Source organism: Pseudoalteromonas sp. 2CM39R (assembly GCF_023161845.1).
Genome location: NZ_JALNTM010000004.1, coordinates 1 through 57,671 on the forward strand (window position 1 = coordinate 1; position 57,671 = coordinate 57,671).

48 protein-coding genes (1 of these 48 running past the window's edge) are annotated in these 57,671 nt (G+C 39.6%); 38 read left to right on the plus strand and 10 right to left on the minus strand.

The annotated features are described in order from the left end of the window. The 20 genes from MTF66_RS10385 to MTF66_RS10480 all read left to right on the plus strand — a co-directional run. Nucleotides 1-209 (plus strand): hypothetical protein (locus MTF66_RS10385; RefSeq protein WP_248527198.1); only part of this gene is annotated, 209 nt, incomplete at its 5' end. 36 nt (nucleotides 210-245) lie between these two features. Next, nucleotides 246-626 carry a hypothetical protein gene (locus MTF66_RS10390; protein ID WP_008112036.1) on the plus strand — a complete coding sequence of 127 codons (381 nt, stop codon included), beginning with the start codon at nucleotides 246-248 and terminating at the stop codon, nucleotides 624-626. A gap of 128 nt (nucleotides 627-754) precedes the next feature. After that, a complete protein-coding gene (locus tag MTF66_RS10395) occupies nucleotides 755-1,213 on the plus strand; it encodes a GAF domain-containing protein (RefSeq protein WP_054201014.1) in 459 nt (152 codons plus the stop codon). Further along, the gene (locus MTF66_RS10400) at nucleotides 1,213-1,491 is read left to right on the plus strand and encodes a hypothetical protein (protein WP_248527200.1); all 279 of its coding nucleotides are present in this window, start codon (nucleotides 1,213-1,215) and stop codon (nucleotides 1,489-1,491) included. Before MTF66_RS10395 ends, MTF66_RS10400 begins: the two co-directional genes overlap by 1 nt. A gap of 16 nt (nucleotides 1,492-1,507) precedes the next feature. Next, nucleotides 1,508-2,146, plus strand: coding sequence for an RNA chaperone ProQ (proQ, locus tag MTF66_RS10405; RefSeq protein ID WP_010390161.1), 639 nt, complete (start codon nucleotides 1,508-1,510; stop codon nucleotides 2,144-2,146). 26 nt (nucleotides 2,147-2,172) lie between these two features. Continuing rightward, entirely contained in the window at nucleotides 2,173-4,197 is a 2,025-nt protein-coding gene (prc, locus tag MTF66_RS10410; RefSeq protein WP_010390159.1) for a carboxy terminal-processing peptidase, read from the plus strand. Between the two features lie 159 nt (nucleotides 4,198-4,356). Next, complete coding sequence (gene nhaC, locus MTF66_RS10415) at nucleotides 4,357-5,841, plus strand: Na+/H+ antiporter NhaC (RefSeq protein WP_374237209.1); 1,485 nt, start codon at nucleotides 4,357-4,359, stop codon at nucleotides 5,839-5,841. A 50-nt stretch (nucleotides 5,842-5,891) separates the two neighbouring features. Continuing rightward, nucleotides 5,892-8,486, plus strand: coding sequence for an aminopeptidase N (pepN, locus tag MTF66_RS10420; protein WP_248527204.1), 2,595 nt, complete (start codon nucleotides 5,892-5,894; stop codon nucleotides 8,484-8,486). 3 nt (nucleotides 8,487-8,489) lie between these two features. Next, nucleotides 8,490-8,711: a DUF2835 domain-containing protein gene (locus MTF66_RS10425; protein WP_010390154.1), complete on the plus strand. Its 222-nt coding sequence runs from the start codon at nucleotides 8,490-8,492 to the stop codon at nucleotides 8,709-8,711. 253 nt (nucleotides 8,712-8,964) lie between these two features. Further along, the gene (locus MTF66_RS10430) at nucleotides 8,965-11,061 is read left to right on the plus strand and encodes a DUF1302 domain-containing protein (protein WP_054201010.1); all 2,097 of its coding nucleotides are present in this window, start codon (nucleotides 8,965-8,967) and stop codon (nucleotides 11,059-11,061) included. A 13-nt stretch (nucleotides 11,062-11,074) separates the two neighbouring features. After that, a complete protein-coding gene (locus tag MTF66_RS10435) occupies nucleotides 11,075-12,439 on the plus strand; it encodes a DUF1329 domain-containing protein (RefSeq protein WP_010390152.1) in 1,365 nt (454 codons plus the stop codon). A 124-nt stretch (nucleotides 12,440-12,563) separates the two neighbouring features. Further along, nucleotides 12,564-13,559 (plus strand): YCF48-related protein, encoded by a 996-nt coding sequence (locus MTF66_RS10440; RefSeq protein ID WP_248527205.1) that lies wholly within the window; start codon nucleotides 12,564-12,566, stop codon nucleotides 13,557-13,559. After that, nucleotides 13,559-15,880: an RND family transporter gene (locus MTF66_RS10445; RefSeq protein ID WP_248527206.1), complete on the plus strand. Its 2,322-nt coding sequence runs from the start codon at nucleotides 13,559-13,561 to the stop codon at nucleotides 15,878-15,880. Before MTF66_RS10440 ends, MTF66_RS10445 begins: the two co-directional genes overlap by 1 nt. A gap of 210 nt (nucleotides 15,881-16,090) precedes the next feature. Continuing rightward, nucleotides 16,091-20,932: an NAD-glutamate dehydrogenase gene (locus MTF66_RS10450; protein ID WP_138569707.1), complete on the plus strand. Its 4,842-nt coding sequence runs from the start codon at nucleotides 16,091-16,093 to the stop codon at nucleotides 20,930-20,932. Nucleotides 20,933-21,037: 105 nt separating this feature from the next. Next, nucleotides 21,038-22,048: a quinone-dependent dihydroorotate dehydrogenase gene (gene pyrD / locus MTF66_RS10455; protein WP_138622869.1), complete on the plus strand. Its 1,011-nt coding sequence runs from the start codon at nucleotides 21,038-21,040 to the stop codon at nucleotides 22,046-22,048. A gap of 130 nt (nucleotides 22,049-22,178) precedes the next feature. Next, complete coding sequence (locus tag MTF66_RS10460) at nucleotides 22,179-22,709, plus strand: cell division protein ZapC (protein WP_054201007.1); 531 nt, start codon at nucleotides 22,179-22,181, stop codon at nucleotides 22,707-22,709. Nucleotides 22,710-22,799: 90 nt separating this feature from the next. Further along, nucleotides 22,800-24,917, plus strand: coding sequence for a bifunctional 23S rRNA (guanine(2069)-N(7))-methyltransferase RlmK/23S rRNA (guanine(2445)-N(2))-methyltransferase RlmL (rlmKL, locus tag MTF66_RS10465; protein ID WP_109874591.1), 2,118 nt, complete (start codon nucleotides 22,800-22,802; stop codon nucleotides 24,915-24,917). Next, nucleotides 24,910-25,149, plus strand: a complete 240-nt coding sequence (locus tag MTF66_RS10470) for a glutaredoxin family protein (RefSeq protein WP_109874592.1) — start codon at nucleotides 24,910-24,912, stop codon at nucleotides 25,147-25,149. The genes rlmKL and MTF66_RS10470 overlap by 8 nt, the downstream gene beginning before the upstream one ends. Before the next feature lie 15 nt (nucleotides 25,150-25,164). Continuing rightward, nucleotides 25,165-27,078: an ABC transporter ATP-binding protein gene (locus MTF66_RS10475; RefSeq protein WP_138622867.1), complete on the plus strand. Its 1,914-nt coding sequence runs from the start codon at nucleotides 25,165-25,167 to the stop codon at nucleotides 27,076-27,078. 11 nt (nucleotides 27,079-27,089) lie between these two features. Next, nucleotides 27,090-28,829, plus strand: a complete 1,740-nt coding sequence (locus tag MTF66_RS10480) for a DUF3466 family protein (RefSeq protein ID WP_054201006.1) — start codon at nucleotides 27,090-27,092, stop codon at nucleotides 28,827-28,829. A gap of 92 nt (nucleotides 28,830-28,921) precedes the next feature. Here the strand turns inward: MTF66_RS10480 and MTF66_RS10485 are convergent, their stop codons facing one another. Then, complete coding sequence (locus tag MTF66_RS10485) at nucleotides 28,922-29,428, minus strand: DUF2062 domain-containing protein (protein ID WP_010390140.1); 507 nt, start codon at nucleotides 29,426-29,428, stop codon at nucleotides 28,922-28,924. Here MTF66_RS10485 and MTF66_RS10490 point away from each other — a divergent pair. Genes MTF66_RS10490 through tcdA form a run of 7 tightly spaced genes read left to right on the plus strand, consistent with a single transcriptional unit; the run spans nucleotide 29,408 to nucleotide 36,869 of the window. Further along, a complete protein-coding gene (locus MTF66_RS10490; RefSeq protein WP_248527207.1) occupies nucleotides 29,408-31,675 on the plus strand; it encodes a DNA internalization-related competence protein ComEC/Rec2 in 2,268 nt (755 codons plus the stop codon). The genes MTF66_RS10485 and MTF66_RS10490 overlap by 21 nt on opposite strands. A 60-nt stretch (nucleotides 31,676-31,735) precedes the next feature. Further along, nucleotides 31,736-33,481: a lipid A export permease/ATP-binding protein MsbA gene (gene msbA, locus MTF66_RS10495; protein ID WP_138622863.1), complete on the plus strand. Its 1,746-nt coding sequence runs from the start codon at nucleotides 31,736-31,738 to the stop codon at nucleotides 33,479-33,481. Next, nucleotides 33,478-34,458, plus strand: coding sequence for a tetraacyldisaccharide 4'-kinase (gene lpxK / locus MTF66_RS10500; protein WP_138622861.1), 981 nt, complete (start codon nucleotides 33,478-33,480; stop codon nucleotides 34,456-34,458). The genes msbA and lpxK overlap by 4 nt, the downstream gene beginning before the upstream one ends. Continuing rightward, nucleotides 34,448-34,645: a Trm112 family protein gene (locus MTF66_RS10505; RefSeq protein WP_010390133.1), complete on the plus strand. Its 198-nt coding sequence runs from the start codon at nucleotides 34,448-34,450 to the stop codon at nucleotides 34,643-34,645. The genes lpxK and MTF66_RS10505 overlap by 11 nt, the downstream gene beginning before the upstream one ends. Continuing rightward, nucleotides 34,633-35,394, plus strand: coding sequence for a 3-deoxy-manno-octulosonate cytidylyltransferase (gene kdsB, locus MTF66_RS10510; RefSeq protein WP_138622859.1), 762 nt, complete (start codon nucleotides 34,633-34,635; stop codon nucleotides 35,392-35,394). Before MTF66_RS10505 ends, kdsB begins: the two co-directional genes overlap by 13 nt. After that, the gene (locus tag MTF66_RS10515) at nucleotides 35,391-36,071 is read left to right on the plus strand and encodes a TIGR01621 family pseudouridine synthase (RefSeq protein WP_138622857.1); all 681 of its coding nucleotides are present in this window, start codon (nucleotides 35,391-35,393) and stop codon (nucleotides 36,069-36,071) included. Before kdsB ends, MTF66_RS10515 begins: the two co-directional genes overlap by 4 nt. Next, nucleotides 36,072-36,869: a tRNA cyclic N6-threonylcarbamoyladenosine(37) synthase TcdA gene (gene tcdA / locus MTF66_RS10520; protein WP_138622855.1), complete on the plus strand. Its 798-nt coding sequence runs from the start codon at nucleotides 36,072-36,074 to the stop codon at nucleotides 36,867-36,869. Nucleotides 36,870-36,903: 34 nt separating this feature from the next. Here the strand turns inward: tcdA and MTF66_RS10525 are convergent, their stop codons facing one another. The 3 genes from MTF66_RS10525 to MTF66_RS10535 form a co-directional block, all read right to left on the minus strand. Beyond that, nucleotides 36,904-37,320 carry a SufE family protein gene (locus tag MTF66_RS10525; protein ID WP_138622853.1) on the minus strand — a complete coding sequence of 139 codons (417 nt, stop codon included), beginning with the start codon at nucleotides 37,318-37,320 and terminating at the stop codon, nucleotides 36,904-36,906. A gap of 12 nt (nucleotides 37,321-37,332) precedes the next feature. Then, complete coding sequence (locus tag MTF66_RS10530) at nucleotides 37,333-38,559, minus strand: aminotransferase class V-fold PLP-dependent enzyme (protein WP_138622851.1); 1,227 nt, start codon at nucleotides 38,557-38,559, stop codon at nucleotides 37,333-37,335. A gap of 114 nt (nucleotides 38,560-38,673) precedes the next feature. Beyond that, the gene (locus MTF66_RS10535; protein WP_010390127.1) at nucleotides 38,674-39,960 is read right to left on the minus strand and encodes a citrate synthase; all 1,287 of its coding nucleotides are present in this window, start codon (nucleotides 39,958-39,960) and stop codon (nucleotides 38,674-38,676) included. Between the two features lie 406 nt (nucleotides 39,961-40,366). Between MTF66_RS10535 and sdhC the strand changes: the two genes are divergently transcribed. From sdhC to sucD, 8 genes are all read left to right on the plus strand, one after another. Next, on the plus strand, nucleotides 40,367-40,744 hold the full coding sequence (gene sdhC / locus MTF66_RS10540; protein WP_010390126.1) for a succinate dehydrogenase, cytochrome b556 subunit: 378 nt from the start codon (nucleotides 40,367-40,369) through the stop codon (nucleotides 40,742-40,744). After that, the gene (sdhD, locus tag MTF66_RS10545) at nucleotides 40,735-41,082 is read left to right on the plus strand and encodes a succinate dehydrogenase, hydrophobic membrane anchor protein (RefSeq protein ID WP_055012091.1); all 348 of its coding nucleotides are present in this window, start codon (nucleotides 40,735-40,737) and stop codon (nucleotides 41,080-41,082) included. The genes sdhC and sdhD overlap by 10 nt, the downstream gene beginning before the upstream one ends. Continuing rightward, nucleotides 41,083-42,855: a succinate dehydrogenase flavoprotein subunit gene (sdhA, locus tag MTF66_RS10550; protein WP_008112088.1), complete on the plus strand. Its 1,773-nt coding sequence runs from the start codon at nucleotides 41,083-41,085 to the stop codon at nucleotides 42,853-42,855. 10 nt (nucleotides 42,856-42,865) lie between these two features. Then, entirely contained in the window at nucleotides 42,866-43,582 is a 717-nt protein-coding gene (locus MTF66_RS10555) for a succinate dehydrogenase iron-sulfur subunit (protein ID WP_010390121.1), read from the plus strand. A gap of 86 nt (nucleotides 43,583-43,668) precedes the next feature. Beyond that, nucleotides 43,669-46,488, plus strand: coding sequence for a 2-oxoglutarate dehydrogenase E1 component (gene sucA / locus MTF66_RS10560; protein ID WP_075169173.1), 2,820 nt, complete (start codon nucleotides 43,669-43,671; stop codon nucleotides 46,486-46,488). A 3-nt stretch (nucleotides 46,489-46,491) separates the two neighbouring features. After that, nucleotides 46,492-48,009 carry a 2-oxoglutarate dehydrogenase complex dihydrolipoyllysine-residue succinyltransferase gene (gene odhB, locus MTF66_RS10565; RefSeq protein WP_008112094.1) on the plus strand — a complete coding sequence of 506 codons (1,518 nt, stop codon included), beginning with the start codon at nucleotides 46,492-46,494 and terminating at the stop codon, nucleotides 48,007-48,009. 176 nt (nucleotides 48,010-48,185) lie between these two features. Beyond that, nucleotides 48,186-49,352 carry an ADP-forming succinate--CoA ligase subunit beta gene (sucC, locus tag MTF66_RS10570; protein ID WP_008464053.1) on the plus strand — a complete coding sequence of 389 codons (1,167 nt, stop codon included), beginning with the start codon at nucleotides 48,186-48,188 and terminating at the stop codon, nucleotides 49,350-49,352. Further along, the gene (gene sucD, locus MTF66_RS10575; protein WP_010390118.1) at nucleotides 49,352-50,224 is read left to right on the plus strand and encodes a succinate--CoA ligase subunit alpha; all 873 of its coding nucleotides are present in this window, start codon (nucleotides 49,352-49,354) and stop codon (nucleotides 50,222-50,224) included. The genes sucC and sucD overlap by 1 nt, the downstream gene beginning before the upstream one ends. Nucleotides 50,225-50,313: 89 nt before the next feature. On the opposite strand, the gene MTF66_RS10580 is transcribed toward sucD, so the two are convergent. Then, entirely contained in the window at nucleotides 50,314-51,384 is a 1,071-nt protein-coding gene (locus MTF66_RS10580; protein ID WP_054200998.1) for a DUF3083 family protein, read from the minus strand. Nucleotides 51,385-51,600: 216 nt separating this feature from the next. Here MTF66_RS10580 and glnS point away from each other — a divergent pair, with 216 nt between their 5' ends. Then, a complete protein-coding gene (gene glnS / locus MTF66_RS10585) occupies nucleotides 51,601-53,265 on the plus strand; it encodes a glutamine--tRNA ligase (RefSeq protein WP_138569698.1) in 1,665 nt (554 codons plus the stop codon). A 65-nt stretch (nucleotides 53,266-53,330) separates the two neighbouring features. On the opposite strand, the gene fur is transcribed toward glnS, so the two are convergent. The 5 genes from fur to MTF66_RS10610 all read right to left on the minus strand — a co-directional run bounded on the left by fur (nucleotide 53,331) and on the right by MTF66_RS10610 (nucleotide 55,862). Next, a complete protein-coding gene (fur, locus tag MTF66_RS10590) occupies nucleotides 53,331-53,774 on the minus strand; it encodes a ferric iron uptake transcriptional regulator (RefSeq protein ID WP_010390113.1) in 444 nt (147 codons plus the stop codon). Between the two features lie 181 nt (nucleotides 53,775-53,955). Next, nucleotides 53,956-54,483 carry a flavodoxin FldA gene (gene fldA, locus MTF66_RS10595; protein WP_008113772.1) on the minus strand — a complete coding sequence of 176 codons (528 nt, stop codon included), beginning with the start codon at nucleotides 54,481-54,483 and terminating at the stop codon, nucleotides 53,956-53,958. Nucleotides 54,484-54,496: 13 nt separating this feature from the next. Then, nucleotides 54,497-54,775: a LexA regulated protein gene (gene ybfE / locus MTF66_RS10600; RefSeq protein WP_008113775.1), complete on the minus strand. Its 279-nt coding sequence runs from the start codon at nucleotides 54,773-54,775 to the stop codon at nucleotides 54,497-54,499. Nucleotides 54,776-54,777: 2 nt separating this feature from the next. Further along, the gene (locus tag MTF66_RS10605) at nucleotides 54,778-54,999 is read right to left on the minus strand and encodes a DUF2788 domain-containing protein (RefSeq protein WP_008113777.1); all 222 of its coding nucleotides are present in this window, start codon (nucleotides 54,997-54,999) and stop codon (nucleotides 54,778-54,780) included. Between the two features lie 95 nt (nucleotides 55,000-55,094). Then, nucleotides 55,095-55,862 (minus strand): alpha/beta fold hydrolase, encoded by a 768-nt coding sequence (locus tag MTF66_RS10610; RefSeq protein ID WP_010390111.1) that lies wholly within the window; start codon nucleotides 55,860-55,862, stop codon nucleotides 55,095-55,097. 221 nt (nucleotides 55,863-56,083) lie between these two features. Here MTF66_RS10610 and seqA point away from each other — a divergent pair, with 221 nt between their 5' ends. Both seqA and pgm read left to right on the plus strand, forming a co-directional pair. Further along, nucleotides 56,084-56,668 carry a replication initiation negative regulator SeqA gene (seqA, locus tag MTF66_RS10615; protein WP_010390110.1) on the plus strand — a complete coding sequence of 195 codons (585 nt, stop codon included), beginning with the start codon at nucleotides 56,084-56,086 and terminating at the stop codon, nucleotides 56,666-56,668. A 9-nt stretch (nucleotides 56,669-56,677) separates the two neighbouring features. Then, a protein-coding gene (gene pgm / locus MTF66_RS10620; RefSeq protein ID WP_248527208.1) for a phosphoglucomutase (alpha-D-glucose-1,6-bisphosphate-dependent) crosses the window boundary here: on the plus strand, nucleotides 56,678-57,671 show its 5' portion. The gene runs 644 nt beyond the window's last position; the window shows 994 of its 1,638 coding nt (coding positions 1-994); the start codon lies at nucleotides 56,678-56,680; its stop codon lies beyond the right edge, outside the window.

Here is a 57,671-nt window from a genome sequence, read left to right on the forward strand (position 1 = left end):
TCGAATGCACCGGTCTTGAAAACCGGCAGGGGTTTATAGCCCCTCTAGGGTTCAAATCCCTATCTCTCCACCATTATCAGATAAGCCCGCGATTTGCGGGCTTTTTTGTGCCTCATATTCGCTATACCTTTTTAAAAACCAAGCATATTCAGTTAAAAAATACGACCATAGTCTCTATTTATAAGCTTTGGCTCTTAGTGCATGCTTAGAAATTAAAGATTTATGTTTTTGTTAAGGATCTTACAATGAAACATCAACTCGCAAAAAGCGTCGCACTTTCATTATTATCTCCCGTTATTATTGGCAGTATGTTGGGGATTTACTACGCATTGACTATGCGTGGTGACGCTGTTTCTATTTTTTTAGGACTATTAATGACCGCTATTGCTAACGCGCACATAGTGGGTTTAACTATGGCCGCGTTTGTAGTGCCGGGTTATTTACTTATGTTTAAGTATTCTAAGGTAAATTATTCTGGAGTATTAACACTGGGCTTGCTGGGTGGCGCTATTTTTAGTTATCTTTTGAGCGCCACTACAGGCGAGATCTTTTTAATCAATAGTGTGATGTCAGGGTTTGCCGCTGGACTGTTTTTATTCGGCCTGCGTAAATCGGTACAAAGTTAATTGCGGAATATTTAATCAAGTGTGTCGTAAAACCATGTAATTTCCTTTTTTTTACCCGCAAAAGGTTTCAATTTTTAGTGACAAAGAGTACCTTTAGCTACTGTATGTTTAATAAGAAGTAGTTTGGTATGCAAAAGCACGATTTTTACCAGTCATTAGTTAAGCAAACTGAATCGCTGATAGGCGGTGAATCAAACATAATTGCCAATATGGCAAATATAAGCGCGCTGTTATTTACCTCTTTAGAAGATGTGAATTGGGCGGGCTTTTATTTTATGGATTCACCATCAGAATTGGTACTTGGTCCATTTCAAGGCAATCCAGCTTGTATTCGTATTCCAGTAGGAAAAGGGGTATGTGGCACTGCTGCGGCGACCGAGCAAACCCAATTAATTTCAGATGTGCATGCTTTTGACGGTCATATAGCCTGTGATGCAGCATCAAATTCTGAGATAGTTGTACCTATCATGAAAAATGGATCTGTATTTGCGGTACTAGACATAGATAGCCCAAGTATTGGCCGATTTGATACTGATGACCAAGCAGGGCTTGAAGCACTTGTAAAATGCTTAGAGGCTAGCCTGTAATGAAAGACTTGCTAAATGTTCAAGACTACCTTTTTGCCGTTCAAGATGTTGGTGATTGGGAAGGGGATGAAGAACATGTAGCGGAAACGCTCAATGATTTGATTCACATGGCATGGGATCGTCTACCTGATGATTTAGACTGTGATTCAATTGATGAAATTATAAATGGTATTTGGGAACATTTACGTGGTGATATGGCTGTGATTGAAGCTGACTTTGAAGAGTTAGCCGATTGGTGTATCCACTATGTTGATTCTGCCCTTGATAAAAAGATGTGATTAAATAGGTTCTAAAATGGAAACCACAAACAAGCTAAAAGATATTAATGAAGTATTGGAGTTCTTATACCAAGAATTTCCACAATGTTTTAAACAAAAAGAGGGCATTCAGCCGCTTAAAGTAGGTATTTTTAAAGATATCGCTGAGCGTATTGAAGGCTCTGAAAAAGTTAGTAAGACACAAGTTCGTCAAGCACTTAGAAAATACACATCTAACTGGCGCTACCTTGAAGCGGTTACTAAATCTGAATTTAGAATCGATCTTGACGGAAATCAAGGCGAAAAAGTTGAGCAAGAGCATATTGACCACGCACAAAAAGCGTTGGAAGAAAGCCGTGCTAAAATGGCAAAGCGTAAAAAGCAGCAACGCCCTCGTCAAGATTCAGAAGCAAAATCTTTCAAAAAGAAACCAGCTAATGCGGCTAAAAATTCATCGGCTGCAGCAAAGCCTGCAAAAGCCGCTGCGCCTAAGCGTTCAGGAAAAGTTGAACCTTTACCTGCAGGCGAGGTCAAGGTTAATAACAAGGTTAAAGTTAAACTTGGCCAAGCACTTGTTAATGCAGTAATCACTGAAGTAAACAAAGACGATGTTCACGTTGAATTAGTGACCGGTATGCAAGTAAAAACCAAAGCCGACAGCTTATACATCATTTAAGTTGCAAAAAAATTAAGGAGTTGTGTATGAGTAAAAAGTTTACGCTCATTCCGTTAGTTGCTGCGCTGTTTTCAGGTTCATTATTGGCTGCAGTAGAGCCGGTAACATTAGAAGACTTACCTTTGCTCAAGCAAGAAAGTCAGCACGGTACAGCCAGTAAACGAGTGGCTAATCTATTTACTCGTTCGCATTACACACCTGTTCGATTTAACGATGAGCTTTCAAGTAAAGTGTTTGATCGTTACATCGAATCCCTTGATTTTAATAAAAGCGTGTTTTTGAAAAGCGATATTGACTCTTTTGAGCAATATCGTGAGCGTTTCGATAACGCGCTTATTAGCGGCAAGTTAGGCTTTACATTTGATATTTTCAACTTAAGCCTTAAACGTCGTTTTGAACGTTACGAATTTTCGCTTTCACTACTTGAAAATGAAATGACGTTCGACACTGAAGATGAATATTTTTATGACCGTGAAGATGCTCCATGGGCGACCACGCAAGCTGAATTAGATGAAATTTGGCGCGAGCGAGTAAAATATGATGCATTACGGTTAAAAATGACAGGTAAAGATTGGCCTGGCATAAAAGACGTTTTAACCAAGCGTTATAAAAATGCAGAGAAGCGTCTTGTACAATCAAAATCTGAAGATGCATTTCAAATTGTAATGAATTCACTTGCACGTAGTATTGAAGCACATACTTCATACTTATCTCCACGTCGTGCAGAACAGTTCAAAATGGATATGGATCTTGAGCTTGAAGGGATTGGTGCAGTATTAACGCCTGATGAAGACTACACGGTAATTCGTAGTTTAGTGCCTGGAGGCCCGGCAGACAAATCTGAGCAAATTAAAGCCGATGACCGCATTATTGGTGTGGCTCAAGATGGCGAAGAGTTTGTTGATGTAATTGGCTGGCGTTTAGATGATGTGGTTGATTTAATAAAAGGTCCTAAGGGTACTAAAGTGCGTTTGCAATACCTAAAGGGTGCAGATGCTCACGGTACGCCAAAAGTGGTTGAAATTACCCGTGATAAAATTCGTCTAGAAGACAGAGCTGCCAAATCAGAAGTATTTGAAGCCAGTTATTCTGATTTAACCAGCAAAATTGGTGTAATAGAAATCCCTGGTTTTTACAATAACTTATCTAAAGATGTAAAAGTTGAGTTGGCTAAACTCAAAGAACAAAACGTAGACGGAATTATTATTGATTTACGTCAAAATGGCGGCGGTTCATTATATGAAGCTACGCAGTTATCAGGTTTGTTTTTTGATCAAGGTCCAGTAGTACAAATTCATACTTTAAACAACCGTATTGAAGAACAAAAAGACCGTGACGGCATTACTTATTATGATGGCCCACTCACAGTGCTTGTTGATAGATACAGCGCATCCGCGTCTGAAATTTTTGCCGCAGCTATGCAAGATTATGGCCGCGCCGTTATCATTGGTGAGCAAACCTTTGGTAAAGGGACCGTGCAGCAGCATAAAGGTTTAGCGCGTGCTTATGACTTATACGATAATCCATTAGGTAGTGTGCAATATACAATTGCAAAGTTTTACCGCATTAATGGTGGTAGTACACAGCATAAAGGGGTGATCCCAGATATTACGTTCCCATCGGCTATTGACCCTGCAGAGTGGGGGGAAAGTAAGCAAGATAATGCACTACCATGGGATAGCATAGTACAAGCAACGTATAAGCAAATAGGGCGTTTAAACCCTGTTATAAATGTGCTTGAAAAACAGCACAATGAGCGAATTAAAACTGAACCTGAATTTAATTATGTGTTTGAGGATATCGCTCGTTACAACGAAGAAAAAGATCGTAAAACAATTTCTTTAGTCGAGAAAAAGCGCATTAAAGAAAAAGAAGAAAATGAAGCGCGAGCACTAGCACGCACTAACGAGCGTTTAAAGCGTTTAGGCAAACAACCTGTTGAAAACTTGGATGATGTGCCTGAGGTGATTGAAGAGCTTGACCCGTTTCTTGAAGAAGCAGCTCTTATTACGCAAGATTATATCAAATATGGTCGCGTAGCTAAGCGCTAAATTCAGCTTCACTTTGTAAAAAAAAAGGCGCCTAGGCGCCTTTTTTACTATCGATAATTTGCTAAATTGTTATAATCGCGGATTACCAAAAGTTGAGCTAGATCAATAGTGCTCAATAAATGCGCGTACGTGCTAATAAAAATAATCAACATGCATCGAATGTGTGTAGGAGTCTATATTTTGAAGCCAATTGAAGAAAAACCACTAAAAAGTGCCTCGTTTTTTGATGCACTCATTCCAATTGCTGTATTAATTTGTTTATTAGGTGCCGCTGTGTACTTATTTGGTGATGACTCATCGTCAGGTCCCAATCAAATTGCCTTGTTGTTTGCAACATTCGCTGCGGCGTTAATTGGTTTAAAAAATGGCTACACATGGAAAAAATTAGAAGATGCAATGATTGAGGGGATCACCTTATCTCTTAGTGCGATTTTAATCTTACTCATGGTAGGGGCATTAATCGGGACTTGGCTATTATCAGGAACCGTTCCGACATTAATTTATTACGGTCTACAAATTATCAATCCTAGTTGGTTTTATGCCGCGAGTTGTTTAATTTGTGGCATTGTAGCAATGAGTATTGGTAGTTCATGGACTACAGCAGCGACTATAGGTGTCGCGTTACTTGGTGTAGCTTCTGGGCTTGGTTTAGAGCCGACAGTTACCGCTGGCGCCGTAATATCAGGCGCTTATTTTGGCGATAAGCTTAGCCCACTATCAGAAACAACCAATTTAGCCCCAGCCGTTGCCGGTGCTGATTTGTTTGAACATATTCATCACATGCTTTGGACTACAGTACCTAGCTTTGTGATTGCTTTAATTATCTTTGTTTTCATGGGTTTTAACGCTACAGCGGCGGGTGAGTCGGGTCAAATAAATCAAATAACTGCAATTCTTCAGCAAAACTTTAATATTGGCTTAGAAATGTTGGTGCCGTTAATTGTATTACTTGTGCTCGCGATTCGAAAAATGCCAGCGTTTCCGGCTATTTCAATTGGTGCTGTCATTGGCGCGGTGTGGGCTATGTTATTTCAATCGGACTTAATTGCTAGCCAAATAGACATGACTCAGGGCGAGTTTGTCGGTTACTTTAAACTGGTTTGGACCACCTTTTTTGATGGCTTCACGATTAACACGGGCGATGCGAAAATGGACTCGTTACTGAGCGGCGGCGGTATGTCTGGCATGCTAACAACCACATGGTTGATCATGACAGCACTGATGTTTGGTGCGATTATGGAAAAAACGGGTCTACTTGATATATTTGTTAAAAGTATTCTAAAAATAGCAAAAAGCACTGGCTCTCTTATCGCCTCCACTATTGCAACGTGTATTGGTACCAATGTTATTGCTGCCGATCAGTATATTGCCATTGTGGTACCTGGGCGGATGTTTAAAGAAGAATATAAAAAGCGTGGCTTAAAGCCTGTTAACTTATCACGTACTCTAGAAGATGGCGGTACAATTACTAGCCCACTGATACCGTGGAATACGTGTGGTGCGTATATGCAAAGTGTTTTATTAATCAATCCGTTTGACTATGCGCTTTATGCTTTCTTTAACCTTATAAATCCTTTCTTAGCCGTGATTTACGCTTACTTAGGAATTAAGATACTACGTATTAAACCTAAACAAACGGCTTAATTTAAGTAGCTCCTTTTATCACTAAAAGGGGCTATTTTTTTGGAGTGAACATGACTGAACTACAAAAACCTCAAGCAGAATATCTAAAAGACTACCAAGCCCCCCATTTTTCAATCGAACACACTGAGCTGACGTTTGATTTGCAGCCATTACAAACTCAGGTAAATGCTTTATTAACACTTAAGCGCGTTGGCGATTCAAATGCACCACTGGTATTAGATGGCATTGACTTAATTTTGATCTCATTGTCGGTAGAGGGTGAGGAGCTCACAGATTATAAAATTATAAATCAGCAATTAATCATTAATAATCTACCTGATGAGTGTCAGCTAAGTATAGTGACGCAAACATCACCTCAAACCAATACTTCACTTGAGGGGTTGTACTTATCGGGCGGGGCTTACTGTACCCAATGTGAAGCGCAAGGGTTTAGAAAAATAACCTACTATATGGACCGTCCTGATGTCCTTTCGACTTTTGATGTCACTATAATTGCAGATACAACATTCCCGCATTTACTCTCAAATGGTAATCAAGTTGATAGCGGTGAAACGCAAGATGGACGCCATTTTGTAAAATGGCAAGACCCATTCAAAAAGCCTAGCTATTTGTTTGCCTTAGTAGCTGGGGACTTTGATGTTTTACACGACAAATACACAACACGTAGTGGTAAAGACGTCACCTTAGCGTTATTTGTTGATAAAGGGAATTTACCAAAAACAGAGCATGCCATGACGTCGCTTAAAAAAGCGATGGCTTGGGATGAAGCTCGCTTTAATTTAGAGTACGACCTTGATATTTACATGATTGTTGCCGTTGATTTTTTCAATATGGGAGCAATGGAAAATAAAGGCTTAAATATTTTCAACAGTAAATGTGTGTTGGCAAATCAAGAAACGGCAACCGATAAAGATTACCACACCATTGAGTCTATTGTTGGCCATGAGTACTTTCATAACTGGACCGGAAATCGTGTAACTTGTCGTGACTGGTTTCAATTGTCTTTAAAAGAAGGCTTGACGGTATTTCGAGATCAAGAATTTAGTAGTGATTTAGGCTCTCGTGCGCTTAATAGAATTGATGCTGTAAAAGTGATGCGTACTCATCAGTTTAGTGAAGATGCCGGTCCTATGGCTCATCCGATACGTCCAGAAAAAGTGATTGAAATGAATAACTTTTACACTGTGACTGTATATGACAAAGGGGCAGAAGTAATTCGCATGATGCATACCCTTTTAGGTGAGCAAAACTTTCAAAAAGGCATGGCTTTGTACTTTGAACGCCATGATGGGCAAGCGGTGACGTGTGATGATTTTGTTGCAGCAATGAGTGATGCATCATCCATTGATTTATCACAATTTAAGCGTTGGTATAATCATTGTGGTACGCCTCGCCTAAACGTAACTAAAAAGTATGATGAAGCTTCGCAAATATTCTCGCTTACCGTAGAGCAGCTTACGCCAGCGAACCAGCCTGATAATGCAATGTTACATATCCCTTTTGCTATTGAGCTTTTAGACTCTCAGGGGCAAAGTATTACATTGCAATACCAAGGGAAACAGCTTGATAATGTGTTGGATGTAACTAATAGCTCGCAAACATTTTACTTTGATAATATTCACAGTAATCCAACCGCTGTATTGCTCGAAGATTTTTCAGCCCCATGTATTTTAAATCAATCTATTAGTGAAGCGGATTTACTGCATATTATGCGTTTTGCGCGTAGCGATTTTTCACGCTGGGATGCACAACAGCAGTTATTTATTAACGCTCTTAAAGCCAATGTTACTTTAGCAAGTAAAACTCCATTGAGTGAGGAGGTGATTGATGCACTTCGCACATTGCTATCTCAACGTGAGGGTGATTTAGCATTGATTGCTGAACTGTTGAAGTTACCAAGTTTTGATACCTTAGCTGCTGAATTTGAAATAATACCGGTAGATCAGATAACGGCAAACATTGAGTTATTTGAACAGCAAATAGCCACACAATTGCACAGTGAGTTTTTAAGTTGTTACCAGGCAATCATTGATGATGGTAGTGTGAGTGCCCAAGCGGTGGCAATACGTGCGCTGAAACAGCTTTGTCTTCATTATTTGGCAAAAACCGACAGTGTTGATGCGGCAAGTTTAATTGAGCAGGCTGCATCTTCAACAAATATGACCAATGTACTCGGTGCATTAAGCTGTGTGGTTAAAGCAGCTCACCCATTGTCAGATCAATTGCTCGAGCATTTTGACGCTCAATGGCGCCATGATGTATTAGTAATGGATAAGTGGTTTGCTTTGCAAGCAATGAACTCTGCTGAAGATGCTATCGAGAAAATAAAAGCCTTGTACTCGCATCCTTGCTTTGATTTTTCGAATCCAAACCGAGTACGTGCATTAGTGGGCAGCTTTTCTCATTTTAATACGGCACAGTTTCATCGTTTAGATGGCACGGGCTATACATTACTTGGCGATTTATTGATTAAGCTTAATGCGATTAATCCGCAAAATGCATCTCGTATGTTAACGCCGTTTATGTCATGGCGTCGTTATGACGAAACGCGTGCAACTGCAATGAGAGCACAATTAGAGCGATTAGCTAATTTAGAAGGTTTAAGCGACGACTTATTTGAAAAGGTTGAAAAAGCCTTACAATAAATCATGATAGAACATTATTTTAGTATGAATTTGAGCTATACAAAGTGCATGGATTATTACCACGGACGGTATAGCTCTATCCAAGTGACAGCTGATAGCGGTAAAACAATTCGTTTTTCCGCTCATTATCTTCGACCTTTTATTTCGAGTTTAGGGATCCGAGGTCGATTTAGACTTATTTTAAGTAATGAAAACAAGTTCATCCGTCTCGAACGAGTAGCCTAGCTATTGTTTTTTATGATATAGATATACACAAATATTGCCTTTTTGTTAATTTCGATTTGTTCTATTGTTAATTTACGTGTATAAATTATCTGGTATGACGTCTTACCAATACGTAAACGTCAAACAAATAAAAAACTTATAACTGATTGAAGGCGACCATTTGTAATTTGTTTAATTCGCTTCTATCGTTACGATTACACTAAAAACAATAACTTGATCACACAAAAAATACCCGCGACAGGGGGGAACCAAAATGATAAGAAGATCGCTTTTTGTTAAAAATAAAATAGTACTCGGCTTAACAGCTGCGGCTATCGGTTTATCTGCAGCACAGACACAGGCTGCAACATTTGAGGTAGGTGGTTTTGATATCGCCTTCGATTCTACTTTTTCTTATGGCCAAAGTATTCGTGTTGAAGACCGCGACTTTAACATCATAGGTAAAAGTAATAACCCATCTTTCGATTGGACTGGCTATAACCCAGGTGTCAATCCGATTTATTCATCCCAAGATGTTTGGGCTCAACCGGGCTCTTACTCGAACAATGGTGATGCCGGTGATTTAAACTTTAATAGCGGCGAGTCTTTCTCCAAACTATTAAAGGGCACGCATGACCTTTCAATAAGTAAAGATAACTACGGCTTATTTACCCGTTTTATGTATTTTTATGATTTTGAATTAATGGACGGCGATCGTGCTTATGTGAATCCAACATCAGGGCAAGGTGTAGATCCTTGTGATGACGATGATACTAAAGAGCAAAGTTGTGCAGACCTTCGGTTACTTGATGCCTACGTATGGGCAAACTTTGATTTAAACGATGGTTATAATCCACTGTCAATTCGCTTGGGTCAACAAGTAGTAAACTGGGGTGAAAGTACGTTAATTTCTCATGGTATTAACGTAAACCCGGTTGATATTGACCGTTTGAAAGCTCCAGGGGCTGAACTAAAAGAAGCGTTTATTCCAGTTGGTATGTTATGGGCATCGCTAGGGCTTACTGAAAACATCACCTTAGAAGGTTTTTATCAGTATCAATGGCATGAAACTCGCCTACCAGCAGCAGGGACTTATTTTTCTACCAATGATTTTGCTGCAGAAAATGGTTATCAACAAAACGTTCAGCTAGGTTTTACCTCAAATCCTGATATTGATTTAGCATTTTTAACCAATAGTTTAAACAATCTAATGGCAACTTATGGCCAAGTGGCTGCGAGCCAAGGTATTGACCCATCAAGCTCAGCTGGCCAAGAGCTATTGGCAAATATGTACTTAGCGTACCCGACCAAGGTCGCGCTAAAAGGCAAAGGCTACGATGGCAAAACAGAGCCAGATGATGGCGGCCAATATGGTTTACGCTTAGGCATGTTCTTACCCGAGTGGAACGATACAGAAGTGGCACTTTACCATGTAAATTACCATAGCCGTCGTCCACTTATTTCAGGTCGCGTATCTAACTTCACGCAAGCATCAATACAACAAGATTTAGCGATGATTGCTACCACAGAAATTACCTCTGATAACGTATCTGATTTAAAAGCATTTGCTAAAGCAACTAACGAGTACCCTGAAGATATTAAACTTTACGGTTTAAGCTTTAACACTTCACTTGGTGAAACAGCGTTTGCTGGTGAGTTTACTTTTCGTGAAGACGAACCGCTACAAATCGATGACGTAGAATTACTTTATGCAGCAATGCCTGAACAATTAGCTATTGCGGGTTTACGTCCTGAGTTTGCAGGTATTTCGCAAATGAGTAAGGGCGATGCTGCAAGTGTTGTCGGCCCTGGTGAATTAGCCAAAGGTTATATTGAGCGCAATACATCACAATTACAGTTTACGGCAACGCATTTATTTGGCCCGTCATTAGGTGCTGATAGTTGGGCTGTGGTGGGTGAAATTGGTGGTGTTCGTATCAACAATATGCCTGAATACGATGAAATGCGCTTGAACGTGTCTGGTACTGGTCGAAGCGGTATTATGCAAGGCCCTGGTAGTTCAGATTACTCTGCATTACACATGGCGTTATCAAATGGCCCTGAGCAAAAATCGTTTGCTACGGCTTCATCGTGGGGCTATCGCCTAATTGCTAAAGGTGACTACTTTAACCTTTACAACGGTATTAACTTTTCACCACGTTTTGTATTTTCGCATGATGTAAATGGTAATACGCCGGATCCAATGTTCTTATTCATTGAAGATCGTAAGTCGCTAGGTGCTACCATGAGCTTTAATTACCAAAATGCATGGTCTTTGGATGTAAGTTACAACTCATTTTGGGGTGGTGGCGACACCAACACTTTCTCTGACCGAGATTACGTTTCTTTTAACTTAAAATATTCTATCTAGGGGTAACATTATTATGATTAAAAAACCTACCCTCATTGCTACAGCGTTTTGTAGTTTGTTTGCAAGCCACGCAGCGCTGGCTAAAATTAGCCCAGAAGAAGCTGCGCGCCTTGGTAAAGACTTAAGCCCAATTGGTGCGGAAAAAGCAGCGAATGCTGATGGCTCAATCCCAGCATGGAATGGCGGTATTACTGCTGCTCCAGCAGGTTATGAACCGGGTATGCACCACTTAGACCCTTATGCAACCGATAAAGTATTATTCACTATTGATAAAAGTAATATTGATAAATACAAAGAAAACTTAAGCCCAGGACAAATCGCGTTATTTGAAGCGTACCCAGATACGTTTAAAATGCCAGTGTATGAAACCCGTCGTTCTGCGTCTTTTCCACAATTTGTGTACGATGCAACCAAAAAGTTTGCAACGTCTGCTGAATTAGTTGAAGGCGGAAATGGTATTAAAAGTACAGCTATTGGTATTCCATTTCCAATCCCTAAAACGGGTTTAGAAGCAATTTGGAACCATTTACTTCGTTACCGTGGTCAGTCTATTGAGCGTTTTGGTGGTCAGGCAGCACCGACGGCATCGGGTTCATATAACTATGTTGGTTTTGATGAGCAGTTATTAGTTAAGTATTCAGATCCAAGTGCTACTCCGGCTGAATTACAAGATTCTAATATTTTGTTTAAGTTTAAACAGCAAGTGACAGAGCCAGCCCGTTTGGCAGGGACCGCGTTATTGGTGCATGAAACTATGGATCAAATTTTAACGCCGCGCCAAGCGTGGACGTACAATTCAGGTCAACGCCGTGTGCGTCGTGCACCTAATGTAGCATACGATGCACCGGGTACAGCAGCAGATAGCTTACGTACAACTGATGATTTTGATATGTTCAACGGCTCGCCAAATCGTTATAACTGGACGCTAAAAGGTAAGCAAGAGCTTTACATCCCATACAATAGCTACAAGCTTCACAGCGACAAGCTAACTTATGATGATATTTTAAAGCCTGGTCATATCAATCCTGAGCATACACGTTACGAAAAACACCGTGTATGGGTTGTTGAAGCAAACTTAAAAGATGACACCCGTCATATTTACAAAAAACGTGTTTTCTACATTGACGAAGACAGTTGGCAAGTACATGTTACCGATATTTACGATAATCGTGACCAACTTTATCGTGTAGCAATGGCTTATGGTCTTAACTACTATGAAGTACCGACACAGTGGAGTACGCTTGAGGTATACCACGATCTTAATTCACGTCGCTACTTAGCCATTGGTCTAGATAACCAAGAAAAGATGTATGACTTTTCTCAGTCATTTAATGACAATGAGTTTACATCGAGCGCTTTACGTCGCGCTGGTAGATAGTATAAAAGCAGGCACCTAGTTTCCTAGGTGCCTTTTTTCTTTCACATCGCGTTTGTCTATTAACGCACAGGTTTTCCTCTTTATAACAGACAAACAAATCCTCAGTTCAAGGCGAATTTAATTTATGAAGTATTTGGTCTATGCCAGCCTGATCCTAAGCGGTGCGAGTTTTGCACAAGACGCACCTCAAAGTGCGATTAGCGCAATTAATGCAGATAAAACACTCCTTACCGATATTACCCAAACTTCAGCAGGGCTTATTGCTGTAGGTAAACATGGGACGGTCATTAAAAGTATTGATGGTAGCGATTGGCAACAAGCGAGATTGGTACCTACACAAGTATTACTAACAGCGGTTGAATTTACTAATGATTCTAATGGCTGGGCATGTGGACATGACGCCACAATTATTAATACCACCGATGGTGGTGAAAACTGGCAGTTACAACAAGCAAAACCAAGTTTAGATAAACCCTGTTTAGATATTTATTTTAAAGATGACTTAAATGGCTATGCGGTTGGCGCTTACGGTATGTTTTATCAAACAAGTGATGGCGGAAAACATTGGCAAAAACGCTTTTTAGATTCACTGTTATTTAGTGAAGATAGAGATTATTTAAATGATTTAAAACAAACCGATCCTGAGGGTTACGAAATAGAAACCTCGTCTATATTACCTCACTTTAATCGCATTGAACCGACTAGTTCGGGTTTAATGCTGGTCGGTGAGATGGGCTTAATGGCAAAAAGTGATGACGATGGCCAAACATGGCAACGTTTAGATGAAATTTACCCTGGTTCATTTTTTGGATTTGCTTCAGATTCATCGCAACAAATTGTTGCGGGGTTACGTGGTAATATTTTCCTAAATAAAACCGACAGTCAGCACTGGCAGCACTTAGACAATGATAAAACAGCTACTGTAAATAGCATCATTAATTATAATAATAAACAATGGCTATTATTGGCTAATAGCGGTGTTATTTTTCACCTTAAAGATGATGTGTTGTCGTACGAGCAGTTAGCTGATGGTAAAGCGATTCTTGATGGCGTGATTGTTAAAGATAAACTGATCATGGCAACAGAAAACGGCATTAAAGTGAAGGAGTTGACCCCTTAATGCAAGCAATTTTAGATTTTTTAGAAAAAGCGATTTTTAGACACCGCTTAGTGGTGCTCATAAGTTTTGTGTTGATCACCTGTTTATTGGTTTTTAAAGCAACGCAGATTCAGCTTGATGCGTCATTTAATAAAAATATTCCGCTTAACCATGATTATATGAAGGTGTACACCAAACATGAAAAACAGTTTGGCGGCGCTAATAGTATTTTAATTTCAGTATGTGATGACAGTGGTGATATTTTTAACCCTGAATTTTTTACTCAATTAAAAGCTGTGCATGACCAACTTTACTTTATTCCAGGAGTAAATCGTCCTTTAGTAAATTCAATATTTTCACCTAGTGCGCGCTTTGTTGAAGTCGTTGAAGATGGCTTTGCTGGCGGGCCTATTATACCAGCCAACTTTAAAGCCGATAAGCAAGGCTTAGGAATTGTTAAAGAGAACATTGAAAAGGCCAAAGTAGTGGGTCGTATGATAGCAAGCGATTATTCGTGTGCTATGGTCACCGCCCAACTGTTGGAGACTGATCCGCAAACACAAGAAAAATTAGACACTCTCGCTTTTGCAAAAAAATTAGAAAGCGAAATTCGTGAGCCTCTAAGTACCGAAAAGATCAGTATTCATATTATTGGTTTTGCAAAAATGGCCGGCGATATAGCCGAGGGCGCAAAAGGGGTTGTATTATTTTTTGCCATTGCAATTGCGTTTACTTTTGTCATGGTATGGCTATTTTGTGGCAGCTTAAAACTTACTATCTTACCGATTGTGTGTTCAATTATTGCGGTAATTTGGCAGTTAGGATTGCTTTCTAGCTTCGGCTTCGGTCTTGATCCTATGTCTATCTTAGTGCCATTTTTAGTCTTCGCTATTGGCGTAAGCCACGGTGTGCAGATGATTAATGCCATTGGTAAAAAGGTTGCTGAAGGTAAGTCTACAGCAATATGTTGCCAATCAAGCTTTAGGGCTTTACTTGTGCCTGGCGGGATTGCGTTGTTATCTGATACGGTTGGCTTTTTAACCCTATTAACCATTGATATCGGTATTATTCGTGAACTTGCTATTACTGCGAGTTTAGGTGTGGCAGTGATTATATTTACTAATCTGATTTTGTTGCCAGTGTGGGCGTCGTATATGCGCTTTGAAAACAGCATCCATATTCAATCAGGTGATGCTAATAAACCGAACATACTCGATGCAATGCGCGATTTGTTGGTTAAAGCAACCGACCCAAAAACAGCAAAAATCATTATTGGTTTCACTCTGGTTTTATTTGCACTGGGCTATTGGCAAGCAGACAAAATGCGTATTGGTGATTTACATGCTGGGGCACCATCATTGCACCAAGATGCACGTTACAACCAAGATACTTTCTTAATATCGGACAAATACACAATTTCATCTGATATTTTAAAAGTCATTGTAGAGGCTTATCCTGCAGCGTGTACTGAACATGATGTCATGGAGCGTATATCGCGCTTTCAGTATAAGGTTGAAAATTTAGCCGGTGTACAATCAGCGGTCAGCCTAAGCTCAGTGGCACAATCAGTTAATGCCGGTTATAACGAGAGTAATTTAAAGTGGCAAAGTTTGCCGCGCAATTCTGCCAGTTTGGTGCAGTCAACCTCTCGCGTTGAAACCAGCACAGGGTTATTAAACGGTGATTGTTCAGTAATGCCCGTGATTATATTTTTAGATGATCATAAAGCACAAACTATTGATAACGTGATTGCAAAGGTAAAACAATTTGCTGTTGAAGAGGGCACAGACAAGCTTGCTTTCAAATTGGCATCTGGCCCTGTAGGTGTGATGGCTGCAACGAATGAGTCTGTTTCAGCTGCGCAAATCCCTATGATGCTCTATGTTTATGGTGCGGTCATTATTTTATGCTTACTTAGCTTTAAGAGTGTAAAAGCGACTGTTGCAGTGGTATTACCCTTGTACATAGTCTCCACTCTTGCGCAAGCACTTATGGTTCAGCTTGAGATTGGTCTAACTGTTTCAACCTTACCAGTAATTGCTTTGGGCGTAGGTATTGGTGTTGATTACGGTATTTATATTTTGTCATCGATGATGGGGCAGTTAAAACAAAACGTGCCATTGAGTATTGCTTATCGTAATGCATTAGTTGAACGTGGTAGTGCGGTGTTATTTACTGGTATTACATTAGCAATTGGTGTTAGTACGTGGATTTTTTCTGATTTGAAGTTCCAAGTTGATATGGGAATTCTGCTTACCTTCATGTTTTTAGTAAATATGTTGGGTGCTGTATTACTTTTACCTGCAATTGGTAGCTTGCTCTGGACTGACCAGAAAAAATAAGGTGAATAAATTTGCTCCAAAATGGCCAGTAATGGCCATTTATATCTATATTTTGTGAATAGATGACCAAATAGCTGAAATGCTTAAAATGTTTTCATCGAAAAGGCTGTTTATTAGTTTTAAAAGGGTTAGAATTTAACTGACTCCACGCTAATAAATGGCTGTACAAATATTCTGCTAAACTAGCAGTGATAGATTAAGGAACATACAATGACACGAAATGAAGGCCAAGCCTCGGTTATTTTAGATAACGTCTGTAAGCTTATCCAGAAAAAAGTTCGCGCTGATAATGTGTTACTCGTTGAGAAATTCGCCAAAGCCTTGTACAGCAATATGTCTAAAGAGGATTTGGCAAATCGCAACGACAGTGACTTATATGGTGCTGCACTCAGCCTTTGGAATTCGCTAGAAAAAAATACATCAGATGACGCAGTTATTCGCGTTTTCAACCCTGAAGTGGCAAAAGATGGCTGGCAGTCATCACATACCATTGTAGAGATCATTGCTAAAGACATGCCGTTTTTAGTTGACTCTGTACGTATGGCCATGACACGAGAAAACATCGCCTCTCACTTACTTCTTCATAGTCCACTGAAAATTCAACGTGATAAAAACGAAAAAATATCTGGGTTATCAAGCTTAAAAGCAGAGCAAGAATCAACATCAACAAAAACTGTATTCTTTATAGAAATTGACCGTCAAACAGATGCAACTGTTATTGAGTCTTTCAAAAAGGAGCTTGAATCAGTACTTGTTGATGTATCGGTTGCGGTTGAAGATTGGCAGCCTATTCGCGAAAAATTAATCGCGGTAAGCAAAAGCTTGCCAAAAAGCCATAAAGATAAAAATGACAATGAAATAAATGAAACCGTTGAGTTTTTAGATTGGCTAGTAAAAGACAACTTTACATTAATGGGTTACCGCCAATATGAACTTTCACCAGTTCAGGGCGACTATCAATTAAAAGGTAAAATGGATACCAGCTTAGGGTTAATGAAAAACTCTGATGCTGAGCATACACGTTTGCTTTCTGAGTTACCTGAAGTGGCTCGCCAAGAAGCACGCAGTAGTAACCTATTAATTTTAACTAAAACTAATTCATTGTCTCGCGTTCATCGCCCAGCTTACATAGATTATGTGGGTGTAAAACGTTTTGATGACAAAGGCAATGTTATTGGTGAAGATCGTTTCATCGGTTTGTTTTCATCAAACTTTTACAACAATAGCGCTGCTGATGTACCGGTTCTTAAAAGTAAAATTAATCGTATTATGGACATGTGTGACTTCGCTAAAGGGACACATGCATACAAAGCCGTATTAAATATATTAGAAACCTACCCACGTGACGAACTGGTACAAGCTCGTGAGAATGAGTTACTAGAAGTTGCCATGGGCGTATTGCAAATACAAGAACGCGACATGTGTCGTTTATTCGTTCGTAAAGATGCATATGGCCGTTTTTTATCATGCATGGTTTATGTACCTCGTGAGCGTTATAACACAGCGCTTCGCCGCGAAACGCAAGCTATTTTAGCTAACGCATTTAATTCTGACGTTAAAGTCGAATTTACTACCTATTTCTCTGAGTCTACACTGGCGCGTACCCATTACACTGTTCGTGTGACCGACAACAATATTGAATATAACGTGAAAGACATAGAAAACAACCTAATAGAAGCCGCTCGTACATGGGAAGATAAATTACAATCAGCCTTACTTGAATCTGCTGGTGAGGCCCGTGGTAATGAATTAAACCGTAAATATTGCAATGCCTTTGCCCGCTCATACAAAGAAGAAGTATTACCTAGCGCTGCAGTGGTCGATATTGAAAAGCTAGAAATGCTAAGCGATGAGAACAAGTTAGAAATGTTGTTCTATCGTCCACAAGAAGAAGCAAGCAGCAATATTGTGCGTTTAAGCTTATTCCATAAAGATGAGCCAATTCATTTATCTGATGTTATGCCAATGCTTGAAAACTTTGGTCTACGTGTTGTAGGTGAAACACCATACTCGGTTAAAACTAGTGATGGTGGCGTAAATTGGGTCATGGATTTCTCTATGCTAATTGACAGCAAAGGGATGGCTGATTTTGATAAGATCTCTGCACGTTTTCGCGCTGCATTAACCAGTGTATGGGCAAACCGTTTAGAAAACGATGGCTTTAACCGTCTAGTGTTAATGGGTGGTTTAACGGGTCGTGAATCATCAATTTTACGTGCATACGCAAAATACATGCGCCAAATAGGGGTTACTTTCTCGCAAACGTATATTGAAAGTACCTTTGCAAATTACCCGCATATTGCCGCTAAAATTGTTAACTTATTCTCTAAAAAGTTCTCTGTAAAAAGCCCTGCAAGTGCTAAAACACTTGAAAAGCTAGGCTTAGAAATTTATGCAGAGTTAGAAAACGTAGCGAACCTTGATGATGATCGTATTATCCGTTTATACGTTGATATGATTGTTGCTACATTACGTACTAACTACTTCCAAAAAGATGCTGAAGGCAAATTTAAGTCGTACATCTCACTTAAAATTCAGCCAAGTTTAATTCCAGAAGTCCCACTACCTGTGCCAGCGTTTGAGATATTTGTTTATTCTCCACGTGTTGAAGGTGTGCATTTACGTTTTGGTAAAGTTGCCCGTGGTGGATTGCGTTGGTCAGATCGTCGTGAAGATTTCCGTACAGAAGTACTTGGCTTAGTAAAAGCGCAACAAGTTAAAAATACCGTGATTGTACCGGTAGGTTCAAAAGGTGGATTTGTATGTAAACAACTACCTAGTGAACGTGAAGCGTTTATTAAAGAAGGCCAAGAATGTTATAAAATCTTCATTCGTGGTTTATTAGATATCACAGACAATATTGACCGTGGTGAAATTGTACCTGCTGTTGATGTTACACGCCATGATGAAGACGATGCGTACCTAGTAGTAGCAGCGGATAAAGGCACAGCAACATTCTCTGATATTGCCAATGGCATCGCAAACGAATATAACTTCTGGCTAGGTGATGCGTTTGCATCAGGTGGTTCTGTAGGTTATGACCATAAGAAGATGGGTATTACGGCTCGTGGTGCATGGGAGTCTGTAAAACGTCATTTCCGTGAAATGGATATTAACTGTCAAACCACAGACTTTACAGCAGTAGCTATCGGGGACATGGCCGGTGACGTATTTGGTAACGGTATGCTGTTATCAAAGCACATTCGCTTGCAAGTGGCGTTTAATCACTTACATATCTTTGTTGATCCAAACCCAGATGCAGCAGCTTCTTATCCAGAGCGCGAACGTTTATTTAATTTACCACGTTCATCATGGGAAGATTACAATAAAGAGCTAATTTCAAGCGGTGGTGGTATTTTCTCTCGTGCTGCTAAGTCGATTACGCTGACCCCTGAAATGAAAAAGATGTTAGGCACTAAAAAAGCCAGCATGACACCGAATGAATTGATCAAAGCATCATTAATGATGGACCATGATTTATTGTGGAATGGTGGTATAGGGACTTACATCAAGCATTCGAAAGAAACGGATGCCGATGTAGGGGATCGTGCAAATGATGCGCTGCGCATTAATGGTAAAGATCTTGGTGCTAAAATATTTGGCGAAGGCGGTAACTTAGGTGCAACTCAATTAGGTCGTATTGAATTTGCAGCTCAAGGCGGTCGTGTAAATACTGACTTCATCGATAACGTAGGTGGTGTTGCGTGTTCAGATAACGAAGTAAATATTAAAATTTTACTTAATGGTTTAGTTGCTGAGGGCGACTTAACGCGTAAGCAACGTGATGAGTTACTTTACTCAATGACCGATGAAGTGTCTGAATTAGTACTTAAAGATTGTTATCGTCAAACGCACACTTTGTCGATCACTCAATCTAAAGGGACCTCAACGCTTAAAGAAAAAATTCGCTTTATTCATGCACTTGAAAAAGACGGTAAGCTAGACCGTGCAATTGAGTTTATTCCTACCGATGAAGAGTTGGCAGAGCGCGCCGCTGCAGGTAAAGATTTAACTCGCCCTGAGCTATCTGTATTAGTTTCTTACGCGAAAATGGTGCTAAAAGAGTCTTTGGTAACGGATGAAATTACTGAGAATCCATATTACCGTCAGTTATTAGTTAAATCATTCCCGCGCCCATTACGTGAGAAGTTTAATGATGCTATGGATAATCATCCACTACGCAAAGAGATTATTGCCACTAAGTTAGCAAATAATATTGTTAATGATATGGGCTTAAACTTTATGGTGCGAATGAATGAAGAAACCGGTGCAAACGAAGCTGAAATTGCATTGTGTTATTCAATCGCAAGTGAAATTTTCCAAATGCGTGAAACATGGTTATCTATTAGTGATTTAGATAATAAAATACCATCGAACGTACAAACAGAAATGTTATACCAGTTACGTCGTACAGTTCGTCGCGCTACACGTTGGTTCCTTCGTCATCGCACCAAAGCACAATCAATTGAGCAAGCGATTGAAATTTTCTCACCAACATTTGCCGATTTAAGTGAAAACTTAACTAAATACATCGTTAAAACAGAAAGCGATCGTATTGTAAGTGCCCGTGAAGAACTAACACAAAGCGGTGTACCTACAGATATCGCACAGCGCATTGTGTCGTTATCAAGCTTGTTCTCGGTAATGGATTTAACGCAAATTGCTCAAAACTCTAATCGTAAAATCGATATGGTGTCGCACACTTACTTTAAATTAGGTGCGCAAATGGGACTACATTGGTTCTTAGATCAAATCACTAATCAACCGGTTTCTAACCATTGGCAGGCATTAGCGCGTGCATCATATCGTGAAGAGTTAGATTGGCAGCAACGCACCTTGTCAGAAGTGGTATTAAACAGCTTTGAAGGTGAAAGCAGTGATGTAGATGGTCAAATTGAACAATGGATGGATAGTCAAGATCTGTTACTTCAACGTTGGAAGCAAATGTTGACAGAGTTTAAAACATCGCAAAGTCACGATTTTGCTAAGTTCTCAGTGGCATTAAGAGAGCTCATGTTACTTGGTCACAACTGTGATACATCAGCAAAGTAACAAACTGCTAATGATTAAAACTAATCGTTAAACAGTTTTTGTTATATAATACCTCAGCCTTGTCTGAGGTATTTTTTTGTCTACAATTTTAAGAGGATTATATTCATGTTCTACGATTTAGCTCGCCGTTTTATGTTTACCCGTGATGCGGAGTGGGCCCATGATTTTGCTCTTAATAACTTACGTCGCTTTGCTAACACGCCATTAAGTGCTGCATGGTCACAAAGCGTGGCAAATAAACCAGTGAACTTTTTAGGTCTCGAATTTAAAAACCCAGTAGGGCTTGCTGCAGGTCTTGATAAAAATGCGGAGTGTATTGAGGCATTCGCTCAAATGGGTTTTGGCTTTGTAGAAGTGGGTACAGTAACACCGCGTGCTCAAGCGGGGAACGATAAGCCGCGGATATTCAGGTTGCCGCAGTCAAATGCGATTATTAATCGTATGGGCTTTAATAACAAAGGTGTTGATAATTTAGTTAACAATGTTAAAGCAGCTAAATACGATGGTATTTTAGGTATCAATATTGGTAAAAATAAAGATACACCAAATGAGCAGGGTAAAGATGATTACATTCACTGTATGCGTAAAGTGTTTGAGCATGCATCATACATCACTGTAAACATTTCATCACCCAATACCCCTGGCTTACGAGACCTGCAATATGGCGCAGCATTAGATGACTTATTACAAAGCTTGAAAAACGAGCAGCTTGATTTAATTGCTAAGCACAATAAACAAGTGCCTATGTTGGTGAAAATTGCGCCAGACTTAGATCCAATTCAAATTGAACAAGTGAGCGAGTCACTGTTAAATAATAAAATTGATGGTGTTATAGCCACTAATACCACCTTAGAGCGTAGCTTAGTGCAAGGTCAGCAGTATGCTGATGAGGCAGGCGGTTTATCAGGAGCGCCAGTTAGAGAGCGTTCAACCCATGTTGTTTCTGAACTTAAGCGTTTAACAAACAATCAGTTACCTATTATTGGTGTGGGGGGGATTGATGATGCTAAATCAGCAAAAGAAAAATTTAATGCAGGTGCAGATTTAGTTCAAGTTTATACCGGTTTCATATACAAAGGACCGCAATTGGTCAAGTCGATCATTAACGACTTATAAGGATCAGTTATGTAAGCTTTTGATCGTTCGATAAATGTTCTAAAAAGACGTTTTAAAAATGGTCAAAAGCAGCTATACTCTAAGCTTATTGTCTTATTTTATTTTTTAAGTACTAAGTAGGGAGGAGCAAATGTTACAAGCGTCAAAGCAATGGCAGTGGATAGCGTGTGCTGAAAAAAACCGCTTACTGCTTGATTTAAATGACGATATGCAACTTTGTACACCTTATAAGCTTAGACAGCTCACCGATTGTGCTTTTGAAAACCCATACTTCAGCCTTGAAGATGCAGCCTTTTATGAGCAAGTTTATTATTACCTTGCGCAGTTTAATTTATGGAACCCTGCCCAGTTATGCCAAATAGCGCTCAATGCAACGGCAGTTAAATTTCAATTAAAACCAGTGTTGGCAAAAAGTTGGTTTTTTAAACCGTATACTGGTAGTACACCTAGTACTGAAGCGGTTATTAATTTAAGCTCAGAATCACAAACTGGCGAGTTTTTAATTATAGAGCATTGTCCAGATGCTTCTGTGTGCATTAATTTAAGCGAAACCTTTGCACTAGATGACAATCTATCACTTGCCCAGTTTGAAGTTATCCGCGTTTTAAACAACCGAGTTCACCCCTTAATTACCTCACAGTACGATAGCCAAACAGCTTAGCCTAATTTAGTCTTTGAGGCTTGTTTAAGGCGTATTTGTACGCAAACCTATGTTATAATCCCGCGCAATTAGCTATTAAGGGTTTTTACTTTGCAATTTATCGCACTTACTTCTATCGGAATCGAAAATTTATTGGTTGATGAACTTACAGAACTTGGCGCTACGGTGTCAAAGCAAACTGTGGGTTCTGTTCGCTTTGAGGCTGACTCATTGCTAGCGCAAAAAGTGTGTTTATCTACACGCTTTGCTACGCGTGTACTTATGCTTATTGAAGAAAAAGAAGGCGTAAATGACAAAGACAGCTTGTACAAATTTGCACGCTTACAACCTTGGCAAGAATGGTTTGGCCCAACACAAACTTTTGCTGTTGATTTTAATGGCACAAACGATTCACTTAAAAATACCCAGTTTTCTGGTTTAGTAATTAAAGATGCGATTGTTGATTACTTTAACGATTTATTTGAACAGCGACCAAATGTAGATAAGCAAGATGCCAATGTGCGAGTGGTTGCACGTTTAAATCGTCATGGCGTTTCACTTTATATTGATTACTCAGGGCCGCGTTTATCAGAGCGTGGTTACCGTCAAGGTCAAGGCAAAGCACCCATAAAAGAGCATTTAGCTGCGGCAATAATAAAACGTAGTGGCTGGCTCGAAAATGTCAATCAACCACTATTCGATCCATGTTGTGGTGCCGGCACTATTTTAATAGAAGCGGCTGGAATGGCACGTAATGAAGCGCCTGGATTATTCCGTGAAGGATTTGCGTTTGAGCGTTTACCCAGCTTTAGAGTGGCAAAATTCAAAGAACTTAAAGAGCAACTTTTAGCGAATATTACTGATCCTAAATTATGGTTAATTGGCCATGATTACGATGCACAAGTACTTGATAAAGCGATTGCTAATGCGCAGCGTGCTGAGCTTGAGACGGTGATTAAATTTAAGCAAAGCGATGCGACAAAACTGACGAGCGTTGCAAAATTGCCGGGTGTTGTTATTTCTAACTTACCTTATGGTGAGCGTATTGGTTCTATGGCTGAACTTGTAAACCTGCATCGTAGTCTAGGTGTTGGTTTTAAAAAGCACTTTAATCATTGGAAACTCGCTCTACTGGGCATGGATGAAAGCCTGTTTAAATTACTTAAATTAGTGAAGCAAAAACGCTATAAATTTAAAAATGGCCCCCTTGATGTTGAATTAAACCTTTACCAACTTGATGACAAGCAAGTCAGCCTTACCTCTGATGACAAACCCGCTTTAAACTTCGAAGGCTCGATGGCGTTTGCTAATCGCCTGAAAAAGAACAAGCAAGGTTTAAAAAATTGGCTTAAGCAAAATCAAGTCCATGCGTATCGTGTTTACGATGCAGATATTCCTGAATACAACGTTGCGGTTGATATTTATGGTGACTCGGCGGTTATTTTTGAATATGCAGCACCGAAAGAGATTGATGAAAAAACTTCAGAGAAGCGTTTGCAAGATGTTATTAGCTTAACAGCACAACAACTTGATATTGCACCTGAAAATATTGCTGTAAAAGTACGTAAAAAACAAAAAGGTGAAGAGCAATATACACCCATGGCCAAGCAAAATAGAACCATGGTAGTAGAAGAGTTTGGTGCTAAGTTTAAAGTTAATTTATTTGACTACTTAGACACGGGGCTATTTTTAGATCATCGCCTTGCACGTCGTTACATTCAAGAAAACGCAAAAGATAAGCGCTTTTTGAACCTGTTTGCATACACAGGAACCGCCTCAGTACATGCAGCCATTGGTGGCGCAAAAGCGATTACTACCGTTGATTTATCTAAAACCTACTTAAAGTGGGGGCAAGATAACTTTGCGCTTAACGATATTAGCAATACACGTTATCGTTTTGAGCAAGCTGATTGTTTAAAATGGCTAGAGTATGCACAAGGGCAGTATGACCTGATCTTTTTAGATCCGCCTACTTTTTCAAATTCTAAACGAATGAAAGACGCGTTTGATGTGCAAAACGACCACATTAAGCTGTTAACTTGGGTTAAAAAAATATTGAGCCCATCGGGTACGCTAATATTCTCTAATAATAAACGCGGTTTTGTAATGGATGAAGTTGGCTTGATGGGGTTAGGGTTAAAAGCAGAAAATATTTCTGAAAAAACCTTATCTCCTGACTTTAAACGAAATAAAAAAATTCATAATAGCTGGTTAATTAAACATGGCTAAGTGGATTTTATATCACACCGACGGCTGCCACTTGTGCGAGCAAGCAGAGCAGCTGTTAAAACCGTTACTTTCATCAACCGATGAATTACAACTTATTGATATTATGAGCGATGACGTATTAATTTTAGAGTATCAAATAAGCATTCCGGTTTTAAAAAATCAACAAGGCCAACAATTATTTTGGCCTTTTACTGCACCTCAGGCGCAGCAGTTTTTAGCGCAAGCAGAATAAGAGTAAAGATTAACTATGGATTTAATTAGAATTTCAAAAGCACAATTAGCTTACGGTACACACCCATTACTTGATAATGCAGATGCAGTAATCGAAAGTGGCGAACGTGTGTGTATTGTAGGTCGCAATGGTGCAGGTAAATCAACGCTTTTAAAAGTACTCGACGGTCAACTAATACTTGATGATGGCGAAATAAACCAAGTTGGTAGTTTAAAAATATCGCGTTTAGAGCAAGATCCACCTAAAGGGGCAAGTGGCACTGTATTTGATTATGTTGCCCAAGGTATGCCCGAAATTGCTAACTTACTTATTGACTTTCATCATGTAAGCACACAATTGCAAACAGATTGCACTGATCAACTATTAAATAAATTAGAGCGTTTATCTAATAAATTAGAGGCGGCAGATGGCTGGCGTTTTGATAGCCGAATTCAACTTGTACTTACTCAATTAGAGCTAACTCCTGATGCGAAACTTGAGTCGCTTTCTGGTGGTTGGTTACGTAAAGTTGCATTAGCGCGTGCTTTAGTGAGTGAGCCTGATTTATTACTGCTCGATGAGCCTACTAACCACTTGGATATGACAAGTGTAATGTGGTTAGAGCAATTCCTAAAAGAATTTAAAGGCGGTATTGTATTTATATCGCATGACCGTGCTTTTATTCGAGCTGTTGCTACACGTATTTTAGATTTAGATCGCGGTAAACTAATTTCTTATCCTGGTGATTATGCAACTTACTTAGAACAAAAAGCGCATGATTTAAAAGTAGAAGAAACACAAAATGCATTGTTTGATAAACGCTTAGCGGAAGAAGAAGCATGGATCCGCCAAGGTGTTAAAGCCCGTCGAACCCGTAATGAAGGCCGTGTTCGTGAGCTGAAACAATTACGTAATGAACGTAAACAACGTGTGGAACAAGTAGGTAAAACTGATTTCAATATCGAAACAGCGGATCGTTCAGGTAAACTAGTATTTGAAGCTAAACACCTAAATCATGCATTTAAAGACAAAGTGATAGCTGATGATTTCTCTACCTTAGTGATGCGTGGCGATCGTATTGGTTTGGTGGGGCCTAATGGTATTGGTAAAACAACGCTATTAAAATTGTTGTTTGGTGATTTAAAAGCAGACAGTGGTGAAATAAAGCAAGGTGTTAACTTAGAGTTTGCATATTTCGATCAGTACCGTGAGAAGCTTGATGAAGAAGCGACCGTTCAAGATAACGTTGCTGAAGGTAAGCAAGAAGTGATGATGGGCGGACGCTCACGTCACGTGTTAGGCTATTTACAAGACTTTTTATTTCCGCCAGCACGTGCTCGTACACCGGTAAAAGCACTTTCAGGTGGTGAGAAAAACAGATTGTTATTAGCCAAGTTATTTTTGAAACCTTCAAATATATTAGTGCTCGATGAGCCTACCAATGACTTAGATATAGAAACATTAGAGCTCCTTGAGGATATTATTAACCAATATCAAGGTACTGTGCTTATAGTAAGCCACGACCGAGAGTTTATTGATAATACCTGTTCGAGTGTTTGGGCATTTGAAGGTAACGGCAAAGTCACTGATATAGTTGGTGGCTACAGTGATTATGAAGCGTATACCAACTATTTGGCGGAGCAGCACAAAGAGTTGCAAAAGCAGCCAGTCAAAAAAGTTGAAAAAACAGAGCCAACGCCAGTTAAAAGCAATAACAAAGCAAATAAACTCTCTTACAAATTAAAACTTGAACTAGAGCAACTACCTAATAAAATGGAGCAACTTGAAGCTGAACTTGAAAAACAACAAGAACGAGTAAGTCATGAAGATTTTTTCAAGCAAGACAGTGATATAACAGCCAAGGAATTGAACCATTTAGCCCAACTCGAGTCTGACCTTGAAGCCGCTTTTGAGCGTTGGGAAGAACTTGAAGAATTAAAGAATCAGTAGTAAGGAATAAAATGAAATATAAATTACTCGCGGCCAGTGTTTTAGCCACACTGAGTACATCAGCATTAAGTGCAACGTACCAGTTAACCGAATTAGGTGACTTTGAAGCTGCCAAACATACTTATGTTACTGATGTGAGTGAAAACGGCCATATTATAGGTCAAGCTAACGGATTGTTTAACCTACCTATTGATATTAGTTATATCGACTTTACAGATAATATAATAAAGAGCGCATACGACACCGAAGTTAAAAGGTTTGAAAACATTGATAAAGAAATAACCTTTACCCTCGATGATATAGAAAATAATGATGCTGTTTACACTAATGCTGACGCACATACTTTTATGGTTGGCTTTCTATCTTCTCGGTCTGAAGATTTTGAATATCAAAAAATCAGTTCGCTTATTGCTACAAGCTATAATAACGGTTTAATAACTGAGCAGTCTCTTTTCGATGAATCTTCACTTGATTATGATGGGCTAACTCGATCAGTAAGTAACTTTTATACAGGTGTAGCGCAAGACGGTACTACGGTTGGTTGGGGAAGTGCAGCCTTTGATAAAGTGAGCTTTACACCAGATGGCGAAACTGATGAAGAAACGTGGTTTACTCGTGAGTTTATAGAGCGCGGAATTTTAATCTCTGCTGGTGGTGTTGAAGTGCCGCTTTTACCAGAATTTACTGAACACGGTGGGACTAGTAAAGCATCTGATATTGTTGCCACTGACACTGGTTACATTGTTGTTGGTAATGTATCGGTCAGTATTCCTGCTGAGAGACAAACCACAATTACAGACAATTGTGATGGCCTTGATGAGCCAGTTATGGCTTGTATCGAGTTAATTAATTCTCGAAATACGCGAGGTGTGTTTAATAAAACAGCGGTTAAATGGACTCTAGACAGCACTTATAATGTGACTTCAACAGAGTTGCTAGGTTTAGCGCTTACTCCGGAAGAAGATGAAGACAGAACTCCATTTAATAGTATTGCATTAGCTGTGAATAGTAATGGTATTGCTGTAGGGTCTTCAGATACCCGAGATATTGACAACGATAATAGAATCTACAGTATGCCAACTTATTTTAAAGACGGTGAGGTAGTTGACTTTATAAACCAGCAAGATGATTGGGAAGGAGGTAAAGCATTTGCAATCAATGATAATGACATTATTGCAGGTTATGCTACTAAACGCATTGAAGGCTCTTTAAGAAACAAACTCTTTTACCACGATATAAATACAAACACGACGGTGTTTCCTGAAGATTATTTTATTAGCTCAAGCTCATATGCAAATGATATTAATAATCAAGGTTATATTGTAGGCGAAGGTGATGTTGGTGATACAGCGAGTACAAGGCGTTCAGAAGCGTTTATTTATAAAATTGGTGATGACAAAATCACTAATCTAAATAATCTACTACCATGTTTTGACAGTGATGGTGAAACTAGCTTTAGTTATAAAATGGTAGAGGCGAAATCAATCAACGAAAATAATGAAGTATTTGGTGTGGCAACTAAAACGGTTGAAAAATTAGACTCACTAGGTGAGGTCATAACCGACATAAATGGTAACATTCAATATGAAAGTGTTGCTGTTGCAGTAAAACTTTCACCGATTGCTAATGGTGAAGTTGAAAATTGTAAAGCCCCAGATGCAGAGTTTTATGAACGTAGCTCAGCCAGCTTCTCATGGTTTGGTTTATTACTGCTACCTTTAGTTGGATTAAGACGCGTTTTTCGTTTCTAAGTACTGCTATTCGTTTATAAAAAAACCAACTTGTTAAGTTGGTTTTTTTTTGTCTATAGTAATATTAACAGAAGTACTTGATGAAGTAGTCGCTAGTTATTTCTAGATATCCAAGCTTTTCTTACTGAGCGACGCCAAATTAAATCAATACCAAAATAGCCAATAACACTGGCAATAGATGCGCACACAAGCGAACCCACTAAAAAAGCAGGGCCAATGGTAGTAAGGCTTTCTATAAACCACGCCCAACTAGCCTCAAACGCAAAATGCTGCTCAGGTTGATTTAGTACTAATGTACCAACCAAGTATGAGCCGTAAAAAATAGGTGGCATTGTAAGTGGGTTGGTGATCCACACCAAAGCAACAGAAATAGGCAAATTAACTCTTAAGATTATGGCTGCGGCAGCTGCTAGCACCATTTGAAAAGGAACAGGGATGAATGCAAAAAAAAGTCCAACGGCAAAGGCACCGCGTGCTGAGCGTCGATTTAAATGCCAAAGGTTAGCATCATGTAAAAGACGACCAAATATCCTTAGTGATTTGTGATGTCTAATTTTATTTGGATCAGGTAAAAACCGTTGGATCGTTTTTTTAGCCATTTAAAGCAACCATTTACGTCTGTGTGGATGAGTCTTGGGTTTGTTACCGGTGTCGTTATTACCGTATTTTATTATCAAACCCTTGAGTTTACAGTTATCACAATTTCAATCCTTATTGTGAGCACGTATTTTAAGCCGTTTTTAACTGTATTGTTAGGCTTTATTTGCGGTATTTGCTGTGTAGCCGCACATTTTATCTTGTTTTATTCATTTGAGTTACCTGAACAGCACAAAAAATATGCTTATTCTGTCGGTGTGGTGGTCGAAGAGGTTATCTCTGCTACGCCTCCCCAATATATAAAAGCTAAAATAACCCATTTAGAAGATAGTGAATATAGTCACTTTAGGGCACCTTATGCCTTATTAAGTATCAATTTTGCACAACCAATTAAATCTGGTGATACTTTTAATGCCCAAGTGAGACTGAATAATTATAGAACTATTAAAAATTTTACTGTTTTTGATAATCAGCTTTATGCTTTTACACAAAAGATAGCCTTTAAAGGTACAGTGCTCAATAAGCAGCTTAATATTAAAAGCTCTCAAAAAAATAATACCGTGTCAGCTTATAGAGCCTATGTAAAAAAGCTGGTAAATAATGCTGAGCTTAAATGGCTATATTATACACTTTTAACCGGCGATAAGTCATTGATGACATTCGAGCAAAAGCGATTAATGCAGAGTCTTGGGTTAAGTCACTTATTAGCCATTTCTGGGTTGCATATCTCTTTAGTGTTTGGTTTTTGTTATTTTGTTACACGTTTTTGTCTTAAGTTGGTTAAACCTGAACTAAATCAAGGCATAAATGTTTCTATTGTTTATAGCGCTGTCGGCTTTGTAGTGGCATTCATATATGTTTACTTGAGTGATTTTATCATCTCCGCAACTCGCGCTTTAATTATGCTGGGTTGTTATTTGTTGCTTTATTACTTGGCAAAGCAATCATTGAGATGGCGCAGTATTTTATATGCGTTGGTTATTATTTTAGCGGTTAATCCATTTAGTGTACTAAATCCAGGTCTTTACTTTTCGTTTTTAGCGGTATGTATTATTTTTATGGTTTTAAAGCAGTTTCCACTTCGGGGTCACTCACTACTGGCCAATATGCGAACATTATTTATTATTCAACTGGGATTATTTATTGGCTTATTACCCCTGTCATTATACTTTTTCAATGGCGTGAGTTTAGTGGGTTTAGTTTTAAATCTTGTGGCTATTCCCATTTTATCTTTTGTATTAATGCCTGCTTTATTTTTAAGCGTGTTGCTGGGGTTATTAACCGATTGGCATGCATTTATTGTGTTATATGATTTTCCACTGACCAATTTGTATCAAATGTTGCAGGCAATACCTCAGCAGATACGTTGGCTTAATGTAGGACAGGTAAGTATAACCACCGTGGTGCTGCTTTATAGTGTTGTACCCTTACTTTATTTTATTGAGCTTCGCTTACTAGCCTGCATTCCGATTTTGACTTTGCTTTTTAACTATTACTTTACGCAAACCAGCCTTTGGCAGTTAAACGTATTTGATGTAGGCCACGGTTTAATGGTACTGATAGAAAAAGATAAACATGCGTTTATTTATGATTTTGGCCCGAGTTATTTTAATCGCTTTAGTCGTGTCACTAGTGTTTTACTACCCTATATTAATGCTCATAACCTAACAGTAACTAACTCGATTGTAAGCCATCAAGATAACGACCATGCAGGAGGCGTTGCGCACTTTAAAAAAGCCGGTTATGCATGGAGCTTTGATTATTTTCATCCAAGTGGTGTATATAAAGACTGCATAGCGACAAAAATAGACTTTCAAGGCTTGAGTATTCAAACCTTTTCAAAAGATGAGTTTAATAACCGTAATGATAATTCCTGTGTTGTTAAAGTCTCAAGTGCAAACCATAGTGTGCTTCTCACTGGTGATATATCAAAGGCGAGGGAGTCTAAATTAATTAAACAAGGGCATGATTTACAAAGTACAGTTTTGTTAAGTCCTCATCACGGCAGTGATAGCTCTTCCAGTGTCGAGTTTATCGAGGCCGTAAACCCAACACTTGTGATTCATTCAAGTGCGTATCAAGGCCAGTGGCAATTTCCAAGTAAAGCGGTAGTTAAGCGTTACAATAAAATAAACGCCAAACAATATAGCACCGGTGATGTAGGACAAATTCGGGTTGATTTTTATGCTAAACACTTAGAGCTGAGTACCGCAAGAGGGGCGGAAAGTTATTGGTTTATCAAAGATTGACGTTTTGTTTTGCTGTTGCTAAGGATACAATAGGGGCTGTTACAGGTTTTAGAGAGTGTTATGGAACAAAGTACTACACAAATATATAAACGGCTTGTTTCTTACGTTGGCGCTTATAAGTCGATTGCCATCGTCGCGATTATAGGAATGATAGGTTATTCAGGTATGGATGCATTATTCATTCAACTGATGAAGCCGTTTATCGATGAAGGTTTAAACGAGCGTAACAGCCAGGTACTTACTTATGCGCCATTTGTGGTTATTGCGCTGGTTATCGGGCGTGGCGTATTTAACTTTATGTCATCTTACTGTTTAAGCTATGTAGGCTCACAAGTCGTGAGGGCGCTGCGCCAAGAATTGTTTGAACACATTTTACATTTACCGGTGTCCTTTCACGATAAAAACTCAACCGGCGATTTGATTTCTAAAATTACCTTTGACACCGAGCAAGTTCAACAAGCAATCACCAAAGCACTGCTTATTGTTGTGCGTGAAGGCGCTTTCGTGGTGTTTTTACTCGCTGTGATGTTTTATACCAGTTGGCAGTTGTCGTTAATCTTCTTAGTTATTATCCCGCTTGTGGCTATCATAGTAGCTGTGGTGTCTAAACGCTTTCGTCATATCTCGAAAAATATTCAGTCAGCGATGGGACAAGTTACCCGTAGTTCAGAGCAAATGCTCAGTGGTCACAAAGTGATCCATGGCTTTGGTGGGCAAACACAAGAAATTGATCAATTTTCTAAAATTAATAATCATAACCGCCAACAACGTATCAAGATGGATGCGACTAAAGCGCTAAGTGTCTCTATTATTCAAATTTTGGCTGCCAGTGCTATGGCTGTTATTTTATGGGTTGTGTCGATGCCCTCTATGATAGACAGCATTAGCTCTGGGGATTTTGTCGTACTCATCTCATCGATGATGATGCTACTGCGCCCATTAAAGCAACTTGCCAATGTAAACAGTGACTTACAGCGAGGTATTTCAGCTGCTCAGAGTATTTTTTTAGTGCTAGATGAAGAAATTGAAAAAGACACGGGTACCTTTTCGGTTGATAAGGTAAAAGGGCATATTGAGGTGAAAAATGTGACCTTTAAATACCCAACCAAGGATGAAGCCGTGCTTAACGATTTATCACTGAACATAAAAGCCGGTGAGAGTATTGCCCTTGTTGGCCGCTCTGGCTCGGGTAAATCGACTATTTCTAACTTGTTACCCCGATATTATGACTTAGAAGCGCCAAGCGAAATTTTACTCGATGGCATTGCTCTTAATGAATATAAGCTTACTGATCTTCGCCGTCAATTTGCGTTAGTGTCGCAACAAGTGGTGCTATTTAATGACACGATTGCCAATAATATTTGTTATGGTTTACAACGCGAAATCTCTATTGAAGAGCTTCATGACGTTGCAAAACAAGCCCATGTGTGGGAGTTTGTAAAAGACTTACCTGAGCAACTTAACACTATGGTTGGCGAGAATGGGGTAATGCTTTCAGGCGGGCAACGTCAACGTATTGCGATTGCCCGTGCTATTTTAAAAGACGCGCCTATTTTAATTTTAGATGAAGCGACCTCGGCCTTGGATACTGAGTCTGAAAAGCTTATCCAACATGCTCTTGATATATTAATGAAAGACAAAACCTCCATTGTTATCGCTCATAGGCTATCGACTATTGAAAATAGTGACCGTATCTATGTGATTGATAACGGTAAAGTGATAGAAAGTGGTACGCATACTGAATTACTGACTAACGATGGTACCTACTCAGCTCTTTGTAAAATGCAGTTTGGTGAGCAGGGGTGAGTAAAATAGAGCAAAGCTGGTACAAACCTTTTAGCTTAATTACCTTATTGTTATTACCACTGTCCGCTATTTTTGGCTGTGTTGCTCTAGTGCGCAAATACTGCTACGAAGTGGGTGTTTTTAAGCCATTTGTTAGTAATACTCCAGTAATTGTTGTTGGCAATATAAGTGTTGGCGGCAATGGTAAGACTCCATTTGTATTGTGGCTACATGATTACTTAACCGCTCAAGGCTTATCTGTTGGTTTAATTAGTCGCGGCTATGGTGGGCAAGCAGCCCATTACCCATTATTAGTAACTGCCAATACGACGACTTTAGAAGCAGGGGATGAGCCGGTACTTTTATTTAACCGTTTACGATGTCCGTTAGTTGTGGGGCCAAATAGACAGCAGAATATAGAAATGCTCAATCATCAGTTTCAGCTTGATGTAATTATTTCTGATGATGGCATGCAACACTACAAAATGGCACGCAGTATTGAATGTTGTATTGTTGATAGCGAAAGAAAATTTGGTAATGGTTTTTTAATGCCAGCAGGACCACTTCGCGAAACGGTTTCTCGTTTAAACAGTGTTGATTTAGTCATTGAAAATGGTTCTGAACATGAATTTAGCTATCGCTTGCAGCCATCAATTATTAAACGTGTTGCTGATAATACTGAGATAACAACGGCTATAGAAACAGCGCATGCTGTAAGTGCAATCGGTAACCCTCAGCGCTTTGAAGCATCATTAAAAGCACAAGGTATAGCGTTGTTATCAACACATCATTTTCGCGACCATTATGCTTATACCGCCAATGACTTTGCTCAATTTGGTGAGGACTGTGTATTAATGACAGAAAAAGATGCGGTTAAGTGTCGTGACTTTGCTAAGCCAAATTGGTATTACTTGCCGGTTGACGCTCAACCAACTGCAGCAGTAATAAACACATTAAATTTATTATTAAAAGAAAAAGGGATCCACCATGGCCTTTGATACAAAATTACTCGAAATTATTGCTTGCCCTGTGTGTAAAGGTAAGTTGCGCTTTGATAAAGAAAACCAAGAGCTGATCAGCACAGCAGCAAAACTAGCTTACCCGGTACGTGATGACATTCCTGTACTACTTGAAAATGAAGCCCGTGAATTGACCCTTGAAGAGGTAGAAAAGTGGAATTCGTAGTTGTTATCCCTGCGCGTTACGCTTCTACTCGTTTACCAGGTAAACCACTTGCTGATATTTGTGGCAAACCAATGATACAGCATGTGTATGAAAAAGCCTGTTTGTCAGGAGCCAGCAAGGTGGTTATTGCTACCGACCATCAAAGAGTGTTTGATGCTGCTAAACGTTTTACTAGTAATGTTTTGATGACACGTGAAGATCACCAATCAGGCACAGAGCGCTTAGCCGAAGTAGTGGATTTACTTAATTTAGCCGATGATACTATCGTGGTAAATGTACAAGGTGATGAACCTTTGCTGTCGCCTGATAACGTATCACAAGTGGCAACATTATTAGCGCAATCAACGGCACCAATGGCAACCTTAAGCGTTGCTATTGAAGAGCGTGATGAAGTGTTTAATCCTAATGCGGTTAAAGTTGTCAGTGATATCAATAAAAATGCTTTGTACTTTTCAAGAGCGAGTATCCCATTTGATAGAAGCGCCATGATGGCTGAGCAGCAACCACTTAATTTAGCGCCTTTTCAACGCCATGTGGGTATTTACGCGTATCGCGCAGGGTTTATAAAGCAATATATTGAATTAAGTGTTTCGCCATTAGAAGTTTTAGAATCACTAGAGCAGCTAAGGGTGCTATACCATGGTTATGCAATTAAAATAGAACAAGCTTTAGTGACCCCTCATGCAGGAGTAGATACACCAGAGGATTTAGCTAAAGTGGTTGCCCATATTCAAAGTAAAAGCGCGTGAATATAGCACAAACGCCTATATTAAAAGTGCAATATACGCATGATGATTTTTACATCATAAATAAACCTCATGGGCTTAATTTTCATTCTGAAGAAGGCCCCGGTTTTGTGGTACTAGCTGAGCAACAGTTAAATGAAAAACTATTTGCGGTACACCGTTTAGATAAGGTCACTTCAGGCTTGATTATACTCGCACGAAGCAAAGCGGCAGCAGCAGAATTTACGAAGTTATTTGCCCAGCATGCGATTAATAAGTTTTATCTAGCGGTTAGTGATACCAAGCCTAAAAAAAAGCAAGGCTGGGTTAAAGGTGACATGGCAAAATCTCGTCGAGGCACATATAAATTATTAAACTCACAGAGTAACCCCGCTATTACACGTTTTTATTCGTTTAGCTTTAAAAGCGGATTTAGAGCTTACTTATTGAAACCATATTCAGGAAAAACTCACCAGCTTAGGGTGGCATTAAAGAGTATAAGTGCCGCTATATTAGGCGATGCTAGTTATTCTGGGAGTGCCGCTGATCGTACCTATTTGCATGCATTTGCGCTGGACTTTGAGTGGGCTGGGGAACAAATACAACAGACTCTGTTGCCAGAGTGTGGAGTTGAATATGCGCAATTAATAAAACATCAAGATTTTGATTCTTGGCAAACGCCGTGGAAATTGGACTGGTAAATGAGTGAACAAGTAACTGATATCCGCTTTGGTGGTATTAAACGACTATATGGTCAACAGCAATTTGAATGGTTACAACAGGCACATTTCTGTGTTGTTGGTATAGGTGGCGTTGGCAGTTGGACTGCAGAAGCATTAGCGCGCACCGGCGTGGGCAAAATTACTCTAATAGATTTAGATGATATATGCGCAACCAATGTTAATCGTCAAATTCATGCGTTAACAGGCACGATTGGGGAAGCAAAAGTGGATGCCATGAAGGCGCGCTGCGAGCTTATCAACCCTGAGTGTATAGTTAATGTTATTGACGATTTTATAACACTAGATAATATTCAAGAGCATATTCAAGGTTTTGATTATGTTATTGACTGCATTGATGCGGTAAAAGAAAAAGCGGCGTTAATCGCGCACTGTAAGCGTAATAAAATGCCTATAATTACCACGGGCGGTGCAGGTGGGCAAACTGATCCAAGTCAAATTACATTTGGAGATGTGGCAAAAACGACTCAAGATCCATTGCTTGCAAAGGTGCGCTATATTTTGCGTAAGCAGTATAATTTCAGCTCTAATCCAAAACGTAAATTTAATATTGACTGTGTGTATTCAACAGAGCAGCTTGTTTATCCCGGTAGTGATGGCAGTGTGTGCCATGCGAAACAAAATGCAGATGGTAGTATGAATATGGATTGTAATAATGGCTTTGGTTCGGTGACGATGATCACCGGTAGTTTTGGTTTTTTTGTTGCCGCTAAAGCAGTAAGAAAATATTTAGATAAGTGTACACGCTTGAACATTTAATTACAGATTACACATCATATTGTTAAAAAAGCGCTTAACGCGCTTTTTGTTTAGCTAAAGTTTGTATTTTTTCCACCATAGCTTTTATCCCATTGCCGCGAGAAGCGCTTAAGTGGCTAATTAAGCCGAGCTTTTCAAATTCTTCATAGGCATTAACGCTTAATACCTCTTCAGGTGTCAAACCGTTATACAGCGCTAAAATTAACGCTAATAATCCTTTTACTATTCGCGTATCAGAATCACCAATTACAACCAATGCATTTTCTGTCAAATCAAACTCAACAAACATCCATACTTTACTTTCACAGCCTTGGACTAGCGCATCATCTGTTTTTAGTATATCGACTAACGGCGGTAGTGTTTTGCCAAGTAACATAATTTCACGGTATTTCTGTTGCCAGCTTGCACTGTTTTCAATGTTTTTACTTACCAGTTGATATGTGTGAGTCATTATTTATCCAAATTAGTCTAATAAAGCGATGCATTCTTTAAGCGCAGTAATAAATTGGTCTACATCTTTAGTCGTATTATAAAAAGCAAAACTCGCTCTGAGTGAGCCATTTAGTTTCAAATGGGTCATCAACGGTTGGGTACAATGATGACCACTTCGCACTGCAACACCATAGCCGTCAAGTAAAGTTGCCAGATCGTACGGATGTTCATTTTTATAATTAAAGCACAATGTACCAATGTTCGATTTTAGGTCGCTATAAATACTAATACCGTCTATTTGATTCAGTGCGTTCGCTGCATAAATAAACAACTGTTGTTCATATTGCTTTAATGTTTGCTGATCAAGTGCCATTAAATACTCAAGCGCCGCACCAAAGCCTAAAACACCGGCTATATTTGGCGTCCCAGCTTCAAATTTAGCGGGAGCGTCACGATAAGTGCTTTGCGTTAGGGTCACTTTTTCAATCATTTCACCACCTGTTTGATAAGGCAATAATGCATTTAACGCACTATAGCGGCCATACAAACCGCCTAATCCAGTTGGCCCCAGCATTTTGTGAGCTGAGAACACGTAGAAATCACAATTAAGCTTGATTAAATTAGGTCTTAAATGAAGGGCGCCTTGTGCGCCGTCGACTAAAGTTAACGCATCTACTGCCTTCGCAGCGGTTATCAGCGGAGTTAAATCGGTAATATTGCCCAGCGCATTAGAGGCGTGAGTGATTGCAAGAAGTGCAGGTTTGGTGTGTTTAATCACGTCACAGCACTGTTTGATATCAAAAGTGGCATTGTCATTAAGTGGCAACGCTTTTAACGTTGCACCAGTGTATGCCGCGAGTTCTTGCCACGGCACAATATTCGCGTGATGCTCGATTGGGCTAATTAAAATGGTGTCGTCTGTTGTTAATGTATTTCTTAGGCCATGTGCAACTAAGTTAATCGCCTCAGTAGCGCCTTTAGTCCAGACAATTTCATTACCGCTTACCTGAAAGTAATCAGCAACGCGATGACGTACTTGCTCATAAGCCGCTGTAGCTTGCTCACTCAGTGTATGACGACCGCGGTGAACATTTGCATTCTGTGATGTGTAAAACTGTGTGGTGACGTCAATCACACATTGTGGCTTTTGTGTTGTTGCAGCTGAGTCTAAATAAACCAAAGGATTGCCATTGATTGTCTGATTTAGAGTAGGGAAATCATTACGGATTTTTTTAGGATCAAACGAGGACACAGACATAGGCTCATAAAGTTAATCAATTCGGGCAGGAATTGTAATCTGTTTAAGATAATTCTCAAGTAGCATGTAATAAAAAAGGCCGCAGAAGCGGCCTTTTAAAACTAACTTTAAAGCTTAGCGCTTGTCTGTAGCTTTATAATCACGTGTTGTTTCACCTGTGTAAAGCTGACGTGGACGGCTGATCTTGTGACCAGGCTGAGAAAGCATCTCGTCCCAGTGTGAGATCCAACCTACAGTACGTGCCATTGCAAAAATTACAGTGAACATACTTGTAGGAATACCAATCGCTTTTAAGATAATACCTGAGTAGAAATCTACGTTAGGGTAAAGTTTCTTCTCAACAAAGTACGGGTCTTCAAGTGCAATTTGCTCAAGTTTCATTGCAATATCAAGCAATGGATCTTGAATATTAAGCTCAGCTAAAACTTCATGACATGTTTGACGCATTACTGTTGCGCGTGGGTCGAAGTTTTTGTAAACACGGTGACCAAAGCCCATAAGACGGAAAGGGTCCGCTTTATCTTTTGCTTTTGCTACATATTCGTCGATGCGATCAACTGAACCAATTTCTTCTAACATGTTTAAACATGCTTCGTTAGCGCCGCCGTGAGCAGGGCCCCAAAGTGATGCAATACCCGCAGCAATACATGCATAAGGGTTAGCACCAGAAGAACCAGCTAAACGAACAGTTGACGTTGAAGCATTCTGTTCGTGGTCAGCATGAAGCATAAAGATTTTATCCATTGCTTTAGCTGTTACTGGGTTCACTTTGTATTCTTCAGCAGGTACAGAGAACATCATGTGTAAGAAGTTTTCTGCATAGCTTAAATCATTGCGTGGATATACAAACGGTTGACCGATGTTTGTTTTGTATGCCATTGCCGCAATTGTTGGTAATTTAGCAACTAATTTAATAGCGCTTGTCTTACGTTGAACTGCATCAGTGATATCAAGATCTTCATGGTAAAAAGAAGATAATGCACCAACCACACCACATAGCATTGCCATTGGGTGTGCATCAAAACGGAAACCTTGGAAGAAGTTTGCGATTTTTTCATCTAGCATTGTGCTACGAGTGATTTTTGTAGCAAAATCATCGTATTGCTCTTTAGTTGGTAACTCACCGTTTAATAGTAAGTAACATAACTCAACGTAGTTAGAGCTCTCTGCTAACTGCTCGATCGGGTAACCACGGTGTAATAAAACACCTTTACCACCATCGATGTAAGTGATTGTAGATTCACAAGAACCAGTCGACATGAAACCTGGGTCATAAGTAAAGTGACCATGTGAGCCGAGTGTACGTACATCAATTACATCTTGGCCAGCAGTACCTTGATAAATTGGAAGTTCGATTGGATCTAGCCCATCAATATGGACTGTGGCTTTCTTATCTGCCATCTATGTATCTCCTATTAAGATAACTATTCTGATTTTTATATTCTAAAATCTATTCTAAGCACATCTTTACATTTTAACGTGAAAGAGGGGTATAAAGTCAATTTTTATAAGTATTATGCACATATGTATAATAAATATTCGGTATAGATTGAATATTATACCATTGGCTAATTCGCAAACGACTCAAAGTAAACAAGAATTGTAAAAGAGTCTCCGGCTATATATACTAACGGAGGTTTTTAACCGATTTGTATTTGGGTAAACTTTTTTTTACATAATATTTTTCATAAAAAGTGAACTTTATTAGTATTAATACGTTTATTTTGATAGTTCCACCAGAAACATTTGGTGGGTTTTAGAAAAACAAGTAGATGAGCCCCACTGCGGGCAAGATGGGCAAGTAACTGTGAAAAAGCAAAGACCTGTAAATCTAGATCTAACAACTATATCTATGCCGGCAACGGCTAAAGCTTCAATTTTTCACCGCGTCACCGGTGTTGCATTATTTTTTGCTTTAACGTTTGTCATTTGGGCTTGGTCAGAGTCTCTTTCTTCAGCTGAAGGTTTTGAATTCGTCAAGGGTCTGTTTAACGGATTCATTGCCAAATTTATAGCTTGGGGCACCCTTTCTGTATTGGGTTATCACCTTATCGGTGGTATCCGTCACATCATTATGGATATGGGGCATTGGGAAGAACTTGAATCAGGCAACACTAGCGCTAAAATTGCAATGGCACTTGGCGTTGTGTTTGCTGTATTGGCAGGGGTGTGGATATGGTCTTAAATCAAGCAACTCTTAAACGTGATGGCGTACAAGATTTTGTATCTCTACGCACAACGGCATTAATAATCAGTGCATATGCAATTTTTATTATTGGCTATTTTTTAGCAATGCCAGAAGTCACATATGACGCCTGGACAGGCCTATTCTCTAACCTAGCAATGAAAGGGGCGACATTAATCACCCTAGTTTGCATTATGGTTCATACCCGTATCGGCCTTTGGCAGGTTCTAACCGACTATGTAAAGGGCGCTAAATTGCGTGCTTTCTTAGGCTTTGTACTAAACCTAATGGCTGTTGCTTACGTAGCTGTAGGTTTAATCGTTTTATGGGGTGTTTAAGTGAAATATTCTGTTCGTGAATTTGACGCCGTAGTAATTGGTGCCGGTGGTGCAGGTATGCGCGCTGCTCTTGCTATTACTGAATCTGGCAAAACATGTGCACTAATCTCTAAAGTTTTTCCGACACGCTCACATACTGTATCTGCTCAAGGTGGTATTACAGTAGCGCTAGGTAATTCGCATGAAGATAACTGGGAATGGCATATGTATGATACCGTTAAAGGTTCCGATTTTATCGGTGACCAAGACGCTATCGAATACATGTGTAATACAGGCCCAGAAGCTATTACTGAATTAGAAAACATGGGCTTACCATTTTCTCGTTTTGAAAATGGCCGTGTTTACCAACGTCCTTTCGGTGGTCAATCGAAAAACTTTGGTGGTGAACAAGCTGCACGTACCGCAGCAGCTGCTGACCGTACTGGTCACGCATTATTACACCTTCTTTATCAACAAAACGTTAAAAATAAAACAAATGTATTTTCTGAATGGTATGCACTTGATTTAGTTAAAAACGATAATGGCGATGTAGTAGGTTGTACAGCGATTGAAATTGAAACAGGTGAAATCACTTTCTTCAAATCAAAAGCAGTTGTGTTAGCTACTGGTGGTGCAGGTCGTATCTTCGCATCAACAACTAATGCTCACATTAACACTGGTGACGGTGTTGGTATGGCGACTCGTGCTGGTATTTCTATGCAAGACATGGAAATGTGGCAATTCCATCCGACAGGTATTGCAGGTGCTGGTACGCTAGTAACTGAAGGTTGTCGTGGTGAAGGTGGTTATCTTTTAAATAAAGATGGCGAACGCTTCATGGAACGCTATGCACCAAACGCTAAAGATTTAGCATCTCGTGACGTTGTTGCCCGTTCAATGATGACAGAGATTCGTGAAGGTCGTGGTTGTGATGGTCCTTGGGGTCCTCACCTTAAGTTGAAACTTGACCACTTAGGCGAAGAAACGCTTAACTTACGTCTTCCAGGTGTATGCGACCTTGCTAAAACATTTGCTCACGTTGATCCTGCAAAAGAACCAATTCCAGTTATCCCAACATGTCACTACATGATGGGTGGTGTGCCAACTAACGTAAATGGTCAAGTACTTAATATCGATGCCGCTGGTAACGAAAAAGTAGTACAAGGTTTATTTGCTGTTGGTGAGATTGCATGTGTATCTGTTCACGGTGCTAACCGCTTAGGTGGTAACTCATTACTTGATTTAGTTGTATTTGGCCGTGCTGCTGGTAATTTCTTAGGTAAATACCTAAATGACGTTGAAATTTCTAAAGCGGCTTCTGAGTCTGATTTAGAAGCGTCTTTAGCTCGCTTTAATCGTTGGGAAAGCTCAACAGTTGGTCAAGGCGAAGACCCAGTACAAATCAAGAAAGACCTACAACAGTGTATGCAGCTTAACTTCTCGGTATTCCGTGAAGGTGACTCAATGGCAACTGGTCTTACTGAGCTTAAAGAAATTCGTGAACGCTTACAGCATGCACGTCTTGATGATAAATCATCAGACTTCAACACCATGCGTATTGAATGTTTAGAATTAGACAACTTAATGGAAACAGCTTACTCAACTGCAGTAGCTGCAAACTTCCGTACTGAAAGCCGTGGTGCACACTCTCGCTTTGACTTCCCAGATCGTGATGACGAAAACTGGTTATGTCACTCAGTATTTAATCCGGTAACGGATGAAATGAGCAAGCGTAAAGTAAACTACGAGCCTAAGCTACGTGAAGCATTCCCACCTAAAGCACGTACCTACTAGGAGCGAGACGATGGCACAAGTACAATTTTCAGTTTATCGTTACAATCCGGATGTTGACAACGCACCTCGTATGCAAGAATACACTTTGCAAACTGAGGAAGGCCAAGACATGATGGTATTGGATGCACTTTTATTATTAAAAGAGCAAGATCCTACATTATCATTCCGTCGTTCATGCCGTGAAGGCGTGTGTGGTTCAGACGGTGTAAACATGAATGGTAAGAACGGCTTAGCATGTATTACTCCTTTATCTACGCTACAAAAAAATGGCAAAGGTAAAATCGTAGTACGTCCATTACCGGGACTTCCTGTTGTTCGTGACCTTGTTATTGACATGAGTCAGTTCTACACTCAATACGAAAAAGTAAAACCGTATCTAATAAATGACGAGCCTGCTGCAGGCGAACGTCTTCAATCTATTGAAGAGCGTGATAAATTAGATGGGCTTTATGAGTGTATTTTATGTGCATGTTGTTCTACATCGTGTCCTTCTTTCTGGTGGAATCCAGATAAGTTTATAGGTCCAGCAGGCCTTCTTCATGCTTACCGTTTCTTAGCTGATAGCCGAGATACTGCAACAGAAGAGCGTTTAGCTGACTTAGACGATGCATTCAGTGTGTTCCGTTGCCACAGTATCATGAACTGTGTTAGCGTTTGTCCTAAGGGTCTTAACCCGACTAAAGCAATTGGGCAAATAAAATCTATGTTATTAAACCGCTCGGTTTAATTTCTAGTAGACGAAAGATGGCTAATATTTATTAGCCATCTTGTTATATAACTATTAATTTCTGCGCTAAAAAAAAGGGCTTATAAATGCACGAAGGTGTGATGAAGGCATGGCTAGAATCTTCACATTTAAACGGCGGTAACGTTGCTTATGTTGAAGAGCTTTATGAAGCGTATTTAGACGATGCGACTTCGGTGCCAGAAGAATGGCGAGAAGTGTTCGAACAATTACCAAAAGTTGATGGTGTGGATGTTGAAGTAAAACATTCAGAAGTTCGTTCACAATTTGCGGCGCTTGCTAAAAACAAGCATAGAGAAGTAGTGGTAGCAGAGGGCAGTGGCGGCGACCTTAAACAGGTTAAAGTTCTGCAACTTATTAATGCTTTCCGTTTTCGTGGACACCAAAATGCAAACCTAGATCCACTAGGTATTTGGCAACGAGAACGTGTACGAGATTTAGAGCTAGAATACCACGACTTATCAAATGCTGACTTTGACCGCGAATTTAACGTAGGATCGTTTGCCGTAGGCCGCGATACTATGCCTTTAGGTGAGTTATACCAAGCACTAAAAACTACTTATTGTGGTTCTATTGGCGCAGAGTATATGCACATCACATCAACAGAAGAAAAACGTTGGTTACAACAGCGTTTAGAGTCTGTTCAGTCTAGGCCAAAATTCGATAAAAATGAAAAGCTACGTATCCTTAAAGGATTGACAGCGGCTGATGGTCTTGAAAAATATTTAGGGGCTAAGTTCCCGGGTGCTAAGCGTTTCTCACTTGAAGGTGGCGATGCGTTAGTGCCTATGCTTAAAGAGCTTATACACCGCGCGGGTGAAAGTGGCCAAAAAGAAGCCGTAATCGGCATGGCTCACCGCGGACGCTTGAACGTACTTGTGAATGTACTTGGTAAAAATCCATCAGAATTATTTGATGAATTTGCTGGTAAACACAAAGATACTTTAAGCTCTGGTGATGTTAAGTATCACATGGGTTACTCTTCAGATTTCGCGACCAAAGGTGGCAATGTGCATATGGCACTTGCGTTTAACCCATCGCACTTAGAAATCGTTAATCCTGTGGTTATGGGGTCTGTGCGCGCACGTCTTGATCGTCTAAACGACAAAACTGGCAGCAAAGCACTTCCTATTACTATTCACGGCGACTCTGCAATCGCAGGTCAGGGTGTAGTACAAGAAACGTTTAACTTATCACAAACTAATGCATTTAGTTGTGGTGGTAGCATTCGTATTGTTGTTAATAACCAAGTTGGTTTTACAACAAGCAAGCAAGACGATGTTCGCTCTACTGATTATTGTACTGATATTGCAAAAATGGTTCAATCACCAATCTTCCACGTAAACTCTGATGATCCTGAAGCGGTTGCGTTTGTTACGCAGTTAGCGCTTGATTTTAGAAACCAGTTTAAACGTGACGTTGTGATTGACCTAGTTTGTTACCGTCGCCATGGTCATAACGAAGCTGATGAGCCTAATGCTACACAGCCTGTTATGTATCAAAAGATTAAAAAACATCCAGTCCCTCGCTTAATTTATGCAGATCAGTTAATTTCGGAAGGTTCTTTCACAGAAAACGAAGTGAAAGCACTTGCTGATGATTATCGTAATGGCTTAGATGATGGCAACTGTGTAGTTGAAGAAATTCAACCAGAAACGTCACATTCTTCTGATTGGGCTAAATACGTTGGCCATGATTGGAATGTTGACTACGACGCGAGCGTTTCTGTAGAGAAACTTAAAGAGCTCGGTAACATTGTTGCAAGCTACCCTGAAGACCACAAAGCGCAATCTCGTGTTAAGAAAATATACGATGATCGTAAAGCTATGGCAGCCGGTGAAAAAGCACTTGATTGGGGTATGGCAGAGACTTTAGCGTATGCAACTATTGCAGCTGAAGGCACTGATATTCGCCTAACAGGTCAAGACTCTGGCCGTGGTACCTTCTTCCATCGTCATGCCGTTGTTCACGGTCAACAAGACGGTGCAACATACTTACCACTGCAAAACATTAGTGAAGATCAAGGTACGTTTGAAGTATTTGATTCGGTGCTATCTGAAGAAGCGGTATTAGCGTTTGAATATGGTTATGCAACAGCAGAGCCGACCTCACTTGTTTTATGGGAAGCGCAATTTGGTGATTTCGCCAATGGTGCACAAGTTGTTTTTGACCAATTCTTAAGTTCAGGTGAGCAAAAGTGGGGTCGTTTATGTGGCCTGACATGTTTGCTACCACATGGTTATGAAGGCCAAGGTCCTGAGCATAGCTCTGCACGTCTTGAGCGCTTTTTACAGCTGTGTGCTGATCATAATATGCAAGTATGTGTACCATCTACACCTGCACAAGTTTATGCAATGCTTCGTCGTCAATCGGTTAGACCTCTTCGTCGCCCATTGATTGTTATGACGCCAAAATCATTACTTCGTCACCCATTAGCTACATCATCGCTTGAAGAACTATCAGAGGGCGTATTCCACAATGTGATCGATGAAATTGATGATATTGATGCTAAGAAAGTAGAACGTGTTGTATTTTGTAGTGGTAAAGTTTACTACGAATTATTACAAGAGCGTCGTAAACTTGAGCAAGACAACATTGCTATTGTTCGTGTTGAACAGCTATACCCGTTCCCACATGACGAAATGAAGACGATTATTGAACGTTATCAGCATGTTACTGATTTTGTATGGTGTCAAGAAGAGCCGCAAAACCAAGGTGCTTGGTATTGTTCTCAACATCACTTTATTGATGCAATTCCACAAGATGCAAAATTAAAATATGCTGGTCGTAAAGCTTCAGCATCACCTGCATGTGGTTATATGTCAGTACATACTAAAGAACAACAAGCGCTCGTTGCCGACGCGCTTACTATAGAAAAGAAAGGATAAGCAATGAGCACAGAGATTAAAGTTCCTGTTCTTCCTGAGTCGGTTGCAGATGCTTCCGTTGCTACATGGCATGTAAGTGTTGGCGACAAAGTAAGCCGTGACCAAAACTTAGTAGATATTGAAACAGACAAAGTGGTTTTAGAAGTGGTTGCACAAAACGATGGTGTAATCACTGAAATTTCACAAGAAGAGGGTGCTACGGTACTTGGCGACCAAGTGATCGGTTTAATTGGCGATGCAGATGAAGCACCGGCAACTAAAGAGTCAAAAGAAGATGACTCAGCATCAGATAAATCAGAAGACGCGCCTGCGGCGCAATCAGCACCAGCATCAGAAGGTAAAGAAGTGGATATTAAAGTACCTGTACTTCCAGAATCAGTTGCAGATGCAACAATTGCTACTTGGCATGTTCAACCAGGTGACGCGGTAACACGCGACCAAAACTTGGTAGATATTGAAACAGATAAAGTTGTACTTGAAGTTGTTGCCCAAGAAGACGGCGTTATGGGTGAAATAATCCATGACGAAGGCGATACCGTTCTTGGTGAGCAAGTAATTGGTAAGGTAAAAGCAGGCGCTGCACCAGCTAAATCTGAAGCTAAAGCGGATGCACCAGCAGCCAAAGAAGAAAGCTCAAGCGATAGTTCAGATGTGTTAACGCCATCAGTGCGTCGTTTAATTGCTGAGAAAGGCCTTGATGCTTCAAAAATAAAAGGTTCAGGTAAAAATGGCCGTGTGACTAAAGAAGATGTAGATCAATTCTTAAAAGCACCTGCTCCAGCAGCAAAAGCAGAAGCAGCACCAGCAGCACCAATGGGTGACCGTACTCAAAAACGTGTGCCTATGACACGTTTACGTAAAACGATTGCTAATCGTCTTCTTGAAGCGAAAAATTCAACTGCAATGTTAACAACGTTTAACGAAGTTAATATGAAGCCAATTATGGATCTTCGTAAGCAGTACCAAGAAGTATTTGAAAAGCGTCACGGTATCCGTTTAGGCTTCATGTCTTTCTATGTTAAAGCGGTAACTGAAGCGTTAAAGCGTTTCCCAGATGTAAATGCATCAATTGATGGCGATGATATTGTTTATCACAACTATTTCGACATCAGTATTGCTGTTTCTACGCCACGTGGCTTGGTAACGCCAGTACTTAAAGATTGTGACAAATTATCAGTTGCAGAAATCGAAAAAGGTATTCGTGAGCTAGCTCTTAAAGGTCGTGATGGCAAGCTAACACTTGACGATATGACTGGCGGTAATTTCACTATTACTAACGGTGGTGTATTCGGCTCATTACTATCAACACCAATCATTAACTTACCGCAGTCTTCAATCTTAGGTATGCACAAAATCCAAGATCGTCCAATGGCTGTTAATGGTAAAGTTGAAATCTTACCTATGATGTATTTAGCGTTATCTTACGATCATCGCCAAATCGATGGTAAAGAATCAGTTGGTTTCTTAGTAACAATTAAAGAGTTACTTGAAGATCCAACACGTTTACTGCTAGATGTTTAATTAAGTAGTATGAAATATAAGCTGTGAGTTAAAATCACAGCTTTTTTTTTGCGCCTAAGGTCATACTGGGGTTTTCATGTAGCGCCATGAGATCTATACTAGGCACGCAATTTGGGATAGTTGTTTATTTGCATAAATATTCAGCTCTTTTAATATAAAAAATTGGATAAAGCATCATGAATTTGCATGAGTATCAGGCAAAACAACTTTTTGCCGAATATGGTTTACCAGTTTCTCAAGGTTTCGCTTGCGATACACCTGAAGAAGCTGCAGCAGCTGCTGAAAAAATTGGCGGCGATATGTGGGTTGTTAAAACTCAGGTTCACGCAGGTGGACGTGGTAAAGCTGGCGGTGTAAAGCTAGTTAAAACTATCGACGAAGTTAAAGCGTTTGCAGCTAACTGGTTAGGTAAAAACCTAGTTACTTACCAAACAGACGAGAAAGGCCAGCCAGTTGCTAAAATTTTAGTAGAAAGCTGTACAGATATCGCAAACGAACTGTACCTAGGTGCTGTTGTTGACCGTGCTTCTCGTAAAGTTGTGTTCATGGCGTCTACTGAAGGCGGCGTTGAAATTGAAACTGTTGCTGAAGAAACACCAGAACTTATCCACAAAGCTGAGATAGATCCTTTAGTAGGTCCTCAAGCTTACCAAGCTCGTGAGCTTGGTTTTAAATTGGGTCTTAACCCAACACAAATGAAACAGTTCGTTAAGATCTTTATGGGTCTTGGCAACATGTTTAACGATTTCGATTTCGCATTACTTGAAATCAACCCACTAGTAATCACAGATGAAGGTAACCTTCACTGTCTAGATGGTAAAATTGGTATCGATGGTAATGCACTTTACCGTCAACCTAAAATCCGTGAAATGCACGATCCATCTCAAGAAGATGCACGTGAAGCTCACGCAGCAAGCTTCGAGCTTAACTACGTAGCCCTAGATGGTAACGTAGGTTGTATGGTTAACGGTGCAGGCCTTGCAATGGGTACTATGGACATCGTAAACCTACACGGTGGCAAGCCAGCTAACTTCCTAGATGTTGGTGGCGGCGCGACTAAAGAACGTGTTTCTGAAGCATTCAAAATCATCCTTTCAGATGACAACGTTAAAGCTGTTTTAGTTAACATCTTCGGCGGAATCGTTCGTTGTGACATGATTGCTGAAGGCATCATTGGCGCAGTTAAAGAAGTAGGTGTAACAGTTCCAGTAGTTGTACGTTTAGAAGGTACTAATGCTGAATTAGGCCGTGAAGTACTTGCTAAGTCTGATCTTAACATCATCGCTGCTGAATCATTAACAGACGCGGCTGAAAAAGTTGTTGCTGCTGCGGAGGGCAAATAATGTCTGTATTAATCAATAAAGATACAAAAGTTATCTGTCAAGGTTTCACTGGTGGTCAAGGTACTTTCCACTCAGAGCAAGCGCTTGAGTACGGTACACAAATGGTTGGTGGTGTAAGCCCAGGTAAAGGCGGTCAAACGCACCTTGGTCTTCCAGTATTTAACACAGTACGTGACGCTGTAGAAGCAACAGGTGCAACTGCATCTGTGATTTACGTACCAGCACCTTTCTGTAAAGATGCAATCTTAGAAGCTATCGATGCAGGTATCGAGCTGATTGTTTGTATCACTGAAGGTATTCCTACACTTGATATGGTTGACGTTAAAGTTAAACTAGATCAAACAGGTACTCGTATGATTGGTCCAAACTGTCCAGGTGTTATCACTCCTGGTGAGACTAAGATTGGTATCATGCCTGGTCACATCCACAAGCCTGGTAAAGTAGGTATTGTTTCTCGTTCTGGTACTTTAACGTACGAAGCAGTTAAGCAAACTACAGATGCTGGTTTTGGTCAGTCTTCTTGTGTTGGTATTGGTGGTGATCCAATTCCTGGTACTAACTTTATCGACGTTCTAGAATTGTTCGAAAAAGATCCACAAACTGAAGCAATCGTAATGATTGGTGAAATTGGTGGTACTGCAGAAGAAGAAGCTGCAGAGTACATCAAAGCTAACGTAACTAAACCTGTTGTTTCTTACATTGCTGGTGTTACTGCACCAGAAGGTAAGCGTATGGGTCACGCTGGCGCAATCATCGCTGGTGGTAAAGGTACTGCTGATGAGAAATTTGCTGCATTAGAAGCTGCGGGCGTAAAAACTGTACGTTCACTTGCTGATATCGGTAAAGCACTTAAAGAGAAAACAGGCTGGTAATCAGCGTTTATTCTTTAAAAAAGGCTCGCAATTGCGAGCCTTTTTGTTATCTAAAGTTCAGGTACCTAATTAACCACAGTTTAGATTAATTAATATGGGTAACTTATATGCTGAAAAAAGCGCACAGATAAATCTTGGCGTTGCTTATTAATTGCTAACTCCTCACATAAGCCATGTATGGCTTTTTCAACTTGATTCATAAAACGACCATAGCCAATTTCATGTTTATTATGCTCAGCTGCCACAATGACAAAATGCAGTGTTTCGACTAATTTATCGGCTTCAAAAAATACTTTTATTTGCGGGGTTGAGTCTTCTATATCAAAACTTATTTTTTGTAGCTCTTCATTTCCTTCATTTCTATCGACTTGGCTGTTGCGTATTATTGGCATTGCGCCATTAGCAACCATTGCAGCGTGGGTGAGTTTATTGTCTTCACATAACTGGGTAAATAGTTTTGAAAAGTGGGTGTAGAACGGCTGATAAGTTTGGCTGTTAATCTCACTTTGAAACTGCGTTTTAATATTACGAGTTATCGGTATCGAAAAAGTGACATAGGTCATTTCTGCGTGTGTGCTTGGTATCTCGCATTGTCTTGATTGATAACGAGGATATAAACTTCTTAATTTATAACCGTAACTTTCTTTATTGCCTTTTTCTTTAGCGAATAAATCATAGGTCAAATGCTGATGATCACGTAATTTAAAGCTTGGTTGCTCTACAAATAATTGCTGTTGTAAAAGATCCAATACTTTTTGTACATTGTTATGAAATTGTGCGGAGTGAGCGCGAATATCATCCCCAGTGGCTAAAAACAATAAGCGAATCTTTTTGCTTTGCTGATCTTCGGTGTAATGAAGTTTATGTGCTTCATGGTAACGAGGATTATAGAAAAACAACATTTGCTTATCGGTTTCAAGTTGATAAGACTCATCATGAAATCGCACGACCGGCAGTTTATCATTGGCGAGTAAATGCACATTGTGAAGTTCATATTCATCACAAGCGGCAAATAGTTGGCGAGCAATACGCTGATAACACGCATTAATATTACTAAAGCTCTTATAAAACTCATCGTTTGGCGTGATTTCAGCTAATAAATAATGGTTTGCTCTAGCATTGCTTGGGATATAAACACGGTGTTGATTTAATGAAGCCATCTTTCGTTCCTGTAAGTTGGGTTTATTTTTATACTATAGAATGCTTTGATGACTTAAATATTGCGCTAAAACAAATTTTGTTCATAAACTATCCCTTATTAAACAAACTTTGTTAATTACCAGCATAAACCCGTATCTATTACTGTATGTTAGGCTTGGTTTTTGTAATAATGCATTAGTTTTGTTATCACGCAATATACAGAGGTTTATACTCCTATGGCGGAAATCGAGAATCGCCCAAGTAACTTTATTAGAACCCGAATTGATGAAGATTTAGCAAGTGGAAAACATGCCACAACGCATACCCGTTTTCCACCAGAACCAAATGGCTTTTTACATATTGGCCATGCAAAATCAATTTGCCTAAATTTTGGTATCGCCAAAGACTATAACGGTTTATGTAACCTTCGTTTTGACGATACAAACCCAGAAAAAGAAGATATTAACTACGTTAATTCAATTAAAGAAGACGTACAGTGGTTAGGGTTTAATTGGGATGGTGAGATTAAATATTCGTCAAACTATTTTGATGTGCTTTACGGCTATGCAGTTGAGTTAATTGAAAAAGGTTTAGCGTATGTGTGTTTTTTAACTGCCGATCAAGCGCGTGAATACCGTGGCACATTAAAAGAGCCTGGTAAGAATAGCCCTTATCGCGATACCTCGGTTGAAGAAAACCTCGCATTATTTGAAAAGATGCGCAATGGTGAATTCAAAGAGGGCGAATGTGTACTGCGCGCAAAAATTGATATGGCAAGCTCATTTATGGTGCTGCGCGATCCAATTATTTACCGCGTTCGCTTTGCTCATCATCACCAAACTGCTGATAAATGGTGCATTTACCCAATGTACGACTTCACGCATTGTATTTCTGATGCGCTAGAAGGTATAACACATTCATTATGTACCTTAGAATTCCAAGATAACCGTCGTCTTTACGACTGGGTTCTTGATAATATCAGCCTTGAATGCCATCCACAGCAAATTGAATTTTCACGGTTAAACCTTGAATACACAATTATGTCAAAGCGTAAGCTTAATGACTTAGTGGTAAATAACAAGGTAGAAGGGTGGGATGACCCGCGTATGCCAACGATTGCAGGTCTTCGTCGTCGAGGTTATACACCGGCTTCAATTCGTGAGTTTTGTTTACGTATTGGTATTACTAAACAAGAAAATATGGTCGAAATGGGTATGCTTGAAGCGTGTATCCGTGATGATTTAAACGAAAATGCACCGCGTGCTATGGCTGTACTTGATCCGGTTAAAATCGTTATTGAGAATTATGAAGCCGACACTGTTGAAACATTGTCTGTTGCTAATCACCCAAATAAAGAAGAAATGGGTCGTCGTGATGTGCCTTTTACCCGTGAAATTTTTATTGAACGTGAAGATTTCCGCGAAGAAGCAAACAATAAGTTCAAACGTTTAGTACTTGATAAAGAAGTACGCTTACGTGGCGCTTATGTAATAAAAGCAGATCGTGTTGAAAAAGATGATAACGGTGAAATTACCACTATTTACTGCACTTACGATCCTGAAACATTGGGTAAAAACCCAAGCGATGGGCGTAAGGTAAAAGGGGTGATTCATTGGGTGTCAGCACCTGAGTCAGTGACGGCGGAAGTACGTTTATATGACCGTTTATTCAGTGTTCCTAATCCTGCAGCAGCAGAAGATTTTGAAAGCACATTAAACCCAGAGTCGTTAGTTGTTATTAATAATGCAAAACTAGAACCTTCACTGGCAAATTCACAGCCTGCGCAAGGTTTCCAGTTTGAGCGTACTGGTTACTTCTCTCGTGATAGTAAATCTGAGAACGTGGTATTTAACCAAACTGTGGGTCTGCGCGACTCATGGGCTAAAATAGATCAGAAGTAATTCTGTTCTATTTTAGACACAAAAAAACCTGCTTTTAGCAGGTTTTTTTATGCAATTAATAAAAATTAACTGTTGTTTTGTGCAAACGCCTTACATGCGTCTTTATCTTCACACTCACCGTATAGGTAAAGAGAGTGGTTAGTTAGCTTAATACCGTTTTCTTCAGCAATCTCGAGTTGACGACGTTCAATTAAGTCATCTTCAAACTCAACAACCTTGCCACACTTTAAACACACTAAGTGGTCATGGTGAGTACTGCCAGAAAGTTCAAATACAGACTTGCCACCTTCAAAATGATGACGGCTAACAATACCCGCATCATCAAATTGATTTAAAACACGGTAAACAGTCGCAAGACCAATTTCTTCGCCTAGATCTAATAAAACCTTGTAAACATCTTCAGCGCTTATGTGTTGGTTATCTGGAGATTGAAGAATCTCTAAAATTTTAATACGCGGTAAAGTTACCTTTAGCCCGGCTTTTTTAAGTTCCAAGTTATGATCAGTCATTAAATCTGTCTCAATTTTATTTAGTTATACTAGACATCTTGCAAGATGTACTCGTCACAATAACAGTTAGGATAACGTGCCTTTGCAGGAAGTGCAAAGAACAATTGATCTATATCAATATTAACGCGGAAAATGCTAACTGTTTGATAATATTTTAAACAGTTAGCATAAAAAGGGAGGGTTAATCTGCTAACTCACTTAAGCACATTTCATCATATACCTGAGCACACCATTGTTTAACGCGTTGCTCAGTCAATTCAGGCTGGCGGTCTTCATCAATCCCTAAGCCTACAAAGTGCTTGTCATCCGCCATACCTTTTGATGCTTCAAAATCATAGCTGTCTGTTGGCCAATGACCAACAACAATAGCACCACGCTCTGTTACGATATCGTTGATCATACCCATAGCGTCTAAGAAGTATTCTGCATAGTCTTCTTGGTCGCCACAGCCAAAAATAGCCACTAGCTTACCTTCAAAGCTTACTTCTTCAAGCTCAGGAAAAAAGTCATCCCAATCACACTGCGCTTCGCCATAGTACCAAGTTGGAATGCCGAATAAGATCAGATCAAATTCAGCTATCTCTTCTTTAGAGCTTTTTGCAATGTCATGCACAGCAACGAGCTTTTTACCCAATTCTTTTTGGATCATTTTTGCTACGTGTTCTGTGTTACCTGTATCACTTCCGAAAAAAATGCCTACACTTGCCATGGATTTAAACCTTTTATCTATCAATAGCCAATCTTTCTTGTAAAATTGTTTCGATCAACGCACTACGGCTAATATTTTGTGCATCTGCCATATCACTCAAAGCCTGATACAGCTGTGACGAAACTTTAAATTCAACACGCTTTAAGCCACGTGCTTTATCTCTTTTTATTTGATTACGTTTATTGACCTTTAACTGCATATCCCGTGGAAGGGGATTGGTTTTCGGCCTACCTGGACGTTTCTCGTATTCAAATAAATCAAGCGTTGTTCTATCTGTTTCTGACTTGGCCATGCTTAACCTACACCCGCACCTTGCCAAAATACCTGAATAAGTCCTTTGGCAATAAAGCCAGAACAACCTAAAAAAAGTACCAGCCACACAATATAACGACCAAATTTAGGCACATTGCCGCTTTTCAGTACGTCTTTAATTGCCAAGCCGATAAAAATAAAAATACCTGCTAAGCCAAAATACAACCCTAAGGTATCAAATTCGTTAATAAACTGACTGACCATCGACGTATAACCTTTAAATTAAACGGCGCGTACTATAGCACATAAATCTTTAATTATTTAGTGTGATAAATCAAAAACACGCCACAAAAATAACATTAAACTGCAGTTAAAAAATCATTGATTGCTTTGTTTACAGCCTGTGGTTTTTGGGCATGCAACCAATGACCCGCACCATGGATGATTTTTGCACTTACATTTTTAAACAGCGAATTAATTGCTTCACGGTGCTCAGCTAATATGTAGTCAGAGTCATTACCTTTAATAAACAGAGTTTCGCATAAACAAGAATTATTTGCATTAATGTTGTCGGTAATTGTTGAATATTTATTATCAAGCACTGATAAATTGAATCGCCATACAAATTTCCCTGCATCATTTTTATATAAACTCTTCAATAAAAACTGACGTACTCCTAACTCTTCTATATACGGTTGCATTACTAAATCAGCTTGCTTTCTATCACTAATATCGGCATTTTTTACTGCATTTAATGCCTCAATGATTTGGGTATGACGAGCCGGGTAGCTAACTGGGGCGATATCAAGTACCACTAATTTATTGACCAATTCGCTATGGGTTAATGCAACTTGCATTGCCACTTTACCGCCCATGGAATGCCCTACAAGGTGGGCTTTTTGTATTTTCAATTTCGCCATTAATTCCACAATGTCATTGGCCATGGCTAGGTAATCCATTTCATCACTGTGTGGGGAAAGGCCATGGTTACGTAAATCGACATTGGTTACGCAAAAGTGTTCACTTAATGGTTTTGCAATCACATTAAGGTTTTCTAAAGAGCCAAACAGTCCATGGATCAAAACAACATCAGGACCTTGACCAATTTGTTTGTAATTTAATTGCATAAACGTCTCCCATAATTTTGCGCATAGTTTGCCGAGCATTAACTAAAAAAGCAAAAAATACAGATATTATTTAAACGCTGGTTGCAAAATACCTAGCTCTCTGATTATTTGGTCATTATTAATTATATGTTTAGGGTAGCGTGGGTTGTAACTCGCATTTCTAACTGGATTGGGTATAATCATATCGAAAGAAAAATGTGACCCGTAATGACAGGAAGAACATGAAACAAATCGACATAGACGACGAGTTATATCAGTACATTGCTAGCAATACCCAGAGTATTGGTGAAAGTGCATCGACTATTTTACGTCGTTTATTAAATCTCAGCGGCGAAAAAATTCACACTACAAAATCAGACACTGATCATAAAAATGAAACTGTTAGTGTGTCTAATCCATCTGAAGAACAACAAGTTGCTGCCGTTGAACAGCCAGCCTCTGTGGCGAAACCGCCGGTAAATAAAAAGAATGCGAACGTATTTAATATTTTAAATAAAGAAGAGCTGGCAATGCAAAAAGGTGTTGTTGGTCGTTTCTTATTTATATTAAGTGCATTTTACCGAACGCACAAAACTGACTTTTCAGCAGTGCTTGATATCAAAGGCCGCGATCGTGTTTATTTTGCGACCAGTAAAGAAGACTTAGTGAATAGCGGTAGTAGTATGAACCCTAAAAACATCACCGATAGTGAATATTGGGTGATGACTAATTCAAATACTACACGTAAAAAAATGATGCTGCATGAAGTTGCACTTAGCTTGGGCTATAGCAATGAGCAAGCTGAAAAAATTCGTGATTATCTTTAAGGAAATACCATGGCAATTCATTCCGGCGCAGGGAAAACTGCACCACAATCGGTTTTAGTGAATGTACCAAAGTTAGTGTCTGCGTATTATTTAAATGAGCCTGATCTAGAGCAAAACCCTCAGCATTGTGTTGCCTTTGGCACCTCAGGGCACCGTGGTTGTGCGTATGATGTGAAATTTAATGAATCCCACATATTATCAATCACCCAAGCTATTTGTGATTACAGAAAACAAAACGATATATTCGGCCCATTATTTTTGGGTAAAGACACCCACGCATTAAGCGAAGCGGCCTTTAACTCAGCGATAGAAGTGCTGGTTGCTAACGAAGTGCAAGTGATCACCCAAGAAAATGGCGACTTCACACCAACGCCGGTAATTAGCCACGCTATTGTTAGTTATAATAAAAATCACCCAAATGAATTAGCCGATGGTATTGTTGTTACTCCGTCTCATAATCCTCCTGAAGATGGCGGGTTCAAATATAACCCACCTAATGGCGGCCCTGCAGATACAGATGTAACAAAATGGATTGAAGATAGAGCCAATCAGCTTTTAATGGAAGACTTAGTTGAAGTAGAACTGTTTCCATTTGCTAAAGCGTCGCGTTCTGGTTTTATCCGCTATGAAGATTTAATGACACCGTACATTAATGAACTTGAAAACATTGTTAACTTAAAAGCGATTAGTGATGCTGGTATTAAAGTAGGTATTGATCCATTAGGTGGTTCAGGCATCAACTTTTGGCCAGTGATTGCGAAAAAATACAATCTAGATTTAACCGTTGTAAATGACAGTGTTGATCCGCGTTTTGCATTTATGCCACTTGATAAAGATGGCAAAATTCGTATGGATTGCTCATCACCTTATTCAATGGCGAATTTAATTGCCCTTAAAGATGATTTTGATCTATCGATAGGCAATGACCCTGATTATGACCGTCATGGCATAGTAACACCTGATGGATTAATGAATCCAAATCACTTTTTAGCAGTAGCCATTG

Excerpts from the sequence above, each read along its gene's own strand:
- MTF66_RS10430 (WP_054201010.1), top strand. The coding sequence starts at position 8,965 with ATGATAAGAAGATCGCTTTTTGTTAAAAATAAAATAGTACTCGGCTTA.
- MTF66_RS10555 (WP_010390121.1), top strand. The coding sequence starts at position 42,866 with ATGGCACAAGTACAATTTTCAGTTTATCGTTACAATCCGGATGTTGAC.
- pepN (WP_248527204.1), top strand. The coding sequence starts at position 5,892 with ATGACTGAACTACAAAAACCTCAAGCAGAATATCTAAAAGACTACCAA.
- MTF66_RS10450 (WP_138569707.1), top strand. The coding sequence starts at position 16,091 with ATGACACGAAATGAAGGCCAAGCCTCGGTTATTTTAGATAACGTCTGT.
- proQ (WP_010390161.1), top strand. The coding sequence starts at position 1,508 with ATGGAAACCACAAACAAGCTAAAAGATATTAATGAAGTATTGGAGTTC.
- MTF66_RS10475 (WP_138622867.1), top strand. The coding sequence starts at position 25,165 with ATGGATTTAATTAGAATTTCAAAAGCACAATTAGCTTACGGTACACAC.
- prc (WP_010390159.1), top strand. The coding sequence starts at position 2,173 with ATGAGTAAAAAGTTTACGCTCATTCCGTTAGTTGCTGCGCTGTTTTCA.
- nhaC (WP_374237209.1), top strand. The coding sequence starts at position 4,357 with ATGTGTGTAGGAGTCTATATTTTGAAGCCAATTGAAGAAAAACCACTA.
- glnS (WP_138569698.1), top strand. The coding sequence starts at position 51,601 with ATGGCGGAAATCGAGAATCGCCCAAGTAACTTTATTAGAACCCGAATT.
- MTF66_RS10480 (WP_054201006.1), top strand. The coding sequence starts at position 27,090 with ATGAAATATAAATTACTCGCGGCCAGTGTTTTAGCCACACTGAGTACA.
- sdhD (WP_055012091.1), top strand. The coding sequence starts at position 40,735 with ATGGTCTTAAATCAAGCAACTCTTAAACGTGATGGCGTACAAGATTTT.
- MTF66_RS10505 (WP_010390133.1), top strand. The coding sequence starts at position 34,448 with ATGGCCTTTGATACAAAATTACTCGAAATTATTGCTTGCCCTGTGTGT.
- sucD (WP_010390118.1), top strand. The coding sequence starts at position 49,352 with ATGTCTGTATTAATCAATAAAGATACAAAAGTTATCTGTCAAGGTTTC.
- MTF66_RS10525 (WP_138622853.1), bottom strand. The coding sequence starts at position 37,320 with ATGACTCACACATATCAACTGGTAAGTAAAAACATTGAAAACAGTGCA.
- sucA (WP_075169173.1), top strand. The coding sequence starts at position 43,669 with ATGCACGAAGGTGTGATGAAGGCATGGCTAGAATCTTCACATTTAAAC.
- odhB (WP_008112094.1), top strand. The coding sequence starts at position 46,492 with ATGAGCACAGAGATTAAAGTTCCTGTTCTTCCTGAGTCGGTTGCAGAT.
- ybfE (WP_008113775.1), bottom strand. The coding sequence starts at position 54,775 with ATGGCCAAGTCAGAAACAGATAGAACAACGCTTGATTTATTTGAATAC.
- seqA (WP_010390110.1), top strand. The coding sequence starts at position 56,084 with ATGAAACAAATCGACATAGACGACGAGTTATATCAGTACATTGCTAGC.
- MTF66_RS10425 (WP_010390154.1), top strand. The coding sequence starts at position 8,490 with ATGATAGAACATTATTTTAGTATGAATTTGAGCTATACAAAGTGCATG.
- fur (WP_010390113.1), bottom strand. The coding sequence starts at position 53,774 with ATGACTGATCATAACTTGGAACTTAAAAAAGCCGGGCTAAAGGTAACT.
- MTF66_RS10535 (WP_010390127.1), bottom strand. The coding sequence starts at position 39,960 with ATGGCAGATAAGAAAGCCACAGTCCATATTGATGGGCTAGATCCAATC.
- MTF66_RS10485 (WP_010390140.1), bottom strand. The coding sequence starts at position 29,428 with ATGGCTAAAAAAACGATCCAACGGTTTTTACCTGATCCAAATAAAATT.
- sucC (WP_008464053.1), top strand. The coding sequence starts at position 48,186 with ATGAATTTGCATGAGTATCAGGCAAAACAACTTTTTGCCGAATATGGT.
- MTF66_RS10610 (WP_010390111.1), bottom strand. The coding sequence starts at position 55,862 with ATGCAATTAAATTACAAACAAATTGGTCAAGGTCCTGATGTTGTTTTG.
- MTF66_RS10530 (WP_138622851.1), bottom strand. The coding sequence starts at position 38,559 with ATGTCTGTGTCCTCGTTTGATCCTAAAAAAATCCGTAATGATTTCCCT.
- MTF66_RS10400 (WP_248527200.1), top strand. The coding sequence starts at position 1,213 with ATGAAAGACTTGCTAAATGTTCAAGACTACCTTTTTGCCGTTCAAGAT.
- tcdA (WP_138622855.1), top strand. The coding sequence starts at position 36,072 with ATGAGTGAACAAGTAACTGATATCCGCTTTGGTGGTATTAAACGACTA.
- MTF66_RS10445 (WP_248527206.1), top strand. The coding sequence starts at position 13,559 with ATGCAAGCAATTTTAGATTTTTTAGAAAAAGCGATTTTTAGACACCGC.
- pyrD (WP_138622869.1), top strand. The coding sequence starts at position 21,038 with ATGTTCTACGATTTAGCTCGCCGTTTTATGTTTACCCGTGATGCGGAG.
- msbA (WP_138622863.1), top strand. The coding sequence starts at position 31,736 with ATGGAACAAAGTACTACACAAATATATAAACGGCTTGTTTCTTACGTT.
- MTF66_RS10470 (WP_109874592.1), top strand. The coding sequence starts at position 24,910 with ATGGCTAAGTGGATTTTATATCACACCGACGGCTGCCACTTGTGCGAG.
- MTF66_RS10440 (WP_248527205.1), top strand. The coding sequence starts at position 12,564 with ATGAAGTATTTGGTCTATGCCAGCCTGATCCTAAGCGGTGCGAGTTTT.
- fldA (WP_008113772.1), bottom strand. The coding sequence starts at position 54,483 with ATGGCAAGTGTAGGCATTTTTTTCGGAAGTGATACAGGTAACACAGAA.
- MTF66_RS10435 (WP_010390152.1), top strand. The coding sequence starts at position 11,075 with ATGATTAAAAAACCTACCCTCATTGCTACAGCGTTTTGTAGTTTGTTT.
- MTF66_RS10580 (WP_054200998.1), bottom strand. The coding sequence starts at position 51,384 with ATGGCTTCATTAAATCAACACCGTGTTTATATCCCAAGCAATGCTAGA.
- MTF66_RS10395 (WP_054201014.1), top strand. The coding sequence starts at position 755 with ATGCAAAAGCACGATTTTTACCAGTCATTAGTTAAGCAAACTGAATCG.
- MTF66_RS10460 (WP_054201007.1), top strand. The coding sequence starts at position 22,179 with ATGTTACAAGCGTCAAAGCAATGGCAGTGGATAGCGTGTGCTGAAAAA.
- MTF66_RS10390 (WP_008112036.1), top strand. The coding sequence starts at position 246 with ATGAAACATCAACTCGCAAAAAGCGTCGCACTTTCATTATTATCTCCC.
- MTF66_RS10605 (WP_008113777.1), bottom strand. The coding sequence starts at position 54,999 with ATGGTCAGTCAGTTTATTAACGAATTTGATACCTTAGGGTTGTATTTT.